The following is a 57,671-nucleotide window of genomic DNA, read 5'->3' on the forward strand; positions in this document are numbered from 1 at the left end:
GCCGGCGGCGGTCAGGGCGGTCTTGCGGATCAGATCGGTACGCATGATGGCGTGCTCCTCTGCGTTGGGGGATCCGCACGGCGCTCAACAGGGGGGTGCGTGGCCGTGCGGGGGAAGTTCACGGCAACGTCGGCGATCCGGGGGGACCTGCTCGGGCGTTGCGGGGGATGTAACCGGGGCGGTCGGCCGGGTGTTCCCGGCGGGGCCTGCCCGCCACCGACCCGAAGGGGGTGCGGTGATCTGCCAGGTATAACGACCCGACCCCGCCGGCGATTCCGCCGCCGGGGTGCCCCCGACCACGGGACACCACCCCCGAAAACGGACAGGCTTGCCCAATCGACGCCATGACGAACCGGACATTCGGTCATCGAGATCCGCAACCCGTCGGGAGCACGGTCCCCGCACGTCCGGAGCGGGCGGCCCGATGGGCGTTCGAGCCGACACCGGGGTGCCGCCGGCGAGCAGGCCGGCCTCCCATGACGGAAGACCGGCCCGCGACCTGGTCGCCCACACCGGGGCGATGAGCGAGGAGGCCGCCATTCGGGGACGGTTGTCAGCCTTCGCGGCCGGGGAGCATGGCCAGGGCCTTCGAACGCTGCGCGACGAGATCGTCGTAGGTGCCGTCACGCTCGGCCCAACGGTGCATGAGAACGCCCTTCACCAGGATCTCGTGCGGAGTGGGGTTCGCCGAGAGCAGGTGCATGACCTCGGTGGCGAAGTCGTCGAGCGGCAGCGCGTGCGGGTTCACCCTTTCCTGGCCCGCGGTGGCGACGGCCGGGGGAACGAGCTCGACCACGCCGACCCCGGTGCCGTCGAGCTGCGCGCGCAGCGCCTCGGAGTAGGCGTGCACCGCGGCCTTCGAGGCGGCGTAGCTGGGCATGGGCGGGAACGGCAGGAAGGCGATGCCGGAGGTGACGGTGATGAAGGTGCCGGCGCCCCGACGAACCAGGTGTGGGGTGAAGGCGTCGATGACCCGGATGGTGCCGACCAGGTTGGTGTCGATCGTCGCCTCTGCCGCCCCGAAGTGCGCGGGGTCGCGCAGGTCCTCCAGGAGCATGACACCCGACATCGTCACCACCGTGTCCAGCTCGGGGTAACGGGCCAGCACGGCGTCCCGAACAGAGGCGACAGAGGCGCCGTCCGTGACGTCGATGCTGAACGTGCCGAAACCTTCCCCGGCGAGCTCCGAGAGGGCCTCGGGGCTGCGACCGCCAACGGCCACGGTGCTGCCCGCCGCGGCGAACCGTCGGGCCAGCTCCCGGCCGATACCCGAGGTTCCGCCGACGATGAGAACGGTGCGGTTGGAGAGATCCATGAGATCTTCCCTTCAATCCAGAGGGCGCCGACGCGTGAACTCGCGGCGCAAACAGTGATGCGAGCTGTCCTTCGCAGAACAGGGCAACCACAGTCTTGACGGAGCCGGCTGGATGTGGCAGTGCCCCCGTTTGACCAGGTCCTACCAGGGCCCCTCTACGGCACGCGCACCGCATTACGGTGGTGAACATGAGGGATGAGGAACCGGGCGAGGGCCACCGGCTGGGCAGCTACCTTCGTGCCCGGCGCGAGCTGGTCTCACCGGCGCAGGTGGGCCTCCCGACCGGCGGTAAGCGCCGCGTGCCCGGCCTGCGGCGTGAGGAGGTCGCCCTGCTCGCCGGAATCAGCCCCGACTACTACCTGCGCCTGGAACGGGGCCGCGACAAGAACCCCTCACCGCAGGTCCTCGAATCACTCGCCCGCGTCCTGCAGCTCGACGACATCGAGCGGACGTATCTGCTCGACCTCGCGGCAGCGCGCCCCAGGGCGCCGCGCCGCAAACGGTCCGAGCACGTACCGGCACGGGTGTACGAGCTGCTCGCCCACCTGCAGATCCCCGCGTTCGTCGAAGGACGCGCGTTCGACGTGCTGGCCTCCAACCCCATGGCCGTGGCGCTCTCGCCGCGCCTGCAGCCCGGTCAGAACCGGCTTCGCTCGCTCCTCCTCGATCCCGAGGAACAAGCCTTCCACCAGGACTGGACGAAGGCCACAGCCGACTTCATCGCCACCCTTCGCACCACAATCGGCGACGACATCGACAACCCTCGGTTCGTCGAGCTGGTCGGAGAACTCGCTCTGTCCAGTCAGCGGTTTCGTACCCTGTGGGCCCGGCACGATGTCCGCAGTCTCGACGGCGGCACGACCACGGTCCACCACCCCGTCGTCGGTGAACTACGACTGCACCGGGACAAACTCCCCATCGGTGACGTCATCCTCGTCGTCTACTACCCCGACAAGGGCAGCGACAGCGACGAGAAACTGCGGCTCCTTGCCGCACTCGCAGAGACCGAACTCGCACAGACCGAGACCTCCGCCGGCCAAACACGGGTGGGGCGGCCCGACGCGTCGTCGGACCGCCCCACCCGTTCAACGGGCTGATCAGAAGCCGAGGACGCCCCGCCCTCCGACCACCGGCAGTCGCAGCTCGCTGTCGTTCGGCGCGACCCGCAACTCGGTGCCGCCCAACGGCAGCAGGGTGTACTCCTGGTCGCTGGAGAAGACGACCACGCCGATCCGGTGACCCGCCGGGAAGATGTAGTCCTTCGGCTCCATGGTCCACCGGTAGTCGTACAGCTTGCCCTGCTTGACCGGCTCGGTGCGCTCGGCGCTCTTGCGGTTCTGCGGGTCCATCCAGCCTCGCGTCACCACGGTCGGGGCGACGGTCGACCCGGCCGGGCCGTAGTCGACCAGGTACGCGGTGAGGTTCGCGTCCGGCTTGTTGTCGATCGCCATCCGCAGCCGCATCTCTGGTCGCCCGGAGACGCGCACGCTCTGGGTCAGCTCGGGGGAGCGGTAGGCGAGTCGGTTGGCGCTGGCGGCGTCCGGGTTGGCCACCAGGGTGTCCGGGTGGATGGTCCGGCCCTCGTCCACGAAGCTCTGCTCCACCTTGCCCTTCGGAGGCTTGCCGGTGGTGAGCGCGCCGGGCGCGGTGGCGTCGCTGGCCGCGAAGCGCAGGCCGACCTGCCGCGCGGCCGGGTCGGGCCAGTTGGCGTACGTGGTGTAGGCGCGGTCCTCGCGCTGGAGCACCGCGGTCGGCTCGTCCATGATGCCGTTGCGCACGTTCCACAGCCAGAAGTCGAACCAGCGGTTCTCGGTCTGCTTGTAGGTCCACGTCCGGCCGTCCGGCAGGGTCACCGACGCGCTGCTGCCCGGGCCGCCGTGCCCGCCCTGGTGCAGCCAGATCTTGCGCGGCACGTCGCGCTTGGCGAGCTGGTCCCACCAGCCGGCGAAGTGCTCGGTCTTCACGTTCCAGTCGTTGAGGCCGTGCACGACGAAGACGCTGGCCTTGACGTCGCGGGCGTCGAGGTAGTCGCGGTCCCGCCAGAACTTCGAGTAGTCGCCGGTGACCCGGTCCTGCTTCGCGGTGATGTCCGCGAGCTCGTCGGCGCAGGGCCCCTCGGCGCGTGCCTGCCCGGCGGTGTACTGGGCCAGGATGTCGAGGTCCTCGCCCTGGAACGTTCCGGGTGCCACGACGAGGCCGTTGGCCCGGTAGTAGTCGTACCAGCTGCTGATCGCGGAGACCGGCACGATGGTCTTGAGCCCCTTGACGCCGGTGGTGGCCACCTGGTTGGGCAGCGTCCCGTTGTAGGAGACACCGGTCATGCCGACCGCGCCGGTGGTCCAGCCGGCGGTGACCGGGGCGCCGTTGGCGTCGTACCCCTTGGCCCGGCCGTTGAGCCAGTCGATGACCGCCTTGGTGCCGAGCGTCTCGGCCTGGTCGCCGCTGGTCGGGCAGCCGTCCGAGTCGCCGGTGCCGACGCTCTGGCCCAGCACCACCGCGTACCCGCGAGGCACGTAGTAGTCGTCCAGCGAGCCGGGCAGGTTGGCCTTCGCCTGGGCCCGCTGTGCGCCAGCGTCGAGCGCGCGATGCCCGGAGCGGTCGGTCAGACCGTTCTGCGGCAGGTCGTCGACCAGCACGCTCGGGTACGGCACGTCACCCCAGGTGCCCTTGCGGTACGGGCTGTGCTCGAAGATGACCGGCACCTTGAAGCCCTGCGTGGCGGTTTCCCGGGGGCGGGAGATGTCGATCGCCACCCGGTCGGGTCGACCGTCGTGGTCGGTGTCCACCGGGGTCTGGACGTACACTCGCTCCTCGATCGCGTCGGCGAGCGAGAAGACTGGTTGGGTCATGCCGTCGCTGACCACGATGCCGGTGGGCGTGGCGGGCGTGGGCGGAGCCGCAGCCGCTGGTGGGGCTGCGCTGAGCACCAGGGCGCCGGACACGCCGACGCTCAGGAGTGCCAGATGACGGGGTCGACGCATGCGCGTCTCCCTTCGGTTGGGCTGGTTGCCGGGGTCGGCAGGGGCCAATCTCGAAGATCCATTCGTCGACATGCTAGGTCCGCGGCGGCGTCCCGTCGATCCCCTCAGCCGTCCACCGTGGTCGGTCAGGGGGTCGGCGGTGTCACCGCGATGATCAGGTGGGCGCGCTGATCGCTGGCGTTGCGGTATAGGTGCGCCAGGCGTGAGTCGAAGGTGACCGACTCACCGGCGCTGAGGGTGTACGAGTCGCCGCCGATCTCGGCGACGACCTCACCGGTGATGACGATCGCGCACTCGGTCGACGGGTGCGCCCACGGCTCCGCGGAGCTGGCGTCGCCGGGCGCGAGGTGGGCCTGGAGCACCTCCAGGTCGCCACGGCCAGGGGTGAGTCGTTCGTAGGTGATCTGGCCGGGTGGCGCGGCCAGCCTGGTCCGGGCACCGACGCGGCTGATGTGCACCGGTGGCGCCTCGGGCTCGGAGAACAGTTCCGCGATTGAGGTGTCGAAGACCTGGGCGAGTTTTCGCAGGGTGGACAGGCTGGGGTCGGTCGCGCCGTTCTCGATCTGGCTGAGCAGGCCGGGGGACACGTCGGCGGCTGTGGCGAGCTGACGCAGCGTGAAGGAGTGCTGCTGACGCAGATCGCGGAGTCGGTCACCGAGCATGTGTCCTCGTTCCAAATTCAGTGTGGCTGAATCTTGATTGACCAAACTATACAGCCCTGTTTAGGATCACTAAACGTCGGACGGAAAAGTTCGACGCCAGTAAACAAGCCACGTTGAAGCGCGAACCGGGCCCTGGCCGTCCGGTCTACATCCAACCCCGAGACGACGCCCCCGAGAAGCCCGCGACGCCGCCACCCCATCGGCCCGGCCGTATGCGTGGTGTCGCCCGGCGGTCGTCGACGCCCCGCGGATCCCGCGCACAGCGGGCCGCGCGATACGAAGGTAGGAACAGCATGTCGGTGTCTCCCCGCCGGCTCCTCGCCGGAGCGTCCGCTCTGGCGACGCTGGCCGTCCTCTCCGTCAGCGCCTGTAGCGCCGGCGGCAGTGGTGGAAACGCAAACGGTGCGGCCAAGACCCTCACCGTGAACACCTCGTTCGTGCTCAAGACCCTCGACCCCGGCCGGGTCTACGAGGCAACCGGTCTGACCGCCGTGCACGCCCTCTACGACACCCTGCTCACCTTCAAGGGCTCGGACGTGAGCAAGCCGGTCCCCGCGCTGGCCGAGTCGTACCAGGCGTCGCCGGACGCCAAGACGTTCACCTTCAAGCTCCGGCAGGGCGTGACGTTCGCCGACGGCAGCCCGCTCACCGCCGACGACGTCGTCTTCTCGCTCAACCGCCTGAAGAACATCAAGGCCAGCCCCGCGGTCACCGTCAGCGGCCTGACCGTGACCAAGACCGACGACAGCACCATCGTGGTCGCCTCGGCCACCCCCGATCCGAACATCCCGGTGGTGCTGTCGATGCCGTCGACCGCGGTGCTCAACTCCAAGGTCGCCAAGGAGCACGGCGCCCGCGACGGCGCCGACGCCGCCCAGGGCGACACCGCGCAGCAGTACCTGGACACCAACTCCGTCGGCAGCGGCCCGTACGTGCTGAAGTCCTACGACCCCTCGTCCCAGGTGGTGCTGGAGGCCAACCCGAAGTACTGGGGCACCAAGCCGCAGTTCTCCCGGGTCGTGCTGCGCAACATGGATGTGCAGACCCAGAAACTGACCATGCAGCGCGCCGAGGCCGCCGAGATCTCCCTGGACATCTCCGGCAAGCTCCTCGACGGACTGCCGGGCAGCCTGCAAACCTCCGGCGTGCAGGACACCGTCTACTTCCTCTTCCTCAACGCCGACCCGGGCGTCTCCGCCGTCACCTCGAACCCGAAGTTCAACCAGGCGCTGCGTGCCGCCATCGACTACCAGGGGATCGCCGCCCTGTACGGCAAGGGTGCCGCCCCCGGCGCCGGCCTGGTCGCGCCCGCCTTCCCGGGCGCGCTACCGGCCGGCGAGGAGTCCAAGCGGGACGTGGCCAAGGCCAAGGCGCTGCTCACCGAGGCCGGCCTGACCAACCCGACGGTCAAGTTCACCTACCCGGCCATCACCTACAAGGGTGTGGACCTCGGCACGGTGGCCACCAAGGTGCAGGGCGACGCCGCCGAGGCCGGCATCAAGCTGGAACTCAACCCGCAGCCGCTGACCACCTTCCTCGACGAGATGCGCGGCGGGAAGTCACCCCTCGGGTTCACCCCGCAGAGCCTGAACTACCCCGTCGCCGACTCACTGATCAACAACATGGCACCGGGGCAGGCGACCGCGCTGCGCTCCGGCTGGACGATCGAGCGGGCCGACCCGGCCGTGGTGGCCGCCGGCAAGAAGGTCACCGAGACCCTCGACCTGGCCGGTCGGGCCACCGCCATGCAGGAGTGGCAGCGGCTGATGAACGCGTCCTCGCCGTACCTCGTGCTGGCCAGCAACTCCTCCATCGTCGTGGCGACCACGGACCTGACCGGGGCGGACTACACCGCCGCCGGTTGGCAGGTGGACGTCGCCGCGGTCGGCCGCAAGTAGTCGGCGACCACATGACGACAGTTCACGACGGTGAGCCGGGCGCGGTCGCGACGACCGCGTCCCGGCCCCGGGGTGCCCACCCGCTGCTGACCTTCCTGGCCAAGCGGGTGGCCGTGACCGCCGGCCTGCTGCTGGGCGTCACGGTGGTGACCTTCGGTCTGGTCAACGTGGTCCCCGGCGACCCGGTGACCGCCAACCTCTCCGACCAGGCGCTCAACGACCCCGCCGCGGTGGCCGCCTTCCGCGAGAAGTGGGGCCTGGACCAGCCGCTCTGGGCCCAGTACCTGCACTACCTGGGCAACCTGCTGCACGGCGACCTGGGTCACTCCCAGCAGACCGGTCGGGCGGTCCTGGACGACCTGCTGCACTATGTGCCGGCAACGCTGGAGCTGGCCCTGCCGAGCATGGTGCTGGCGCTGCTCATCGGCACCGGGATCGGCATGCTCGCTGCGGTCCGCAACGGTCGGCTCACCGACCAGCTCGTCCGGGTCGGCGCCCTGCTCGGGCTCTCCACCCCGCCCTTCTGGCTGTCCCTGGTCGTGCTCTACGTCTTCTTCTACCAGCTCGGCCTGGCACCCAGCGGCGGTCGACTCTCCACGGACTTCAGCCCGCCGCCCACCGTCACCGGCATGTACACGGTCGACGGCGCGCTCGCCGGGCAGTGGGACGTCGCCTGGGACGCCGCGCAGCACCTGTCCCTGCCGGTGCTGGTGCTGACCTCGCTGACAGTGGCGATGCTGGTCCGCTTCGTCCGCTCGGCGATGCTGGAGGTGCTCCAGCAGGACTACATCCGGGCCGCGTACGCCAAGGGTCTGCCGACCCGGGTGGTGCTGCGCCGGCATCTGCTGCGCGCCGGCCTGGTGCCGGTGGTCACCGTCTCCGGCCTGGCGTTCGCCTCGCTGCTCTCCGGGACGGTGCTGGTCGAGAGCATCTTCGGCTGGCCCGGCGTCGGCCAGTACGCGTACCGCAGCGCCACCGCGTTGGACCTGCCCGCGATCCTCGGCGTCAGCCTGTTCGTGGCACTGGTCTACACGCTGGTCAACCTGACCGTCGACCTGCTGTACGGGCTCATCGATCCGAGGATCCGATTGTCATGACGACACTTGCAGACCCGAAGGCGGAGCGGGCCCTGGGCCGACGTCGCTGGCTCGGCCGACTGCGCGGCGCCTCGACCAGCCGACCGGTCTGGCGTCAGCCGATCACCGTGACGGCGTTGACGATCCTCGGTGGATGGTTGCTGCTGGCTCTGCTCGCCGGCGTTCTCGCACCGTACGATGCGCTGGCGCAGAGCGCCGACGGGTACGCGTCGCCCTCCGCGGCGCACTGGTTCGGCACCGACTCGCTCGGCCGGGACATCCTCAGCCGGGTCATCCACGGCGCACGCCTGTCCATCCCGCTGGCCCTGGCCATCGTCTCGCTGGCGCTGCTGGTCGGCGGGCTGCTCGGGCTGGTCGCCGGATACGTCGGCCGGTTCGTCGACGAGGCGCTGATGCGCCTGACCGACCTGGTGTTCGCGTTCCCCCAGATCATCCTGGCCATGGCGGTGACGGCGGCGTTCGGCCCGAGCACGCGCAACGCGGTGCTGGCCCTGGTCATCGTCTCCTGGCCGGTCTACGCCCGGGTGATCCGCAGCGCCGTGCTGAGCATGCGCGGCGACGACTACCTCAACGCCGCCCGCCTGCTCGGCGTCGGGCCGGTCCGCGCGTTGCGCCGCGACGTGCTGCCCAACAGCGTCGGCCCGGCGATCGTGCTGGCCACCCTGGAGCTGGGCAACGCGGTGCTGCTGCTCGCCGCGCTGTCGTTCCTTGGCCTGGGTCCCCGCCCACCGGCCGCCGAGTGGGGCTCGATGGTGGCCCTCGGCGCGCAGGACCTGTCGATGTGGTGGGTCAGCGTCTTTCCCGGCCTCGCCATCCTGACCGTGGTGATGGCCTTCAACGTGCTCGGCGACGCGCTGCGCGACCGGCTCGACCCCCGCTACACGAAGGGACGCTGAGGTGGCACCGCTGCTCGACGTCGACTCCCTGGCCGTCACCCTGCCCTCGCCGCGTGGCCCGCTGCCGATCCTGCACGACGTGTCGTTGACCGTCGACGAGGGTGAGTTGGTCGGCATCGCGGGGGAGAGCGGCTGCGGCAAGAGCCTCACCGCGCAGACCCTGCTCGGGTTGCTGCCCGCGGGGGCGGTGGTCAGCGGCTCGGCCCGGTACGCCGGCACGGAACTGTTGGGCCTGGACTCCCGGGGCTGGCAGCGGGTCCGCGGTGCGGGCATCGCGATGGTCTTCCAGGACCCGAGCGCCGCCCTGCACCCGATGCTCACCGTCGGCCGGCAGCTCACCGAGCACATGCGGGTGCACCTGCGGATGGACCGCCGGGCCGCCGGCCGCCGCGCGGTGGACCTGCTCGACCAGGTCCGCATCCCGGACCCGGAGCGGGCGCTGCGCGCCTACCCACACCAGTTCTCCGGCGGGATGCGGCAGCGGGTTGCCATCGCCATCGCTTTGGCCGCCCGCCCTCGACTGCTGATCGCCGACGAGCCGACGACCGCTCTCGACGTGACCGTGCAGGCCGGCATCCTCGCGCTGCTGGACCGGTTGCGCGCCGAGACCGGGCTGGCCGTCGCGTTCATCACCCACGACCTCGGCGTGCTCAGTGCCCTCACCACCCGTGGCTACATCTTCTACGCCGGGCGGGTCGTCGAGACCGGCCCGACGGGCGCGCTGCTGACCGCACCCACCCACCCGTACACGGCCGCGTTGCTCGGCGCCCGACCGCACGGCACCCAGACCGGCGGAACGTTGCGGCCCATCCCGGGCGCGCCGCCCGCCCCGGGGGAGGCCCCGCCGGGCTGCCCGTTCCAACCCCGATGCGGGTACGCCGAACCGTCCTGCGGCACCGCCCCGCCCCCGCTCACCCCCGCCGGCGCCGACCGGTCGGTGGCCTGCGTGGTCCGCCCACAGTTGGAGGTGGCCGCATGACCACCACCGAGCCTTCGCGACTGTCCTTCACCGACGTCGAGGTCGAGTACCGCTCCCGCGGACGCGGTCGGGTGCGGGCGGTCGCCGGGGTCAGCCTGGAGGTGTCGCCCGGCCAGATCGTCGGACTGGTCGGCGAGTCCGGGTGCGGCAAGTCCTCGTTGGCCCGCGTCGCGGTCGGTCTCAGCGCACCGAGCGCCGGCACCGTCCGGTACGCCGGCCGACCGGTCACCCCGCTGGGCTGGCGACCCCGCTCCGGCGCCGAGGTAGCCCTCCAGATGGTCTTCCAGAACCCGTACGCCTCACTGAACCCCCGGCGCACCATCGGCTCCCAGCTCCTCGACGGCGTGCCCGCCGCTGTCACCGGGGCGGCCCGCCGGGCCCGGGTGAACGAGCTGCTCGAACGGGTGGCGATGCCGGCCAGCGCCGCACAGCGGTATCCGCACCAGTTCTCCGGCGGTCAACGGCAGCGCCTGGCGATCGCCCGTGCGCTCGCCCCGGAACCCCGGATGATCATCGCGGACGAGCCGGTCACCGCGCTGGACGCCTCGTCCCAGGCCCAGGTGGTCAATCTGCTCGTCGGGCTGGTCCGCGACCTCGACATGGGCATGCTCTTCATCTCCCACGACCTGGCGCTGGTGCACGAGATCGCCGACGTGACCGCGGTGATGTACCTGGGCCGGATCGTCGAGGCCGCGCCCACCCGCGAGCTGTGGCGCGAGCCCCGACACCCGTACACCCGGGCTTTGATCGACGCGGTGCCGCAGATCGGGCCCACCCCGCGCCTGCCCGCCATCCTCGCCGGGGAGGTGCCCGACCCGGCCAACGCGCCCACCGGGTGCCGTTTCCGGCCACGCTGCCCGCACGCGTTCGCGCCCTGCGGGGAGCAGCCACCCACCGTCGAGCTGGACGGCCGCAGCGTCGCCTGCTGGCTCACCGACTCCGCCACGGCCCCGACCGTCGCACGCTCACTCTGAGGACGCCCCATGCGCATGCCCACCGAACAGGTCCTGGTCAACCTCGCCCTCTACGACGGTGTCCAGGACGCCTCCCAACCGGATCGCGGCATCTGGATCGACGCCGACGGGATGATCCGGGCCGTCGGTCAGGTCGACGACGTCCTCGCCGAGGCCGGCGCCGCCCGGGTGGTCGACCTGGGCGGCGACCACGTCATGCCGGGTCTGACCAACATGCACGTCCACCTCTCGCTGGGGTTGCCCGGCCACCTCGCCGACACCGTGCACGGCGCCAACCTGGCCGAACTGGTGCTGATGATGGCCGACTCGGCCCGGCGCACCCTGCACTCCGGCGTCACCACCGCCCGCCTCGTCGGGGAGAGCCGGTACGCGGACTTCGCCCTGCGCCGGGGGATCGAGGCCGGCGCGGTCGACGGCCCGCGCATCTTCACCGCGGGGCACGCGCTCTGCTGCACCGGCGGGCACGGCTGGGAGGCCGACGCCCTGGAAGCCGACGGTGCGGACGGGTTCCGTCGCGCCACCCGCGAACAGCTGCGCGCCGGCGCCGACCTGATCAAGGTTTGCATCTCCGGCGGGATCGCCGGTCAGCACGAGGCGATCGACACCCCGCAGTTGCTCGACGACGAGATGGCCGCGGTGATCCGGGTCGCACACGACTGGGGGCGCAAGGTCACCGCGCACGCCGGCCCGGCCGACTCGGTCCGTCGCGCCGTGGAGCTGGGTCTCGACTGCGTCGAGCACGGCTACGAGCTGACCGACGACGTCACGCGACTGATGGCCGAGCGGGGTGTCTGGTACGTGCCGACGATCGTGGTGAGCCGGTGCGAGCAGTTCTTCCGCGACTCCGGGGTGCCCGGCTGGTTGATGGACCGGGCCCTCGCAGCCGGCCCACGGCACTGGGAGAGCCTCCAGCACGCCATCCGCAACGGCGTCCCGATCGCCCTGGGCAGCGACATGCCCCCGCACGCCGGCTACGACGAGACCACCGCGACCATCCGCGAACTGGAGTTCATGGTGGACGCGGGCATGCCCGTCGCGGACGCGCTCAAGGCCGCCACCACCCGCCCCGCCCAGTGGCTGGGTCGGGCCGACACCCTCGGCACCGTCGAGGCCGGCAAGCACGCCGACCTGCTGGTGCTGCGCGACGACCCGACCCGTTCGGTCTCCGCGCTGCGCACCCTGCACGCGGTGCTCAAGGGCGGGGTGGCGTACCGCGACGACAACGGCCGGCTGGGCGTGGCGCGATGACCAGCATCACCCGGGTCACCGACGGGTACCTCGACGCGCTCGCCGAGCTGGACCCGCAGGCGGCCGAGACGGTGGGGCGTAGACCCCTGTCGCACGTTCCGGACCTGGCGCCGGACGCGTTCGACGCCCGCGCGGAGCTGGCCCGACGCACCGCGACGGCCGCCGCCGCGGCTACCACCCACGACCCCGGTGAGCGGCCCCTGGCCGACGCCCTGCTCGACCGGCTGGCCAGCGAGGTCGACCTGTACGACGCGGGGTTCACCACCCGACTGCTCGCCCCGCTGGCCACGCCGGTGCACCTGCTCCGGCAGCTCTTCGACAACCTGCCCCGCGACACCGAGGACGACTGGGCGGTGGTCGCCGAGCACCTGCACCAGGTGCCCGACGCCCTCGACCGGTACGCCGCGACGCTGCGCCGCTCGGCGCAGCGGGGACAGCTGGTCGCCCGCCGCCAGGTGCTGGTGGTCGCCGACCAGTGCACGGCCTGGACCACCGCCGACTTCTACGGGCGGTTGGTGCAGGGCTATTCCGGCGGCCCGTCCGCCGTGCACCTGCAGCGGGGCGCCCGGTTGGCCACCGAGGCCACCGCGGGCTTCGCCGCGTTCCTGCGGACCGAGCTGGCACCCGTCGCGTCCGACGTGGACGGTGTCGGCGGCGACCTCTACCGGGTCACCGCCCGCAGCTTCCTCGGCGCCACCGTCGACCTCGACGAGGTGTACGCGTACGGCTGGGAGGAGTTGGACCGCACCGCCGGTGAGCTGCGTGCCGTCGCGGGCGAGCTGGGCCACTCGCGGGTGGCTGCCGCGCGGGCGGCCCTGGACGCCGACCCGGCCGGCCGGGTGTCGGCCGGGCCCGCCCTGGAGGAGTGGCTGCGCCAGCGCACCGAACTGCTGACCGATGCGCTCGACGGCACCCACTTCGACATCCCGGCCGTCCTGCGGCGGGTGGTGTGCCGGATCAGCCCCGCCACGTCCGGGGTCATGTACTACACGCCTCCCGACCCGGCGTTGACCCGTCCCGGTGCCATCTGGTGGTCGGTGCCCTCCGGCGAGTCGACCGTGCCGGTGTGGCGGCACGTCGGCACGCTGTGCCACGAGGGGTTGCCCGGTCACCACCTCCAGCACGCCGTCACCCTGACCACCGCCAATCTGCACCCGTGGCAACGCCACCTCTGCCAGGTGCACGGGTACGCCGAGGGGTGGGCGCACTACGCCGAGCGGCTGGCCGACGAGATCGGCCTGTACGCCGACCCGGCCGAGCGGCTCGGGATGCTCGACGGTCAGCTGTGGCGGGCCGCCCGCGTGGTCATCGACCTGGGGCTGCACCTCGGGTTGCCGATCCCGGCCGGCAACGGGTTCACCGAGGAACGCCGCTGGACGCCCGCGCTCGCGGTGGACGTCCTCACCCGCGTCGCCGGCCTGGACGCCGAGACCGCGCGCTTCGAGGTCGACCGGTATCTCGGCTGGCCGGCGCAGGCCCTGGCCTTCAAGGTTGGTGCGCGGTTGTGGCAGCAGGCCCGCCGGGACGCCGAGCGGCGCGCGGGTACGACGTTCGACCGGAAACGCTTCCACCACACCGCGTTGGCACTCGGGCCCATGGGACTGGATCCGCTCCGCGCCCGCCTGGCCGACCTGCCCTGACCGTCCGTACCCGTCGTAACCGATCGAAAGTGACAGCCGATGAGCGACGAGCTCGCCACCACCATCACCGACCTGTACCGGTCCCTCGGCGACCGGCCCGCCTTCGACGCGCATCTGCACCCCGACCTGACGTTCTGGGAGTCCGACGCGGACGGCCTGCTGTCCGGCCTGTCCGCGCTGGACGACCTGCGGGACCGGCGGGCGACCCGGGCGACGGGGTCGGCGCCGATCTCGGTGGCGCCGGAACACCTGCGCACCGACGCCTGGGGCGACACCGGCCTGGTCCGTTACGTGCTGCGGGCCCGCTTCGCGGACACCCGGCCGGACGAGTGTTTCCGGGTGACCGACGTCCTGCGCCGCGAGGATGGCTCCTGGCGCATCGTGCACCACCACGCGGAGGCCGTGCGATGAGCGCCGAGGAACCCACCACCGACCTCTACGACCTGCGGGTCGTGGTGGAGCGGATCGAGGGCCGCTCGGTGTGCGGCCTGCAGCCGGGCGATCACATCGACCTGACCGGCTCCAACCGGCTCACCATCCCCGCCGGCAAGCACTTCTGCCTGTACGCCCTGGCGGCGTGCCTGCCGCTGCTGCCGGCGAAGCAGCGGGCGCTGGCCGAGGGCGACTGGATGGCCCGGGACAGTCACGTCGCCTGTCCGGACCCGGACGAGCGGCTCATCATGCGCATCGAACGGACCGGCCTTCAGCGCATCCCCACCGAGGAGTTGACGTGAGCGTTGGGCTGGTCGGCATCGGCCTGCAGTCCGACAAGTCCGCCGACGAGTACGCGGAGTTGGCCGAGCTGACCGAGCGGCACGGCTTCGACGTGCTGTCGGTCTTCGGTGACCTGATGTACCAACCGCCGATATTTCCGCTGCTGGTGGCGGCCCGGCACACCCGGCGGATCCGGCTGGGCGCGGCGTGTCTCAACCCGTTCACCATGCACCCGGTGGAGGTTGCCGGTCAGGTGGCCGCACTGGACCTGGCCTCGCGGGGCCGCGCCTACCTGGGGTTGGCCCGGGGCACCTGGCTCAACGAGATCGGTGTGCCGCAGGTCCGTCCGATCCGGCGCATCGTCGAGACGGTCGCCGTCGTGCGGCTGCTGCTCGCCGGTGACGACAGCGGCTTTCAGGGTGCGGAGTTCACCGTGGCGCCGGGCACGTCGCTGCGTTACACGCCGGCCCGCGCCGACGTGCCCGTCCTGGTTGGCACCTGGGGGCGGCAGACCGCGCGGGCGGCGGCCGGGTTCGCCGGCGAGGTCAAGGTCGGCGGGTCGGCCAACCCGGCGATGGCCCGGATGATGCGTGGCTGGCTGGACGACGCGGCGGTCGCGGGTCGGGACCGCACGGGTGTCGTGCTCGGCGCGGTCACCGTCGTCGACGAGGACGGTGCGCTGGCCCGCCGGGTCGCGCGCCGGGAGGTGGCCATGTATCTGGCGGTGGTCGCCGCCCTCGACCCGACGATCGAGGTGGACCCGGAGCTGCTGGCCCGGATCCAGCAGCACGTCGCCCGCCGGGAGGACGACCTCGCCGGTGCGCTGATCGGCGACGACCTGCTCGACCTGTTCGCCTTCTCCGGCACGCCCGAGCAGGTCGCGGGGCAGGCCGCGGCGGTGTTCGACGCCGGGGCGAGCCGGGTGGAGTTCGGCACCCCGCACGGGTTGACGCCGCACGGTGGCATCGACCTGCTCGGCCGACGGGTGCTCCCGTTGTTACGGGCGTGAAAACCTCTCGTCGAGAACCTCCCGAAGATCGTTTCCGTACATATGATCTTGCAGGAGGTCGCCCGAAGAGGCGGTTTCGTCCAATTGAGACGAGGAGCGACATGCTCAGGAAAACGCGGTGGCTGATGGCCGTCGCCGTCACAGCCACGACGCTGACCGCCCTACCGGGTGGCCCCGCCGCGGCTGGCACCAGCGGCATCGGTCAGACCGGCTCACCCGCAGCCACGGCCAATCCGAAGACGCACACCGTCACCCTGCTGACCGGGGACGTGGTGACCGTACGGGACACCGGATCGGGGTGCCCACAAGCCACGGTGCGGCCGGCCGACGAGAACGCGGTGATCCGCCAGAGCTGTGGCCCCGACGGCCACCTGCACGTCATCCCCGCCCGCGTCGCGTCCCAGATCGGCTCGGTCCTCGACCCCGACCTGTTCGACGTCACCACGCTGATCGCCGACGGCTACGACGACGGCAACTCCACTGAGCTGCCGCTCATCGTGCAACCCGCCACCGCGTCCGCCCGGGTGGCCGCGCTCGGCGAGGTGCTGTCGTTGCCCAGCATCGGCGCGGTCGCCGGCCGCGTACCCAAGAAGAGCCCGGCCACCGCGAAGCTGGCGACCAACTCGTTGCTCGCCGGCGCGAAGAAGGTCTGGCTCGACCGCAAGGTCCGGGCCACCGCCCTGACCGGCGGCGGACAATCCGCCGGCCTGGACCGCAACCTGGGCCAGATCGCCGCGCCGGACGCCTGGAAGGCCGGCTACACCGGCAAGGGCGTCCGGGTCGCGGTCCTCGACACCGGTGCCGACTTTACCCACCCCGACCTGGTCGGCCGGGTCGTCGAGCGGGCCGACTTCACCGTCGAGGGCGGCGACGCGGTCGACCACAACGGCCACGGCACGCACGTCGCCTCGACGATCGCCGGCACCGGTGCGGCCGCGAACGGTCAGCGCCGCGGGGTGGCGCCGGACGCCAACCTGGTGATCGGCAAGGTGCTCGACGACCACGGTTTCGGCGACGACTCCGGCATCATCGCGGCGATGGAGTGGGCCGCCACCCGGGCCGACGTCATCAACATGAGCCTCGGCGGCAGCGACGCCGACGACGGCACCGACCCGCTCTCGCTGGCCGTCGACGGGCTGAGCAGGTCCACCGGCGCGCTGTTCGTCATCGCCGCCGGCAACAGCGGCGCCGCCATCTCCTCGCCCGGCTCCGCCGCCAGCGCGTTGACCGTCGGCGCGGTCGACCGTAACGACAAGCTCGCCGACTTCTCCAGCCGCGGACCACTGGTCAGCAGCCACGTGGCGAAGCCGGAACTGGTCGCCCCCGGTGTCGACATCGTCGCCGCCCGGGCCGCCGGCACCAACCTCCAGGACCCGATCGACGAGCACTACGAGGCGATCAGCGGCACCTCGATGGCGAGCCCACACGTGGCGGGTGCCGCCGCGCTGCTCGCCCAGCGGCACCCGGACTGGACCGGTGAGCAGCTCAAGGCCGCCCTCGTCGGTGCCGCCGACCCGCTCACCGACGTCGACGCGTACGCCGTCGGAGCCGGCCGGCTCAACGCGGCGCGGGCCCTCGGCGGCCCGACCAGCAACCAGCCGGTGGTCAACCTCGGCACCTTCGCCTACCCGCAGTCCGGGACCAGCGAGGCGAAGCTGAGCTGGACCGGCGAGGCGACCCCGGCGACGACGCACCTCGACCTCGACGTGTCGGTCGCCAACCACGACGGCCAGCCGGTGCCGCGCGGCGCGGCGTCGCTCTCGACGAGCCGGCTGACGCTCAAGCGCGGCTCCACCGCCGACGTGACAGTGCGGGTCAACCGTGCGGCGCTGGCCGCCCGGCCAGGCTTCTACCTGGCCACCGTCACCGCCCGCGGCCCCGGCCGCAAGCTGGCCTCGACCACCCCGGTCAGCTTCTACGTCGAACCGCCCAGCTACGACCTGACCATCCAGACGAAGCCGTTGTCCGGCCTGAAGGACGGCGCGGAGAGCTGGATCAACCTGTTGGTCACCAACCTGAGCGACCCGGTGATCTACTACGACGGCGCGGGCGGTACGCCCGGAGACACCTTCACGCTGCGGGTACCGGCCGGCCGGTACGCGATCCTCGGCTCCTCGGTCGCCTACTACGTCGACAGTGACGTGCTGGAGACGACGCTGGCTGCCGAAGCCGACCTGGACGTGCGCGGCGCCCGACGCGTGACGCTCGACCCGGCCCGGGCCAAGCCGGTGACGGCGACGATCGACGGGGTGCCCGCCACACCCACCAAGACCGACCTCACCAACGTGCAGACCGCGCCGAACGGCCTGTCCTGGTGGCATCAGATCAGCGGGTACGGGGCCAGGACGACGGTCCGCACCACCGCGTTGTCCACGCCCACCGTCGGCTCCCGGCGCACGTGGGGGGCCGTCAACCTGGACTCGCCGGCCGGCACCGCCAAGCCGTACCGCTACAACCTGGTGCACGAGTACGCGGACGGCGTACCGGCCGACCCCGCCTTCCGGGTGAGCAAGGCCGAGCAGGCGAAACTCGCCCGGATCGACGAGCGGTTCCACCAGGCCGACTCGGAGGGGATGGTCACGCAACTGATCCGCAGCGGCCTCACGCCGGACGGGGCGCCGGTGACGCAGACCCACGAGGGGAACCTGCCGCCGAACCGCACCGACTACCTCTCGCCCGGGTACCTCTGGGCGGACGAGGGAGTCTACGGTGGCCTGTCGGCCCAGGAGGCGCCCCGCAGCTACCAGCCGGGCAGCCAGCAGACCAAAGTCTGGGCGCGGCAGCCTCTGCACTCCGGCTTCTACGACGACCCGGCCGGCGCCACCTGGAGTTGCGCCACCGCACCGTCGCGGACCCGCGGCAACCTGCACATCGATCTGGTGTCGCTGACGGATCAGCATCAGCGGGCCGACTGCCTGCAGGGCAACTCGATCGGGGTGAACCGCAAGCTGTCGCTGTACCGCAACGGCAAGCTGGTCGAGGAACGGGACCGGCCGCTCGCCGACTTCACGGTGCCGCAGCAGTTGGCCGACTACCGGCTGACCCTCGACGTCGACACCAGCCTGATCCTGCCGATCTCCACCAAGGTCAACACCTCGTGGACGTTCCGGTCGGCCGGGCCGGACGGCACCGGAAGCGTGCCGCTGCCGCTGCTCGCTGTGGACTACGCGCTGCCGATGGACACCAACAACCACGCCACCGGCGGTACGGCCGAGTTGGCCGTCCGGCAGGCGCACGGTGTCAAGGCGCAGAAGGTGACGTCGTTCGAAGTCTGGACCTCGACCAACGACGGTGCCACCTGGACGTCGGCCCGGGTCACCACGAGCGGCGACAGCTACCGGGTGGCGCTGCCGAAGGCCGCCGCCGGGCAGGCCGTCTCGCTGCGGGTGAAGGCCGCCGCGAACGGCGGTAGCGGTATCGACCAGACCATCATCCGGGCGTACCACGCCGGCTGATGGTCACCCCGCTGGTGCGGCCCGGGCCCCCGACCGGGCCGCACCAGCACCCCGTCGGTGCCCTCCATGTCCTGTCCGGCGAGGTGGCCGGACCGTCACTGGCCTTCCCAGACCGCCTTCGCCCCGGAGTCGCCGGTGCGGAACACGTAGTAGACGGCGACGCCGGCGGCCACCACCGACAACACCTGCAACGCCAGGGTCAGTGGTCGACCGGGCCGCCCTTCCGCGCTGGACTCGGCGGCCCTCGGCGGTACGAACCAGACCAGTGCCAGCGCCACGACCGCCAACCCGATCGTCACGTAGAGCGTGATGTCACCGAACTCCTGGTGCGCCTCCAGCGTCGGGAGGAATTCGGGGGTGACCCGGTTGGCCGCCTGCATCCGTTCGAGGAAGGCGTCACCGGAGAGCTTCGTCAGCAGGGCGGCGACCGGCGCGCCCACGGCGAGCAGCCCCAGCACCCAGCGGGTGTGCGGGCGGATCGGCGCGACGAGCGCGTAGCCGACCGTCAGCAGGGCCAGCAGCGGCACGAACACGACCGCGGCGTGCAGCAGCAGAGGGTGGGCGGGGATGCCCATGAACTCCTCGAACATCCGCGTCTCCTCCGGTGAGATCAGCCTGGACGTTGATCGTCCACAGAGGGACGTTATCGGTACCGAGTGAGCATGTCATCCCCGCCGACCGCTCACCTGTCGCAGCGCAACGCGGCCAGGTCGACGGCGTCCGCCATCGCCTGCATGCCCTTGTCGTTCGGGTGGATGTGATCACCGCCGTCGAAGAACGGCAGCAACGCCTGCGGGTCGTACGGGCTGCGGGTGATCCGGTCGAAGTCGACCACGGCGTCGAACACGCCGCTGTGCCGGATCCAGTCGTTGACGCCCTGGCGCACGGCCTCACCGGCGGCGTCGTACTCCGACCAGCCCTTGTACGCCATCACCGTGGCGCCGACGACGCACCTGCCGGCCGCGTGTGGTGCTGTCGTTATCCATGTCGGGTTTTCCAACCTGGGGGCTCGGCGGATGCGCGCGGCGGCGCGGCCCGGCTGTCGCGCCGGGCCGCGTCCGGGCACGTCAGAGGGTCTGCGGTACGGCGATCCGGTCGATGTCGGGGGAGTACCAGGTGCCGCTGTCGAAGGTGATGGTGTTGGTGCCGGCCTTGCGTACGGTGACGTCGTTGAACCGCACCGCGCCGCCGACGTAGAGGTTGCCGACCTTCTGGCCGCCGGAGCACGCGTCACAGCCGCCGACGGAGGCGTTGCCGGTCAGGGTGTTGACCGAGGCCTCGGCCTCGTAGCTGGTCGTGGCGAGTGCGGTGCCCGGTCGTACGGTGAACAGCCGCGAGCCGTGCGCGGGCAGCGCCGCGGTGATGGCGTTCTTCTGCGGCCCGAGGTCGCGGCGGTTCCACACGTCCCGCACCGAGGCGTTGCCGGTGAAGCCGAAGGCCGCCCAGTGGGCGGTGACCGACGCGGGCGCGTCGGCGAGGTTGAACAGCGCGACGGTGTAGCTGCCGTCCGGGTTCTTCGCACCCCAGAGTCGGCGGCGCGACGGCCACGTCGGGCTCAGCTCACCGCCGCCCGTACGCCGAGGCCGAGCAGGATCGCACCGGTCAACCGATCGAACATCCGGCGCACCGAGGCGGTCCGGAGCAGTCTGGCGGCGCCACCGGAGACCTCGGTCCAGCCGGCGAGCCAACAGGTGTGCAGCGCGGCGTGTGCCGTGGCGAGAAGCACCATCGGCACCAGCACCGGTCGACCCGGTTCGAGGAACTGTGGTGCCAGGGTGAGGTAGATGGCGGCGGCCTTGGGGTTCAGCACGTTGCCGAGCAACCCCTGCAGGTACGGGTGGTCCACCCGCCAGGGCAGCCGCCGGGGGCGAACCGTCGGTCGCTGTCCGGCCTCCGTACGACGGCGGGACGCGGACCAGAGCAGCCAGAGGCCGAGCCCGACCAGGTAACCGGCGCCGACCAGCTTGACGACCCAGAACGCCTGCGACGAGCGGAGCACCAGTGCGGCCAGACCGACAGCGGCCAGGGTGGCGTGCACGTAGAGCCCGGTCACCGTACCCAGGATCACCCACCAGCCCTGCCGTCGCCCGCCTGCGGCGACCCGCGAGACGACCAGGGTCAGGCTTGCGCCCGGCGTTGCGGTGATCGGCGCGACGGCGAGCAGGAAGCCGAGCACCGCGACCCCGTGCATGCTCAGACCACCACCCGGTAGTGGGTGGTGAGCAGCCCGGCGTCGTCGTACACGTGGAACGCCACGCCGGGCGGCTGGGCCTGGGTGGCCAACGGGCCGTCGCCCTCCCAGGGCATCCGCAGCGTGGAGACCACACCTGGCGCGATCCGCAGTGGACGGCCCGCGAAGGTGCTCGCGGCGGCGGTGTGGAAATGCCCGGTCAGCACGGCGGCGACCTGGGGGTGGGCGGTGACGAGCTCGGCCAGGGGGTCGGCTGGCAGGAGCCGCATCGGGTCGATGACCGGGTGGTGCAGCACCACCGGCGGGTGATGCATGGCGATGAACGTCGGCGTCTCGGCCGGCACCGAACCCAGCTCGTCGGCGAGCCAGGCCATCGTCTCCTCGTCCAGGTGGCCGTCGTCCGCACCGGGCACGGACGAGTCGGCGAGGAGGAAGACCGCGCCGGCCACGTCGTGCCGGGTGTTGATCGGGCCGGTGCCGCCACGATCGTCGCCGAGCAGACCCTTGCGGTACGCGTCGCGCACATCGTGGTTGCCGGGGCAGACCATGACCGGCAGTGGGGACTCGAAGAGCTTCGCGGCGGTCTCGTACTCGGCCACCTCGCCGTGGTCGGCGATGTCCCCGGTGATCAGGATCGCGTCGACCGGTCGGGGCAGGCCGTGCAGGTAATCCATGACGCGGGCGGTCCGCTCGGCCGATCGGGGATGGCTGTCGAGATGGGTGTCACTGAGATGCGCGATGACCAACACGGGCGCCCCCTAATGGTTGTGAAAGAACGAGGCATTAGGGAAGCTACTCGCTGCCTCCTGGCAGGAGGCGGTCGCCCAGCTCAACCAGGCCGCCGGGGCGTTGCCGGTCCGGCGATAGCCGCCGTGGTCAGCTCCGGGAACGCGGCAGGCAGTCCTTCTTGTACTTGAGGCCCGAGCCGCACCAGCAGGCGTCGTTGCGCTCCGGAGGCCAGGGGATCCGTGCGCTGGGGCGAGCCGACACCTCGGCCGCGTAGCCCGCCCGGACCGCCGTGTCGGCCGGATCGCCGCCCCGTCGACCGGCGAACGCGGTCAACCCGGCCACTGTCGCGCCGAACACGCCCAACCCGGCCTGACCGGCACTGCGCAGCCGAACCAGCTCCGTCTCCAGCCGGCCCCGGTGCGCGTCCCAGTCCGGCCCGTACACCTCGGTGAGGGCGGGATGCTCGGCGAGCAGGCGATCGAACTCGTCCCGCGGCCAGAAGAGCAGATCCGACTCGGCGTCCCTGCGCTCCCCGGCCCGCCGCACGAGCTGGGTCTCCAGCCGGTCCGCCAGGTCGTCCTGCCGGTCGTGCGGCAGGTTCAGGTTTCGGCGTACCCGATGCCGCTGTTGCAACAGGAAGAAGGCCACACCGGGCGCGTCCGGCGGGCCGAGATCGACGACCGGGTCGATGGTGGTGCTGGCCGCCCCGGAGGCCCCGGTCGCGCGTTCGCCGAGCAGGGTGTCGACCGCCTCGCTCAGCCACGTCTCGGCGATCGCCGAACGCCCACCGGCGTCCAGCGCGGCACTGACGTAGGCGGGGGCGTCGGGCTGCACGGACAACAGGGGGCGTAGCGCGGTCAGCTCCGCCATCGCTTCGTCGTCGCGACCGCCGGCCCGGAACAGGGCACGGGCCCGCAGCGCGCGGGCGAACCCGGCCCGCGGGTCGTCTCCGGACGGGTACGCCGCCAGGGCCTGTTCCGCGTAGCGCAGGGCGGCATCTGGTCTCGCCCGGATCTCGGCGATCTCGGCGGCGAGGGTCAGCGCGTCCCCGGCGTCGTCCGGGTCCTCCAGTCGGCCCTGTTCGGCCGCCGCCGCGACGTCGGCGGCGACGCCGAGCGGGTTGGCCGTCCCGAGCGCCGAGCGGCGAAGTTCGGCGAGGTCAGCCTTGGTGAGTACGTCTTTCGTCGGCACGATCTCACGGTACGTCGCAGGCTCCCGGGCGGCCGGCAGATCACCTGTTACGCCGCTCTCATGCCCCAGGAGCCGAGCGGGGTGTGATCTGGGCGTCGTGACTCGACCGGTCGGTGGCCGTGGCGATCGTCGCCACCGCCCCCTTGGCGATTTGCATCGATAGACGTCAAATCGAAATAGTCATTTCGCCTTTTGTTGTTCCGGGCCCAAGGCGGCCTCGGTCGAATTTCCGTTGGCGGTTTCCGGCACTGCCATTCCATCGAGGTCCGTTACGGATGGTGACGGCATGCGGTGCCGGCGAGGGCACCCCGCGCCCAGGGCGACCAGCCCATCGATGCATTGAACTGCACTTAAATTGATCATCTCCGTCATCCCGGGTAGATGATTAACTCTCGATTAACTGTGAGTGACCACCGAAAGTTGCGCTGCACTTCTCGCCAGGAATCGACATCGGTCGCCCGGAACGACTGAATGAACCGACGTTCAGGACACAAGCCTGTTACAAAACTGACTCATGGCGAAATCATTTACCCGGCTAACGTTCCACCACTAGAGCCGCCATCCGGACAACCGTCCGGGTGGCGGTGTCATGTGTCAGCACGAGGAGGAGGTCGTCCCGCGTGGAGCCGATGGTCACGGAGCCCCAGGTGCTCCGCGCCGGAGAGCCGGACGACGGACGGGTGCAGAGCGTCTCGTCGCCCGCCGCCCCGGTCCGGACGGTCAGCAAGTCGCCGACCCGGATCGCCCTGGCCCGGCTACGCCGCGACCGGATCGCGATGATCTGCGCCGCGATCTGCGTGGCCTACATCCTGATCGCGATCTTCGCGCCGCTGCTCGCCGGGTTGGAGGGACAGAACGCCACCGACCTGCACCAGGATCTGATCGACGAGTTCGGCTTCCCGATGATCGGCCCGACCGGCGAGCACTGGTTCGGGGTGGAGCCCCGCCTGGGCCGCGACCTCTTCGCCCGCTGGGTGTACGGCGCCCGCCCGTCGCTGATCGTCGCGGTCGCGGTCACCACCATCACCACGATCATCGGTGTGGTGGCGGGTTTGGTCGCCGGCTTCACCGGCGGGTGGGTCGACCGGGTGCTCTCCTGGCTGATCGACCTGGTGCTCAGCCTGCCGTACCTGCTGTTCGCGATCGCGAGCTCCGCCGTCCTGGTCGCGATCTTCGGTGGCGCCGACGGTGCCGGGGCCGAGGACGTCGCCCAGATCCGGTTCATCTCGCTGATCTGCGTGCTGTCGTTCTTCGGCTGGGCGAGCCTCGCCCGACTGGTGCGGGGGCAGGTGCTCTCGCTGCGCGAGCGTGAGTTCGTCGCCGCCGCCAAGGTGCTCGGCATCCCCACCCGGCAGGTGCTCTTCAAGGAGCTGCTGCCCAACCTGGTCGCGCCGATCGTCGTCTCCGTGTCACTGGCCCTGCCCGGCTACGTGGTGGCCGAGGCCGGTCTGACCGTGCTCGGCGCCGGGCTGATCGAGCCCACCCCGTCCTGGGGATTGACGATCTCCGCCGCCACCACCTACTACCGGGCCGACCCGCTCTACCTGTGGCTGCCCGTACTCGGCATCACGATCCTGGTGCTCGCCCTGAGCCTGCTCGGCGACGCCGTCCGCGACGCCTTCGACCCCCGGACCCGTCGATGAGGACGCCCCGGACCGGAGGAGAACCACGGACCCCGCACCCCGGGGGTCCGCTGACTGGAAGACAAGACAGGAGTACGTCTGTGAGGCAACTCAAGGTTGGTCTCGCCGCCGCGGTGGCCGCCGCCCTGGCGGTGTCCGGCTGCGGCAGCCCGTCGTCGAACAACGGCAGCAACGACGGGGGTGACGCCAAGGGCATCGAGACCCAGCAGAGCGCGTTCGACCCGACCGCCAAGGGCCCGGCGGCCGAGGTGCCCGGGGCCAAGAAGGGCGGGGTCATCACGGTCTACTCCCAGATGACCCCGAACACGTTCGACCCGACCGACACCTACTACGCCGACGCGTTGGCGATCGAGAAGCTGCTCTTCCGCAGCCCGACCCAGTTCGCGATCCGCAACGGCAAGCCGGTGCTCGTGCCGGACCTGACCGACCTCGGCACCGTCTCGTCGGACCAGCTGACCTGGACGTTCAAGATGCAGTCGGGCATCAAGTACGCCGACGGCAGCGAGGTCAAGGTCGAGGACCTGGCGTACGCGATCAAGCGTTCGTTCGCCCACGACGTGTTCGCCAACAGCCCGACGTACCAGCTGACCACCTTCAAGGACGGCGACAAGTACAAGGGCCCCTACGCCAGCGGTGACACCTTCGCCGGCGTGGAGACCCCGGACTCGGCCACGCTGGTCGTCCACCTGGCCCGGCCCTTCGCGGACCTGCCCCTCTACATGACCTTCCCGGTGTTCACGCCGATCCCCAAGGACAAGGACACCAAGGAGAACTACAAGAACAACCCCCTCGCCACCGGGCCGTACCAGTTCGACACCTACACCCCGGGCACCGAGCTGAAGCTGAAGAAGAACCCGAACTGGGACCCCAACACCGACGCGGTGCGGCACCAGTACCCGGACGGCTTCACCTTCAAGTGGGGCGGCGAGGACCCGAAGACCCAGCAGCAGGTGCTCAACAGCGCCGGCGAGGACGCCAACGCGCTCAACTACGGCCCCGTCGACGCCTCGCTGATCCCGCAGCTGACCGGCGACAAGAAGGCCCAGCTGGTCCAGGGCGAGCAGCCCTGCACCTACTCCGTGCAGCTGGACACCCGCAAGATCCCGCTGGAGGTGCGCAAGGCGATCGCCAAGGCGTACCCGTACGACCAGGTCAACAAGGCCGCCGGCCTGAACAGCTTCAACTCCCAGCCGGCCAGCACCATCCTGCCGCCGAGCGTGCCGGGCTACACGAAGTACGACGCGCTGCCGGGCCTGAGCGGTGTCGGCCAGGGCGACCCGGCCGCGGCCAAGGCCGACCTGGAGGCTGCCGGTAAGGCTGGCTTCGAGCTCAGCTGGTACTACGACAACACCAAGCCGGTCACGCAGCAGACCAACCAGATCCGCGTCGACGCGTTCAAGGCGGCCGGCTTCACCGTCAAGCCGATCGGTGTCACCACCGCGGAGCTGCGCTCCAAGATCGCTGACTACGACGCCCCGGTCAACATGGGCCAGGCGCCGCAGGGGTGGTGCTCGGACTGGCCGAGCGGCGGCAGCTGGTTCCCGGTGCTCTTCCAGTCGCACAGCATCACCGACGGCACCAGCTGGGGCGCGCTCACCGACAAGGCGCTGGACGCCAAGATCGACGAGATCGGCAAGCTCCCGGCCGAGCAGGCCGTCGCCAAGTGGGGCGAGCTGGACAAGGAGATCCTGGGCATGTACGTCGCCCTGCCGCGCTACTACGGCAAGCTCGCCTTCGTGGTCGGCACCAACATCGGTGGCGCCGAGGGCGACGCCTCCGCGGGTGAGCCGTTCTACCCGAACATGTTCCTGAAGAACTGACCCTCCGCACCCCCAACGTGGACGCCGGCCGGCCTCCGGCACCGTGCCGGCCGGCGTCCACCCCCTTCCCCGTTCCGGCTTGGGCTCCCAGCCCGGCCCGCTGCCACCAGGAGCCTCGGCGGTGCTCATCTACATCCTGCGACGGATCGCCAGCGCGGTCTCCGTCGTCATCGTGACGCTGGTCGCCAGCTTCGGCCTGTTCTTCATCGCCCCCACCGACCCGGCCGGGACGATCTGCGGCCAGCGCTGCACCCCGGAGCGGTACGCCGACATCAGCGCCAGCCTCAACCTCGACCAGCCGGTCGTGGAGCAGGTCGGTGAATACCTCAAGGGGCTCGCGGTCGGGCGGACGTACCACTCCGGCGGGCTCGCCATCGAGTGCGACGCGCCCTGCCTCGGCTACTCGTACACCCTCGGCCAGCCGGTGACCAAGCTGATCGGGCAGGCGTTGCCGGTCACCGTGTCGATCGTCCTCGGCGGTGCGGTGGTCTACCTGATCGCCGGCATTCTCGGCGGCATCATCGCGGCCCGACGACGAGGCACCTACCTGGACCGGCTCATGGTCGGCACCTCGCTCGGCATCAACGCCGTGCCGTACTTCGTGGTGGCGCTGCTCGTGGCCCTCTACGCGACGTTCCTGCCGCACGCCGGCTACCACCCGCTGCTGGAGAACCCCCTCACCTGGGCGGCCGGGCTGCTGGCCGCCTGGCTCACGCTGGGCCTGGCCAACGCCGCCTCGTACACCCGCTACGCCCGGGCCTCGATGATCGAGACGTTGGGCGAGGACTACATCCGCACCGCCCGCGCGAAGGGCATCAGCGAGCGACGGGTGGTGTACCGCCACGGCCTGCGCGCCGCGATCACCCCGATCGCCACCATCTTCGGCCTCGACCTGGCGTTCCAGCTGACCGGTGCGATCTTCACCGAGGCGATGTTCGGGTTGCCCGGCCTCGGCGTGCTCACCCTGCGCGCGTTCAACCAGTACGACCTGCCGGTGCTCATGGGCGGTGTGCTGGTCGGCTCGGTGGTGCTGGTCGTGATGAACCTGCTCGTCGACATCCTCTACACGATTCTCGACCCGCGAGTGAGGCTGGGATGACCGAACCGCAACTGCTGACGACGCCGGAACGCCGGCCCGATACGGTCTCCCGCGCCCGTCGGGTCGCCGGTGACCGCACCGAAGGGCAGTCCTACCTGGAGGTCAAGGACCTCACGGTCACCTTCCCCACCGCAGACGGGCTCGTGCGGGCGGTCCAGGGGCTCAGCTACTCCCTGCCGCTGGGCCGCACCCTCGCGGTGGTCGGCGAATCCGGCTCCGGCAAGAGCGTGTCCAGCATGGCGATCATGGGCCTGCACGACCCCCGCAGCACCCGGATGACCGGCTCGATCACGGTCGGCGGCGAGGAGATCGTCGGCATGTCGCCCGCCGAACTCCGCAAGCGGCGCGGCGTCAACGCCGCGATGATCTTCCAGGACCCGCAGTCGTCGCTGCACCCGTACTTCACCGTCGGTGACCAGATCATCGAGGCGTACCGGGCGCACCACCGGGTGTCCAAGCGGGTGGCCCGGGACCGGGCTGTCGACATGCTCGGCCGGGTCGGCATCCCCAACCCGCGCCGCCGCCTGGACGACTACCCGCACCAGTTCTCCGGCGGCATGCGGCAACGCGCGATGATCGCGATGGCCCTGGTCAACGACCCCAAGCTGCTGATCGCCGACGAGCCCACCACCGCGCTGGACGTCACCGTGCAGGCGCAGATCCTCGACCTGATCATGGAGTTGCAGCAGGACTTCGGCTCGGCGGTCCTCTTCATCACCCACGACCTCGGTGTGGTCGCCGAGATCGCCGACGACGTGCTGGTCATGTACGGCGGACGCGGCGTCGAGTACGGCCGGGCCGAGTCGATCCTCGGCCAGCCACTGCACCCGTACACCTGGGGTCTGCTGGAGAGCATCCCGGCGGTCTCCGGCGAACCGGCCCGTCTGCACCCCATCCCCGGCTCCCCGCCCAGCCTGCTCGCGCTGCCCAGCGGGTGCTCGTTCCACCCGCGCTGCGAGTTCGCCGGCCGGGTGCCCGGCGACGCCTGCTCGGTCGACCTGCCCGACCTGGTCTCGCGCACCGAGGACACCACCCGGACCTCCCGCTGCCACCTGTCCGACCCGGCCGGGATCTTCGCGACCGACATCCTGCCCCGGCTGCCCTGAAGGAGCACGAGATGAGCACCACCACCGACAGTGCGATCCGCCCCGCCCCGGCCGACCAGCCGGGCGGGGACGGTACGCCACTGCTGGAGCTGCGCGACCTGGAGATGCACTTCACCGCTCGGGGCGACGGATGGTTCGGCCGCAACGACCACCGCATCCGGGCCGTCGACGGGGTGTCCCTGCAACTGCGCGCGGGCGAGACGCTCGGGCTGGTCGGCGAATCCGGCTGCGGCAAGACCACCACCGGGCGCCTGATCACCCGGCTGCTGGAGCCGACCGGTGGGCAGGTCCTCTACCAGGGCACCGACATCACCCACCTGAAGGAGAAGGACCTGCGGCCGTACCGGCGGGAGCTGCAGCTGATCTTCCAGGACCCGTACTCGTCGCTCAACCCCCGGCACACCGTGGGCACCATCATCGGCGCGCCCCTGCGGGTGCACAACATCGTGCCCAAGGGCAAGGAGCTGGACCGGGTACGGGAGTTGCTGGAGGTGGTGGGGCTCAACCCCGAGCACTACAACCGCTACCCGCACGAGTTCTCCGGCGGCCAACGGCAGCGCATCGGCATCGCCCGCGCGCTGGCCGTACAGCCCAAGGTGATCGTCGCCGACGAACCGGTCAGCGCCCTCGACGTGTCGATCCAGGCGCAGGTGATGAACCTCCTCGAAGACCTGCGCAAGGAGTTCACCATCGCGTTCGTCTTCATCGCCCACGACCTGGGCGTGGTGCGGCACTTCTGCGACCGGGTGGCGGTGATGTACCTGGGGCGGGTCGCCGAGATCGGTGACCGCGACTCGCTGTACGGCACGCCCGCGCACCCGTACACCCAGGCGCTGCTCTCCGCCGTGCCCGACCTGGGGGTGGTGCGCGGCGCGACACCCAAACCGCGGATCCGGCTGGCCGGTGACGTTCCCGGCCCGATGGACCCGCCGACCGGCTGCCGGTTCCGCAGCCGCTGCTGGAAGGCCGAGGAGGTCTGCGCCACCACCACCCCGCCGCTGCTGCAGGTCGGCGCCGGGCACGCGGCCGCGTGCCACTTCGCCGGATCACTGCAGGAGCAACCCGCGGCCTGAGCGCCCCCGCTGGCGGCCTGAGCCGCCGGCGGGGCGGGCCGGCGGGGGCCGCAGGCTCAGTCGGCCAGCAGCTCCCGGACGCGGGGGATCACCTTCGTGGCGTACAGCTCGATGCTGCTCAGCAGGTGTTCGTGGGCCAGGGTGCCGGTGGCGTACTTGAGATCGATGCGCTGCAGACCGAGAGTTCGTACCGTCTCCGCGACCTTGCGGGCCACCGTCTCCGGTGAACCGACGTGCCAGGCCCCCTCGGCGATGTCGGCTTCGAACCGGGCCCGGGTGGCCGGCGGCCACCCGCGTTCCCGGCCGATCCGGTTCAACATGTTCCGGGCGTGCGGCCAGAGCCGATCGGCCGCCTCCTTGTCGGTGTCGGCGACGAAGCCGGGCACGTGCGCGATGACCGGGAGTCGCTCCTGGCCGAACTGGTCGAGGGCACGGTGGTACAGCTCGACGTAGGGCGCGAACCGGGCCGGGTCACCACCGATCACCGCCAGGGCCAGCGGGAAACCGAGCCGGGCAGCCCGGACCACCGACTGGGGGCTGCCGCCGACGCCGACCCAGGCGCGGATCCGCCCGGACTCCGTCTTCGGGTAGACCTCCTGCTGCCTCAGCGGCGCCCGTACGCTGCCCTCCCAGGTCACCGGACCCTCCGCCAGCAGCCGCGCCATCAGCTCCAGCTTCTCCTCGAACAGCTTCTCGTAGTCGCCGAGGTCGTAGCCGAACAGCGGGAACGACTCGGTGAACGAGCCTCGACCCAGTGTGATCTCGGCACGTCCCTGGGAGACCGCGTCGAGGGTGGCGAAACGCTCGAAGACACGCACCGGATCGTCCGAGCTGAGTACCGTCACGGCGGTGCCGAGCCGGATCCGCTCGGTCTGGCCGGCGATCGCGGCGAGCACGATCTCCGGGGCGGAGATCGCAAAGTCGTCGCGGTGGTGCTCACCGAGGCCGATCGCGTCGACACCGAGCCGGTCCGCGAGTACCGCCTGCTCGACGACGTTCCGGATCACCTGCGCGTAGGGCAACGGCTTGCCCTTCACGTCGACTGTGACATCCCCGAAACTGTCCAGCCCGAACTCCACCTCGGTGGTCACGTCGGTCCTCCTGATCGCGATGCGTCCGCCGCACCCGTTTTTCCGCTGCTTCCGGTCCGTCGAGCACGGCTCATGGTTTCCCGGCCCCTGACCGTCTGGTGAGGCGGGTCGGTCAGAACTCCTCGTACACCGCCGGGTCCTGGTCGGCGAGCCGCCCGTCCCGGCGGCCCAGCGCGGTGATGGCCTCCACCTGCGCGTCGGTGAGCTTGATGTCGAAGACGTCCAGGTTCTCGGCCTGCCGCTGCGGAGAGGCGGCCTTGGGCAGCGGAATCACCTGCCGGGCCACGTGCCAGGCGAGGATCGTCTGCGCCGGGCTGACGCCGTGCGCGGCCGCGATCTCCGCGATGACCGGGTGCCGCTGCAGGTCGTTGCCGTGGCCGAGTGGGCTCCACCCCTGCACCAGGATCCCGTGCTCCCGGTGGTAGTCGAGCGCCTCCTGCTGCGGGAAGTACGGGTGCACCTCGATCTGGTTGACCACCGGGGCGACCCCGGTCTCGGCCACCAGCCGCTCGATGTGCTCCGGCAGGAAGTTGGACAGACCGATGTGCCGCACCAGCCCGCGCTCACGGGCCTCGATCAGCGCCCGCCACGCCTGCACGTACAGGTCTTCCTTCGGGTTCGGCCAGTGGATCAGGTACAGGTCGAGCCGGTCGAGGCCGGTGCGGAACACACTCTCCTCGATGGTGGTCAGCGCCTCGTCGTAGCGGTGGTGCCGCCCCGGCAGCTTCGAGGTGACGATCAGTTCGTCCCGTACGTCGCCCGCCGAACGGGCGGCCCGGCCGACCGCGCCCTCGTTCTCGTAGTTGACCGCCGAGTCGAGCAACCGGTAACCCGCCCGGATCGCCTGCCCGATCGCGTCGGCACCCGCCGCACCGTTCAGCCGGTACGTGCCGAGCCCGATCGCCGGCAAAGTGGTGCCGTCGGCAGCCGTCAGATGGGGAATCGTCATGATCGGAACCCTACCCGCGCAAGCCGTCCCGCAGGCTGTGTCTTCCGCCCGGACGGTCCATCAGGCGGACCCGTCGCCGGTGGGGGCGTCCCGGATGGCGAGCGCGGCCTGGATGAGCGCGGCGTGGGTCAGCGTCTGCGGGTAGTTGCCGAGGTGGGCGCCCGTCGCGGGGTTCACCTCTTCGGCGTAGAGGCCGAGCGGGCTGGCGTGGTCGACCATGGCCTGGAACAGCTCGACGGCCTCGCGGCGACGTCCGGTGCCGGCAAGGCCCTGAACGAGCCAGAACGAGCAGGGTAGGAACGCGCCCTCGGTGCCGGGGAGCCCGTCGCGCCCGGGCGGGTAGCGGTAGAGCAGTGGACCGCCGGCGGACAACCTGTCCCGGATGGCGTCGATGGTGCCCCGTACCCGCTGTGACCCGGCCCGGTCCATGCCCAGCAGCGGCAGGACGAGCAGGGCAGCGTCGAGTTCCCGGGAGCCGTACCCGCGGACGTAGCTGGACGCCGTCGGGTCGAAGCCGCGCGTCCGGACCTCGGCGGCGATGGCGTCACGGGCGTTCTGCCAGCGTCGACGTTGATCCTCACGCAGGGGATGCGTGTCGGCGATGGCCAGGGCCCGGTCCAGGGCCAGCCAGCCCATGAGCTTGGAATGGACGTGTTGGGCGGGTTCCCGTACCTCCCAGATACCGGCGTCGGGCTGCTGCCAACAATCGGCGACCACGTCGGCGAAACCGCGCACCGCCCGCCACGTCTCGGCGTAGAGGCGGTGGCCGGCCTGAGCGAACGCCCAGGCGGCGTCGATCACCCAGCCGTAGCCGTCGAGCTGGTGCTGCCCGGCGGCGTCGTTGCCCACCCGTACCGGGCGGCTGTCGAGGTAGCCGGGCCAACCGGCCAGCTCCCGCTCCGCCGGTACGTGCCGGCCGTGCACTGTGAGCAGCGCCGGCAGGCGTGGACGTTGCAGTCGGCTGGCATGCAACAGCCACGCGAGGAAACCGCGGGCCTCATCGGTCTTGCCGACGCTGAGGAAGGCGCTGACACCGATGCTGGCGTCCCGGGGCCAGACATAACGGTAGTCCCAGTTCCGTTCCCCACCGGGATCCTCGGGCAGTGACGTGGTGGGTGCGGCCACCGGCGCACCCGAGGGCGAGTAGGTCAGCAGCCGCAAGGTGAGCAGGCTTCGCACGACGTGTTCCCGGAACGGCAGCCGCTCGTCGATCTCCGCGGTCCAGGCCCGCCATCGGGCCTCGTCCTCGACGAGCAGGTCCCAGGCGGCGGTCGGCTCGACGTGGATCAGCGGTTCGCGGTGGGCCACCGCCAGGACGAGGGTGACCGGACAACCCGGCCTGACCGTGATCGAGCTGGGCCGCCCCGGTTCGATTCTGAACCGGGGCGTGCTGTCCAACGCGACCGCGAGCGCCCCCCACTCACACACGAGGGCCTGACGTCGGTGCTGCGCTCGGGGCCGGCGGTGCCGTTCGCCGAGGCGGGGATCGAACTCCACCACCGCGTCGACCTCCGCCTGCTCGGCCGACAGCCGCCGCACGATCAGTGTCGCGGGCAGCAGGCGACCGCTGACCTCGGCCACCATCGCCTCCGTGAGGCGCAGCCGACCGCCGCCCACCGCCCAGGTGGTCTCCAGGGTGGCGGTGTGCTGCCGGTACCGTCGTTCGACGACCGTGGCGGGCCCGGCCGGGCCGACCCGGAACGTTCCGGCTTCCGTGCCCCCGACCAGTCGGCCGAACAGGGGATCGCCGTCGAAGCGCGGTACGCAGAGCCAGTCCATCGCGCCGTCACTCGCGACCAGGGCGGCGGTGCGGGTGTCGCTCAGCAGACCGTAGTCGCTGATTGGTGTCCCATCAGTCACGGAGATCGCTCCGTGCCGTCGGGCCGCCTTGGCGAGCGGCGGACGACCGGCGGGGACGCAGCCCGGCGCGGGTCACCTGGCCTGCAGGAGCAGCCCGAGGCAGGCTCCGTAGACGACGTGGACGACAGCCGTGACCACTGGCGTCTGCATGCCGTAGTTGACCGCGAACAGCCCAGGCGGCTCCAACACCGCCGTGCTGGCCGGCCCCGCCCGTTGCGAGGCCATCCGCGGGTGGACACCAGGCAGCAGCGGCAGAATCACCGTCAGCGCGATCCCGACGTGCACAATCCCGAACAGCGCCCCGATCCACCAGGTGGCGCGGTGCAACAGCGCGAACGTGGCCGCGTAACCGAGGGCGAAACCCTGACCGGTGCAGAGGTGCAGCAAGAACCCGTAGACCCGGGCCCGGTCGGGATCCTCGCTGACGAAGGTCCCGAGCACCAGGGGAAGGTCGAGCCGAGTGAGACCGACCAGTTGAGCGGTGATCATCGCCGCGGTGAGCGCCGCGGTGGCGACCAACCCGAATACCGCCCATCCGGCCCAGTCCATCTCAGCAGTCGTCGACGTCGCGGGCGTACTCGGTCATCGGTCCACCCTCCGGCTCAACAGCGTGAATCCCACGGCCCGGACCGGACACCGGCCGCCCGGTTTCTCACCATATGCCACCGGACGTGTCGCGCTGACCTGGTCGCCCCGACGTCCCTCGACGAGGTGGCAGTTGAACGGGGGAGGGCTCAGCCCTCGCTGATCAGGGCCTGCCACCACATCGTCACCACGTCGGCGGGTGCTGCGGGTCAGTCACGGCCAAGACGGCGGGGGTGGGCCAAAAGCGCGACGACCAGCCCGCACGGCCAGAGCGGCGAGGGCAGCGTTGGCACCGCCACCAATCACCGCGCCGAGACCGAACGGCGCCACTCGACCGAGAACGATGATTCCCTGCTTGGTTCCGTACTTCGTGATGAAGTGCCTTCCCAGGATCTTGTTGATCTGACGCAACGTCTCGACAGGTACCTTGGCGACAATCTGCCGTCCCCAGTGTTGCCCCGTACGTTCGGCGACCTTGGTGATGGTGGCGGAGCCGGATCCGCCGAGCATGATCCCCATGACGATCGTCCGGCGGCGCTCGACCTCGTCGATGCGGACTCCGTGGACTTCGGCGATCGAGAGCGCGAAAAGGGCGCTCAGTTGAAGAGATGACAGCGCCTCGCCGGCCGACAGTGCCAGCGCGACGCCCGTGCCGACGCCGGGCGCCGCTGCCGTTCCTCCAACGGCAGCGCCCGTCCCGGTCAAGGCACTGACGTACATCCGCTCCAGGTTGCGGATCACCTCTGCTGGCGTCGCCTCGGGGTTCCGTTGGCGGGCCCGGGCGATGTTCTTCTGCACCAGTGGGGTCTGCAGGGCGATAGCCTTGTCCAGCAGGTCGAGAACCCGCTGCCCACGTTCGGCTTGTTTCGGAACCGGCCCGTCCAGGGCATCGTCGTCAACGGGTTCGGAGGGTTCGTTCTCGGATCCCTGGGCCTCGGGCACCATCCCACATCCTTCATGATCGACAACGGGAGCATCACAGTAGGTGTCAATGTGCTCACCCCGGCTCAGCCGGAGCGGCACCTCATCGCGCGTAGCGTCCAGACGCGAGTGTCTGAACAGATCACACGCGCGGGGTGAGCGGGTCCAGGCGTCGCCGCGGCCAGCGGCTGGTGCCCTCACGGGCTCGGTGTCGGCGTCGGAGTTGCCGCGCCGATCACACCGCCGAAAAAGACCATGACCGTGAGCGCAATCATCGGACCGACGAAGACGTACCCGAGGATCAGGCCCGTCACGGCCATTCCCCGTCCGGACTTCGTCCCGTGGCGCGTTTCGTAGAGCCCGACGTGCCCGAGGACGACCGCGAGGACGCACGGTATCCCGAACAGGCACCAGCCACCGAGAACACCCAGGATGCCGAGGACCATCGACGCGGTGGCGGTGCTGGACGAGGGCAGGGCCTGCACCACCACCTGGGGCAGTAGATGGTGGTAGTGGACCGGCGGGTAAAGGCTCGCGGGAACGGCCGAGATCGGCGGCTGTGGGCGGGTCGGCTCGTATCCGGGCTGGTAGGACAAGGCGATATCCCTCTTGGTTGAGTCATCTGTCGGGGGTCAGCTCGTGCTGCTGGCGGTCGGTTGGAGTCGCGCGAGCAGGGTGCTCACCTCGGTGTGCAGGCGTCGTAGCTCCGCCGCCGTGGGGGCCAGCTCGTAACAGTGGTGGTGCGTGGCGGTGGAGAGCGTCGCCCAGGCGAACGCCACCCGACGGGCGGTTTCGGTGCCTGGGCCGAGGCGGCCACGCAACATCAACTGCTTCGCGCGGCCCTGCTGGCACGCGGCGACGGTCGGCTTCACCCGCCGCCAGTAGGCGTCGATACCACCTTCGAGGGCGAGCCGGATCAGGCAGGCACAGGCACGCGGCCACCAGCCGGCGCCCACCGCCGCGGCACCGAGCACACCGGCCCCGCGCAACAGCTGATCGGCCGCCGCCAGGCAGTGCTGTGGCGTCGGCGCGGTCACGACAGCGCCGTCGCGAGGAGGCGGGCGTCCGCGACCAGTCCGGGCAGGTCCGCAAGGTACGCACCGTGCACACCTTCCCGACACGCCTGGTACGCGTTCACCGCCCGTCGTCCGTGCCGGCGGCCGAGCCAGCCGAGCACGTCGCCACCCTTCTCGGCGTCGTCGAACACCGCCAGGGCGACGATGGTGGCGACCCGACGGGAGGCGTCCTCGATCGCCTCCTCGATGTCGGCGTGCGGGACACCCCGCGCCACCCGCGTCCGCCAGACCGCGCGGTGGCAGGACGCCTCGATCGCCGAGCGGCACAGCTCGGCGACCACCGGCCCGCGCACTTCGGCGGGGATCTCGTCGTTGCGCGACAACGCGTGGGCGTCGTCTAGGTAGCGGGTCACCGGGTCGGAGCCGGGCCGCAGCGTCACCACCGACTTCTCCGCCCGGGTCACCTCGATGATCCGCGCCTTGCCCAGGTCGAGTCGGCGGACCGCATCCGGCAGGCGGGTGTCGTGGGTGAAGACGACCACCTGCCGCTGCTCGGCCAGCTCGGCGAGCACCCGGGCGAGACCGTCCACCTTCGACGGGTCCATGCTCTGCACCGGGTCGTCGACCACGATGAACCGGAACGGGCTCTCCGGGGCGCAGCTGCGCGGCAGGAACGTCGCCAACCCGAGCGCCTGCATCTCACCCTGACTCATTACGCCCAGCGCGGTGCCGTTGTCGGCGCCGTCCACGCTGACCGGGAAGACCACCCGCCGCCGGGTGTTCGTGCCCTGCAACGTCATCGACCCCAGCTCGACGTTGCTCTCCTGCCGCAGCTGCGCCCAGATCCGCTGCGAGTGCTCAGCGAACGGCGCGACCCGCTCGTTGCGGATCTGCGCAGCGGCGTCCTTCAGCCAGGCACGCGCGGCCTTCAACCGGGCCAGAGCCGCCTCTCGCGCCGCAAGCCCGCCGGCGATGGCCACCCACTCGCGAACGTCGGCCGCCGCCGCCCGCCAACCGGTGTCGCGCTGCCGCAGGAACCCTTCGGCGTACGCGCGGGCCGCGTCCGCCGCCGTCACCACCGCCGGATACCGCGCGGCCAGGTGGTCGGCCAGGTCGGCCGGCTGCCCGGGTACGCGCCGCAGCGCGGCAACGGCGTCGCGCAGCACCCCGGCCGTCGGCTCCAACCCGGGGCCCTCGGGCACGCTGAGGTCGTCGATCAGGTGGTGCGTCTGCCGCAGCAGAGCGGTGAGTCGGTTCGCCGCAGCCTGGGCGGCGACGCTGCGCTGCCGCAGGTCAGTGAGCGACCGTGCGGCGGCGGCACGCCAGCCACCGTCGAGGGTGCCGGTGGCGCACACCGGGCACAACCCGTCGCCCTCGTCCTCGTGGTGTTCCAGGGCGAGCCGGAGCAGCTCGGCGCTGCGCAACGCGGCCCGGGACCGGCCACCGTCGTAGCGCAGCGCCTCGGCCGCCGCCTCCCGCAGATGACCGGCCAGCCGGATCACCTCGTCGACCTGCGGCAGGGCGAGGTCGGCGAGTTCCCGCCAGAGCAACACCTCCCGGTCCGTCGTCGCCTCGTCCGGCTCGTCGAGGATCGCCGTCACCGCGCCGAGGTCGACAGCGCCCCGGCCGCGCAGCAGCGCGGCGGTCCGCCGAGCCCGGTCGTCGGCGATCCCGTCGAGCGTGGCGACCAGGGTGGTGCGCTGTGCGCGTACCTCCTTGATGGTCGTGTCGTGCGGCCGGGCGGCGCGCAGGAGACGCTGGTCGGCGTCGGTGAGCGCGTCCAGCCCGAGGATCGCGAAGAGGGCGTCGAAGAGCTGACTCTGCGTCCCAGCGGCGAGCTTGCCCAGCTCGGCGGCGGTGAGGAACGGCCGGTACAGCTCCAGTGGGCGGGCCAGACCCAGCTCGGCGAGGCTCGCATGCCGACCCTGAGCACTGGTGACCGTCACCTCGGCGTCGGCCAGTTCGGCCCCGACCGGCCAGGCACGGTTCACCCGCGTCGGCGTGGCCACCCCGTCGACGCGCAGCTCCACATCCACCCAGCACGGGTCCGGGTTGTGCAGGTTGCGCCACCCCGTACGCCAGACGCTGGTCTTGTCGGCCCACCGGGCGCTGTCCCCGGTGAGGGCGAGTTCGGCGGCCTCGGCGAAGCTGGACTTGCCGGAGCCGTTACGACCGACGACCAGTGTGAAACCCGGCCCGGGACCGATCTGGATGGTCCGCTCCGGGCCGACGCCGCGGAACCCGGCGACGGTCACCGACTTCAACCAGATCTGTTCCGCCGGACCGTCGTCGCTGGGGGAGCGGGGGTCGAGCCGGGTGGGAGTTCCGGCGAGCGCGGCGGTCAGGTCGTCCTCGCTGGTCAGTGCGGCGAGGACCAACTCGGCAGTCTCGGTCGGGACGTCGTCAGTTGCCAGCCGATCGAAGATCAGCTCGATCAGCGGAGCGGTGGTCTGCGCGGGCTGGGTCATGGTCGTCTCCAGGCGTGTGGTGTCCGCGGGTCGACGGCTCGTCGGCCCGCCCGGGGTGAGCGGTGGAAGTGGGGGAGTCCGCTGTCGGCCCGGCTGGAGCGAGCAGCGGAGTCCGGAGGCGGTGATGGTGGTCGGATGCTGTGGAGCTGATGGCGTAGACGAGTCAGTGGTTCAGCGCCGGCCGCTCCGGGCACCCCGGCAGGGCTCAGAGCGTGGCGTTCGCGTGCCAGTCGTGCAGGAACGCGTCGACCAGGGCGTGCGCGCGAGGACGCAGGTCGAAGGACTCCTCCCGGCGGCGGCGGGCCATGTGCGACAGGCCGTCGGCGGCCTCGTTGAGGGCGTGGCCGCTGTGCCCCTTGACGTGTGCGAACGTCAGGTCGCAACGGCGGGCCACCTGCTCGGCGAGCCGGACCAGGGTCGGTTTGTCGGACCAGCGGCGCTGCCGCAGGCTGTAGCCGGCGGGCATCGCGTCGGTCTCGCCGGCCTGCCACCGGTGCAGATACCGCACGGCCGTCAGGCTGTCCAGCAGCACGGTCAGGCCCGCTGGCACCTCGTCAAACCCGGTAAGCAGATAGTCGACCGCGCGGAGTTCGTCGACGAGCACACGGGACCTGCCGGTCGGGTCGAGCCGGCCGGTGCCCCGCCCGAGCAGACCGTAGTGGCCGTCGCTGACCACGTACCCGATGCCGCCGGCGCGGCCCTTCCAGCTGGCGTCGGTCGCCGCCACCAGCGGAAGCGGCGCCTGCGCCCAGCGGAGCACCCGGCCGCGCCCGCGCTGCTGGTCCGGGCGCGGCGGCGCGTGCCCGGTGTGCTCGGTGTGCTCAGTGTGCTCGGCGGCGAGGCGCTCGGCGGTGTCGAGCAACTCGCCGGCGGAGGTCAGCTCGTCGTAGTGGGCGGCGGTGAGGGCGAGGTGGACCGCATCACCGATGCGCTGGCAGTCGTCGCAACGGGTGGCGCGGGTGTAGGGGCGGAGGATGAGGACGCGGTCGTGCAGGGGCGGGGGGAGCTGGGTCAGGGCGCGGAGGAACTCATCGGGGCGCACGACGTCTCCTGACGTCTCAGGGGAGTTCAGAGGACCTTGATGGAGTCGACCTGGAGCAGCGCGACAGTGGTCTCGCCGCCGATCTGGGTGTCGTAGCTGAAGGAGCCGAGCACCGTGACGTTGGCCCGGAAGATGTCGTCCTCGACGAGGTTGTCGAGGTCAGATTCGGAGCCGTTCAAGATGGTGTTGGTCTCGTAGTCGTACTTCTCGGCCATCCGACGGTGGGCGACGTCGGCACGGAAGCTGTCGGTGCCGGTGGCGGCGTCGAACTGGGTGACCCGCCCGTAGACGACGTAGGTCTTCCCCAGGTAGCCGTCCGGGTTCTTGGCGATGAGTTTCCACTGCCGTTCGGTCAACTTCTTGTACGACGGCGGCTTCGGCTTCGGCGGCGGGGCAGCCTTGGTAGGGCTCGGGATGGCGCTGGTCGGGGCCGCAGTGGCGGAAGCGACAGCCGTTGGCGACGCGCTGGTAGAACTTGGCGCAGGCGAGCTGCTGGCGCCAGCGGTCGGCTTCGACTCGTCACCGTTGAACGCGCCGATGACAGCGCCGCCGCAGCAGAGAATGACGGCGAGCGCGATGCCGCCGACTGCCCAGGCGCGTACGGTGGAACGCTTCCCGCGTGCGGCAGGGTCGGGCTGGCCGACCAGATTGTTCTCGGATGGCGGAGCCGCTACGGGTGCTATCGAGGGCTGCGGCGGCTCAATGCGTTCGTCAGGCGGCGGCGGGTTGGTCGGATCGGTCACGGTGAGGCTCCTTCTGTGAACGGGTGGGCTGTGAACAGCCGGGGCGGGCGTGCGATGCCCGCCCCGGTCGGTGGGGGAGAGGTCAGCCAAGGGCGACGTCAACGCCGCCGGAGAACATCGAGTCGTGCAGCTCGAGCTTGGTGAGCTTGACGTTCTTCGGGATGTCGAAGACCACGACGCCGTTGACCTGGTTGCCGGGGTTGATGTCGTTGAGGAACGTCTCGGCGTTCTTGTTCGCGTAGATCGCCGCACCGGAGTCGGCGGAGTACTCGGTGCCGTCGGCCGCGTACGCCTTCTGGCTGCTGCCGTCGAACATCTGCGCTTCCTTGCCGATGTTCTTCACGTTGAGCGTGACCAGGCAGAACTGGCCCTGCGCCTTCTGGCCGAGCATGTCGTTGCCGATCTTGGCGACGCCGCACTTGGACGACTTGACGGTGAACTCGAACTTCCCGTCCCGAGCCGGCTGACCGATCTTGGCGGTCTTCGCCGGCTTCTCCTCGGCCTTGGCGCCGCCTTCGTCGCCGCTGGAGCTGCCCGCCTTGCTGTCGCTGCTGGAGTCGCTCGTCTTGTCCGCGGCGCCGGAGCCGCAGCCCAGGGCGATGAGGCCGGTGGCGAGCAGAGCGAGAGTGGTGGTCTTGCGCATCGTTGTCCTCCTGAGTTGACCGTTGCGGGGTCAATAAGAGCATCGTCCGACAACAGTGTCAACAGACAATCTCGTGCTTGACAGATGTGCGAGACTTTCGGCGTGCAGGAGAACCCGACCATCACGGCAGCGGAGATCGCCCGGCTCGCCGGTGTCGGTCGCGCTGCGGTCAGCAACTGGCGTAAACGGCATCCCGACTTCCCCGCCCCGGTGGGCGGGACGACGGCGAGCCCCGAGTTCGACCTGATCCAGGTCGAGCAGTGGCTACGCACCCAGGGCAAGCTCCCCGAGCTCGCCACCGCCGACCGGCTCTGGCGACACCTCGCCGCGGCCAGCGACTCCCCGGCCGCCGGCCTCGCCGCCGTCGGCGCCCTGCTACTGGCCCGTCAACGCGGCTCCCGCAGCGGCAGCACCGACGCCCAACTCGCGCCGCTGCTGCCCGACGTCGACGCCCTCGCCGACGAACTGGGCCCGCAGGGCGCGTTCGACGAGCTGTGGCAGCGGTTCTCCGCACCAGGGCCCGGCCGCCCCTTCGCCACGCCCGACGACCTCGCCGACCTGATGATTGGGCTCGCCAACGTCGGCGGCGGTTCAGTGCTCGACCCCGCCGCCGGCTCCGGCGCCATCCTGCGAGCCGCCGCCCGCGCAGGCAGCACCGCGATGTACGGGCAGGAACTCGACGACGAGTTGGCCCGGCTCGCCGGCCTGTGGCTGGCCCTGCACGACGTACCCGGGGAGGTCAGCGGCGGCGACTCGCTACGCGCCGACGCCTTCGCCGGCCGTGCCGTCGACGCCGTGGTCTGCCACCCACCCTTCGGCGCGACAAACTGGGGCGACGAGGAACTCGGGCACGATCCCCGCTGGATCGTCGGCACCACACCCCGCACCGAACCGGAACTGGCCTGGGCGCAGCACGCCCTCGCCCACCTGCGGGTCGGCGGTCACGCCGTCCTGCTGATGCCACCCACCGTCGCCAGCCGCCGCGCCGGCAAACGCATCCGCGGCGAACTGCTGCGCCGAGGTCACCTGCGCGCCGTCATCGCGCTTCCACCGGGCGTCGCGGCGCCACACGGCGTACCCCTGCACCTGTGGGTGCTGCGACGCGCCGCGACCGACGCGCCGCCACCGGCGCGGACACTGCTGATCGACGCCGCGACCGGCGACCTGGCCGACACCGCACCACGCGTGCTGGCCGCGTGGCGGGACTTCGCCGCCGCCCCGGACGGCGACGTCGAGGAAGCCGGGTTCGCCCGCGCGGTCCCGGTCATCGAACTGCTCGACGAGGACGTCGACCTCACCCCCGCGCGCCGGCAACCAGCCGTCGTGGGAGAGGCTTCCGGAGAGCATCTGGTACGCACCAGAGAACGACTGGCCGCCATCGTCGGCGACCTGCCGGCGCTGCTGCCGCAGGTCACGCCTGCGCCCGACGGGCCGGTGCCCGGCACTCTGTCGGTCGTCGAGCTGGCCCGCACCGGTGCCCTACAGGTGATCGGCCCCATCCGTGCCGCATCCGGCCGGGGAGAGGGCCACTCCACAGCTCGCGGGCAAGCCTCGCTTGTCCTCACTGGCAGGGACGTCGTCGCGGGTGCCGACGCATCCGGGCTCGACGACGGCACACTGCTGGAACGCGTGCCGCTGATGGTGGGGGACGTGGTCGTTCCGGTAGCCGCGCGGCAACTGATCTCACGGGTGATCACATCCGACGGGATGCTCCTGGGTGCTCAGCTCTACCTGTTGCGACCCAACCCTGCTGCGCTGGATCCATGGTTCATGGCCGGGCAGCTGCGTAACTCGGCCAACGACAAGCAAACGACGAGCCTGTCTGGTTCACGGGTCGACGTCCGCCGGGCGCAGATTCGGCGGCTGCCACTGGACGAGCAGCGAGCACACGGGGAGGCGTTCCATCGGCTCCTTGCGTTCGAATCGGCTGTCGTGGAGGTGAGTGCGCTCAGCGCCGAGTTGGTGCGACTCACCGCGGACGGACTCGCCTCCGGCACCCTTCGCCCCGGGGGCGGTGCAAAGTGAGCGCAGGCCCGAACGGCCCCGCAGCGCCGCCCTGCGACTACCGGACGTTGCTACCGGACGACGCATCGACCTACGACAAGGGTGTGGTGGAGGGCGGCCTCACAGCCGAAGAGCAGGGTTGGCTCCGACAGCAGCGCCGCGATTGGCAACTCAAATTTGATGGTGCGCGCAGCAGCCCCGAAGAGCTGGTCAGCGGCCACTCGGTTGACGTAGTGCCGGAACGCTGGGCGAAGTTCGATCAATGGCTGGCCCTCGATAGCGGTGCTTCGTCTTCTCTGTCGCTCAGTCGAGGGGCGGTAACGGACGTGGCGCGGCAGTGCCGTGAGCGCGAACTGTGGCTACCGCTCCTGGTCACGTCCTTTGCCTGGGGCTGGGGGAACAGCGGGTTTGGTCCTGCCCGGCTGAGCTGGGTCCTGAACGGCAAGGCAGGCTTGCCGGGATCGTCGACGACTGAGATCCAGAAGCGGCTGGCTGCTGCGGTCGACGTCCTCGACCAGCGAGGCGCCGGCGCTGCCTATCAGTTGCTACTGGATGTCGGCAGGATCTCCGAATATGGGCCGGCCTTCTTCACGAAGTTTCTCTACTTCGCCAGCAGGGCGGTCAGCGGACAGTATCCAGCTCTGATCCTGGATGCGCGGCTGGCGCGGCAGATGCAGGTTTTCTGGCAGCGGCGGGCCAACGAGCCGTACGCGGTCAACGGCCGATCGGCCCGCTGGCTCTGGGAAGGTCCCCGCTGGTCAACCCGCCGCTATCAGATCTACCGCGCCTTCATCTGCCGGTCAGTGGCGCAACTGTCGGAGCCGGGAGAGCGGTGGACGCCGGAGCTCGCGGAGCTGCTGCTTTTCCGAGCAACCCGGGTGACCTGACCTATCGGTGTCGTGCATCTGACGAGCTGGGCAGTCTCGTAGACGGGACGTTCAGAGGATGATCGTTTGGTCGTCCATCGCTGTCCTGTGAAGTGAACAAACAAGCCTTTCGGCGGACTGTGACCCCTTCAGTACTGGGCGTACGGTGCGGGTCGGATCGAGTGGGGGCGGACCAACAATGGGGGGACTATGCCGAGCGTGACGACGGCGAAGCCGGGAATCGGTGACCTGGTCGCCGTACGCGGCCAGCGCTGGGTGGTCAGCGACGTGCAGGAGGGCGAGCACAGCAGCCTGGTCAGCCTGCAGAGTGTCGAGGACGGCCGCTACGGCCACACTCTCGATGTCATCTGGGAGGTCGAGCCGGGGCGCCAGGTGCTGCCCAGCGGCTCACTGCCCGGCGTCACCGAGGGCAAGTTCGATTCGCCGCAGCGGCTGGCCGCCTTCCTCGACGCCGTCCGCTGGTCGGCGGTGACCTCCGCCGACGTGAAGACGTTGCAGTCCCCGTTCCGCTCCGGTGTCGCCATCGAGGACTACCAGCTGGAGCCGGTTGCGCGCGCGGTCGACGCGCCCCGGGTCAACCTGCTCCTCGCCGATGACGTCGGCCTCGGTAAGACCATCGAGGCTGGCCTGGTCGCCCAGGAGTTGCTGCTTCGTCAGCGGGCCCGACGCATCATGATCGTCTGCCCGGCTGGCCTGACCCTCAAGTGGCGCGACGAAATGGCGGAGAAGTTCGGCCTCGACTTCACCATCATCGACGCCGAACGCTGCGCCATGGTTCGTCGAACCCACGGCTCGGCGGCGAACCCGTTCGAGGTCTATCCGCTGAGCATCATCAGCCTGCCGTGGCTGCGCGGCCAGAAGGCGCAGCGCCTGCTCGACGAGGTGCTGCCCGCAGACGGTCCCGCCTACCCGCGCACCTTCGACCTGCTGATCCTCGACGAGGCGCACCACGTCGCCCCGGCGGCCCCCAAGCAGGTCTACGCGATCGACTCGCAGCAGACCAAGCTGATCCGCCGGTTGGCACCACACTTCACTCACCGGCTGTTCCTCTCCGCCACCCCGCACAACGGTTACCAGGCGTCCTTCACCGCGCTGTTGGAGATCCTCGACAACCAGCGATTCGCCCGGGGCGTCGAGCCGGACCAGTCGGCGGTTAAGGACACGGTCGTGCGGCGGCTCAAGCGCGACGTCACGGACGCCGACGGAAAGCCCCGCTTCGTGGAGCGGGTCGCCACCGCCATCCCGGTCACCTACCCGGAGAGCGAGCGGCAGATCCACGCCCTGCTCACGGAGTTCGCTGAGCTGCGGCGTAAGCGGCTGCAATCCCAGCGCGGACGCAAGGCGACCGACCTGGTGACGCTGCTACTCAAGAAGCGGCTCTTCTCCAGCCCCGCCGCGTTCGCGCACACCGTCGGCGTCTACCTGGAGACCCTGCGCAGCCGTAAGGCGCCCGCCGTCCTGCCGGCCGACGACGACGTGCCGGAGTGGATGGAGGACTTCTTCGACGACGTCGCAACCTACGCCGACGACCAGCTCGCCGAGGCCGAGGACGACGCGCTCGGCCGCACCCGGGCCATGCAACCCGACGCCACCGCCGACGAAATGGCCCTGCTGGAGAAGATGTACCAGTGGGCCGAGGCGAAGGAGGCGCTGCCGGACGCCAAGGCCAAGGAGCTGATCAACTACCTCAGTGCGGTCTGCAAGCCGGACGGCCGGCACTGGACCAACGAGCGCGTCGTGGTCTTCACCGAATACCGCGACACCCAGATCTGGCTGGCCGAGTTGCTCCGCCAGGAGGGCCTGGCCGGGCAGGGGCTCGTGCTGCTGCACGGCGGTACGCCCGCCGAGGAGCGGGAGCAGCTCCGGCTGGCGTTCCAGGCCGACCCGACGCAGCAGCCGGTGCGCATCCTGCTCGCCACCGACGCCGCCAGCGAGGGCATCGACCTGCAGAAACACTGCCACCGCCTGGTCAACTACGACATCCCGTTCAACCCCAACAAGTTGGAGCAGCGGATCGGTCGGGTCGACCGGTACGGCCAGACCACCGCCCCCGAGATCAAGCACTTCGTGGGCAGCGGCTTCGGCAAGGCCGTCGACTCCTACGAGGCGGACCTGGAGTTCCTGTCCCGGATTGCCACCAAGGTGGCCCGGATGGAGGCCGACCTCGGCTCGGTCAACGCCGTGCTCGCTGACGCCGTGCAGCGCCGCATGCTCGGCCAGCACGTCGACGTGGACATCGACACGGCAGGCAAGGGCAAGAGCACCCGCAGCCTGCCCACCGAGGCCAACCTGCGCGAGCAGGTCGTCAAGCTCCGGGCGGAGCTGGACAAGACCGTCGAGGAACTGGGCATCACGCCGCCGGCCGTCAAGCGAGTGGTCGACACCGCGCTGGAGCTGGCTCGCCAGCAACCGCTCAAGCGACACACCGACGACCGGCACCTGGTCGACGGCCTCTACACCGTCCCGCCGCTGACCGGCTCCTGGCAGCGGGCCGCCGCCGGGTTGACCGCAAAACTGCAGAGCGACGACGAGCCGCCCCGACAACTGCCGGTCACCTTCGAGGCTGCGGTGGCGAAGGGGCAGGACGAGATCGTGCTTGCCCACCTGAACCACCCCCTCGTGGCCATGTCGACCCGGCTGTTGCGGGCCGCCGTCTCCAACCCGGACATCGGCCTGCACCGGGTCACCGCCGTCGTCAGCGACGATCCGGCGCTGGAGGACGTACTGGTCGGGGCGTACTCCCGGTTCGTGCTGGTCGGCACCGACGGCGTGCGGCTGCACGAGGAGGTCCTCTACGCCGGCGGCTGGGCGCCCGAGCACGGCCGGTTCCGCCGGCTGGACAACCTCGGCACCCTGGGTGGCATCCTCGACCGGGCGATCACCACCGGCAGCGCGGCCTCCGGCCTCGTGGAGAAGCGGCTCGCCGAACGTTGGCCCCGCGTCGCCGACGGTCTGCTCGCCGCCATCGACTGGCGCACCGCCACCCGCCACGAGTCCCTGAAGCGCAAGCTCGACCAACGACAGGCCGCCGAGCAGCAGCGCATCATCGACAACCTCGACCAGTTCGCCGCCACCCTGCGCGGTGCCCTCGCCGACGACGACGCCGAGGACGCGCTGTTCAGCCTTGCCGTAGCCGCGAAGAGCAAAGAGGAACTGGCGCAGTACCGCAAGGATCGCCAATCCTGGGAGGAACGCTTGTCGGCCCTGGAAGTCGAGCGCGACCGCGAACTCGCGGCCGTCGCGGCCCGCTACCAAGACCCGAAGCCGCACCGGTTCCCGGTGGCCGTGGTCTTCGTCGTACCGAAGCGGGAGGCCACCCGATGAGCCGTACCTTCCGACGTCCCGCGCCCGACGGCGCGGAGCAGCACCGCAACTGGCTGAGCCTGGTCGAAGTCAGTGGCCCATTCCTGAGCCTGCCGGTGCTCCGCGGCACCTGGCCGACCTTGGACTCGCTCGACAAGAAGACCCGCGAGCGGCTGCGCCAGGAGCACGCCACCTGGCAGGCCGACACCGCTGCGGGCCAGCAACCCTGGATCGGATACGTGCTTGGTGAGCTGCTCGGCTGGGGCGAGACCCTGCACACCGACGGCCTCGACACGCTCGCGCACACCGTCGCCGAGCACGACACCGAGCTGCGCCCGTCGTTCGCGCTCGTGGAGCCGGGCGAGGAAATCAAGCCCGACAGTGTACGAATGCTGGGGATGATCTGCCAGGCCGGCAGCCAGCCGACCGCCCGGATTCGTGATTCCGCCTGGGCGGCGACCCCGGTCGACCGGCTGGCCCACCTGTGCCGACACCACAACATCGAGCTGGGTCTGGTTACCGACGGCCGCTGGTGGACCCTCGTCTGGGCGCCGCGCGGCGGAGTCACCACCACGGCTGTCTTCGACGCCGTGGCATGGCCCGAGGCGGCCGAGCGCGACGTGGTTCGCGCGTTCGTCTCGCTGCTGTCCCGGCACCGGTTCTTCGGCGTCCCCGATGCCGAGCGCCTGGTGCCGCTGCTGCGTGCCAGCCTCGGCAGCCAGGAGGAGATCACCGAAGCGCTCGGCGTCCAGGTCCGCCAAGCCGTCGAGTTGCTGGTGGCCGCGATGGGCCGCACCGACGTGCGGGACCGGGAACTCGGCGGGCGCGGCCTGCAGGACGTCGACGCGCACGACGTCTACCGGGGCGCTGTCTCCGTCATGATGCGGATCGTCTTCCTGCTGTTTGCCGAGGAGCGCAAGCTGCTCCCCGCCGACAACGAGCTGTATGTGAAGGCGTACTCGGCGGGACGGCTTTGCGCGGAGCTGGAGCAGCGGGTCATTGAGGGCAGCGAGGAGGACCTGGAGCACAGCTCCGCCGCCTGGCACCGGCTGCTCGCCCTGTTCAACGCGGTCTACCGCGGAGTTGACCACCCCAGGCTCACCATGCACGGCCACGACGGCTCGCTCTTCGACCCGGACGGCGCGTCGTGGCTGCCGCTGACCATCGACGACCGCACCGTGCTGCACATGCTCCGCGCCGTGCAGTACGTCGAAATCGGCACCGGCCGGTCACGCGAGCGTCGCACCCTCAGCTTCCGCGCCCTCGACGTCGAACAGATTGGGTACGTCTACGAGGGCCTGCTCTCCTTCGAGGGCTTTCGCGCCGAGGACGTGACCGTCGGGCTCATCGGCAAGGAAGGGCTGGAGGAGGAGGTCGAGCTCGCCGACTTGGAGACCCTCCGTGCGCGAAAGTCGGACGTGCTGGAGCTGGCGAAGCTGCTCTCAGAGAAGTACAAGGATTCCAAAATCGGCTCGGTCGCCGCGCTCACCAAGCGGCTCGCCCCGCCCGACGGGGTGGAGCGCGAGGAGGTCCGCAAGAAGCTGCTCGCCGTCACCGGCGGCGACTACCCGCTCTCCGAGCGGCTGCTGCCCTTCTACGGCATCATCCGCGAGGACCTGCGGGGTCTGCCTGTGGTGATCCAGCCGGGTGCGCTCTTTGTCACCGAGTCAGCGTTGCGAAGAAACACGGGCACGCACTACACGCCTCGGAAGCTTGCCGAGGACGTGGTTAAGGGAGCGCTGCAGCCGCTGGTCTACGAGCCGGGACCGCTCCAGACGGCGGACACGAACCAATGGAAGCCGAAGACGAGCGAGCAGATCCTGTCGCTCAAGGTCGCCGACATCGCCATGGGCTCGGCGGCGTTCCTGGTGGCCGCAGCTCGGTACCTCGGGGAGCACCTGGTCGAGGCGTGGGTACGAGAGGGCAACGAGCGGGCGCTCGCCTACCAGCAACGTGGGATTGATCGGCCCGTGGACGCCGACGAGGACCTGCTAGTAGTCGAGGCGCGGCGACAGGTCATCGAGAAATGCCTATACGGCGTGGACATCAACCCGATGGCCGTTGAGATGGCGAAGCTGTCGCTCTGGCTGGTCTCTATGGACCCGCAGCGTCCCTTCACGTTCCTCGATGACCGCCTCGTCGACGGCGACTCCCTACTCGGCATCACCTCGCTTGACCATCTGCGGTACATGCACATGGACCAGAAGAAGGGTCGGGCACTCCACAAGGACACGCTCTACGACTGGACGTCTGGGATCGACTCATTGGTTAAGGAGGTCGCGGAGGACCGCCGGAAGATCAGCCAGGTTGAACTTGGAGAAATCCCTATGGCAGCACTGGTCGAGAAGCGGAAACTCCTCAACTTGGCAACCGCTAAGACGGGGCAGCTGCGGTTCTTTGCGGATCTAGCTGTTGGCGCCGCCCTGGCTAACGCCGCTAGGGGCGAGCGAGGGCTAAATGCAGGCTCGAACGAGGCAGCCAAGCTTTCGAACGACGTGGCGTCGAACTTGGATGAAGGCCCTGCTCGCAAGAAGCGGGCTAACTGGCTCGCGACGGACCATGTCGCCGGCTCCTTCGACCGCCGTCCGCTCCACTGGCCCCTGGTCTTCCCAGAGGTATTTGATGGCGGTGGCTTTCACGCGGTGATCGGGAATCCGCCCTTTTTGCATGGATCCAAGATCACTGGCGCCAGCGGACAGGCCTACCGTGAATACCTTATAGCGGCCCTGGCGAATGGGGTACGTCGCAACGCAGATCTGGTAGCGTTCTTCGTCTTACGAGCACACGCTTTGGTTCGGGCCGTAGGGGGCCAGGTCGCTTTGATCGCTACGAACACTCTTGCTCAGGGCGAAGCGCGCGAGATAAGCCTGGACCAACTCGTGTCGTCCGGAGTTACTATCCGAAAAGCCATCAAGAGTCGGTCTTGGCCCTCTAAGAGTGCGTCACTTGAATATTGTGTGGTGTGGACGAGTTGCGCTGCGCTCGGAGACGGCGTGAAATCGCTGTTGGATGGCGTGCTGGTTGACGGGATAACGCCATCGCTTGATGCAACGTCGCGTGCTATTGGTAACCCTCAGGCTCTCGCCCTTAACAAGGGAGTGTGCTTTGAGGGGGTGAAGATTACCGGGAAGGGCTTCATCGTTTCTGCGCCGGAAGCCGAGGTGATGATTCATCAGGATCCCCGCCATGCGGATGTGCTATTTAGGTTCCTGAACGGCGAGGATGTTAACCGTCGACCGGATGGTCAGGCAACGCGTTGGGTAATCAATTTTTTCGACTGGGCCGAAGGCAGAGCTCGTGGCTACCCCGTATGCTATGAGCGGGTCGTCCGCGCCGTGAAGCCAGACCGCGATAAAAACAACCGAAAAGTGTATCGGGACTATTGGTGGCAGTACGGCGAGCGGCGCCCTGCCATGCTGAGGGCGCTCGCGGGGTTGGATCGCGCTATTGTGATTACCCGAGTTAGCAGGACGGTAATTCCGGTTTTCGCCGACAACGATCAGGTTTTCTCGGACTCACTCGACGTATTCGCCTCAAATGATCCAGCCATGCTTGGAGCACTTTCTAGTGCTCCCCACTACTGGTGGGTGGCGACCCGAGCATCTTCGATGAAGACGGACCTCCGCTACACGCCCTCGGACGTGTTCGAAACGTTTCCGCTGCCGACGTTGAGCCAGGAGGTGCGGAAGCTGGGGGATCGGCTGGACAGGTACCGCCGCACCGTGATGTTGGGTCGGCAGGCGGGGCTGACGGCGACCTACAACCTGGTGTTCGATCCGGGCTGTCAGGACGGCGAAATCGTGGAGTTGCGACGCATACATCGGGATATCGATGAGGCAATTTGCCTCGCCTACGGCTGGGACGACCTGGTCGCCCAAGGCCTTGACCACGGGTTCCACAAGGCTGGTGCCTACATCCGTTACACCATCGGCCCTGCGGTGCAGCGCGAGATCCTCGACCGGCTGCTGGAGCTGAACCACCAGCGCTACGCCGAGGAAGTGTCCAAGGGCCTGCACGACAAGAAGACCGGCCGCAAGGCGAAGACCGCCGAAGAGGGGTTGTGGTGATGGTCGACGTACAGGGTGGGCTCTTCCCGCATCCCAGAGGCGAGCAGCAGGCCCTCTCCATGTCGGGAGCAGCGGAAGACGACCAGCAGGCGCTCATCCCGCCGCTCGACGTACCTCAGACGTTCCCCGAGGCGACCTCCTACCAGGTGCGTGACGAGCTTGAGGAGCTGATTGGGAGGGACCTACTCGGCCCGTGGGACGGCGAGCGCGAGGAGTTCCGTCCCGGTGCGATGGGCCCGCGCGAGCGGTACCTCGTCGGCATGCTCGGCCCGAAGCAGCGCCCGCGCTCCGACCGTCGCGAGGCGGCCGAGGTGGCTGATGTGGACTCTGCCGTCCAGGGTGACGGCGCGGAGGCCGAGCTGCCCGAAGTCGTCACCCCGCAGAACCTGGGCAAGATGTGGGCCTCGTCCATGGGCCTGTCGTTCGCCGTCCCAGGCGACGTCGACGTGCTCACCGTGACCGCCGACTGGGGCCGCTACGACCTGCGCGAATCCGAGGACGAGAAGGGCAAGAAGCGCCGCGTTTGGTACCGCGAGCCGGTGTCGTACCGCAAGGAGGTCCGCCTCGACAGCGAGTCGTCCTACCGGATGCCGCTGACGGTGTCGGACGAGGATGAGCCGGGCGTGCACCTGGCCGTCGAGGTCCGGCCGCGCGACGGCAGTCGCGTGGTGCAGCTCGCCCTGATCAACACCCAGATGGAGGCGACCAGCAACGGTGACACGGCCTGGCTGTTCCAGGCCGCCCTTACCGTGACGGCTCTGGACGGTGCCGCCGCCGTCTTCCTGCCGATCGACGACCCGCTGGACGGGGTGCAGGGGGTCGGTGACGACCTGGAGGAGACGCACCTGCGGCTGCTCTACCGGTCGCAGCGCCGTTACGCCTCTGGCCGCAATGTCGCCGTCCACCCGTCGGTGCGCGAGGAAGAGCGGTGCGCCCACCAACTCGCCACTACCTGGCTGCCGACCCACAACGTGCCGGCGACCGTCGCCCAGGTCGGCGTGGACAGCAAGCTGGCCGGCGTGGAACTGTCCATGGACGCCCTCGCCACCATCGACATCGACCGGCTCCGCACCCGGCTCGCGCCACTGGCCGACGGGTACGAGGACTGGCTCGATGACGAGGAGGCCAAGATCCCTGGCCTGCCGGAGCCGCTGCGCCCGGCCGCCGTGACCGCCGTCTTCAACGCGCGCCAGGCCGCCAAGCGGATCCGGGCCGGCGTCGCGCTGCTTACCGACCCGGAGGCCGAGAAGCACGCCGACGCCATCGCCGCGTTCCGCTTCGCCAACGAGGCGATGGCGCTGCAACGTCGACACAGCGAGGTGGCCCGGCTCCGCGAGGAGCAAGGCCTGTCGTACGCCGAGGCCAAGGCCGCCATCGACGCACGCGGCGCCGCGGCCGCCTCCTGGCGCCCGTTCCAGCTCGCGTTCGTACTGCTGAATCTGCCCTCGATCACCGACCCGGCGCATCCGGAGCGGGCCGCCGACCGGGACGCGACCGTCGATCTGCTCTTCTTCCCCACCGGTGGTGGCAAGACGGAGGCCTACCTCGGGCTGACCGCCTTCACCTTCGCGATCCGCCGTCTCCAGGGTGTGGTCGGTGCCGGTGCGGACGCCCGCAGCGGCGCGGGCGGCGTGGCCGTGCTGATGCGCTACACGCTGCGGCTGCTCACCGCGCAGCAGTTCCAGCGGGCCGCCGCCCTGGTCTGCGCCGCCGAGGTGCTGCGTCGGAAAGCAGAGCACACCTGGGGCGCGGAGCCGTTCCGGATCGGGCTCTGGGTCGGTGGCGGGGTGTCACCGAACTGGTTCACCGAGGCCTCCGAGCAGATCGCGGAGGCGCGCGAGGCCGGCAGCGGCAAGTTCACGAATGTTCTGCAGACGTTGAGCTGCCCGTGGTGCGGGTCGAAGCTGCGCGCCGAGCGTGACCTGACCGTCCGCGAGGACGAGCGACGGGTCCTGGTCTTCTGCCCCGAGGCAGAAGGCGTGAACGCCTGCCCGTTCTCCCGGACCCGCTCCACCGAGGGGCTGCCGATCCTCACCATCGACGAGGAGATCTACCGGTACGCCCCCAGCCTGGTCATCGCCACCGTCGACAAGCTCGCCCAGCTGCCCTGGCGGGGCTTCGCCGGGATGCTCTTCGGCCGGGTCCGGGAGCGCTGCCCCCGGCACGGCTACCGGCACGACGACCTCGACGCGAAGACCGGTTGCGGTGCCCGGCACAACAAGAAGGGCAAGCTGCCGGCCGTCTCCAGTGAGCCGGTCGTCCGGCTGCGCCCACCGGACCTGATCATCCAGGACGAGCTGCATCTCATCTCTGGTGCGCTCGGCACTATCGTCGGCCTCTTCGAGGCTGCCGTCGACCAGCTCTGCACCTGGTCGCTGCCCGGTGGCGGCGAGGCCGGGCCGAAGATCGTGGCGTCCACGGCGACCACCAAGCGGGCCCGGGAGCAGGTGCTGGGCGTCTTCGGCCGGCAACTTGCCGTCTTTCCGCCGCCGGTCATCGACATCACCGATACGTTCTTCAGCCGGCAGGTGCCGGTTACCGTGCAGAACCCCGGTCGCCGCTATCTGGGCATCTGCGCGCACGGGGTCCGGATGAAGTCGGCGGAGATCCGCGTCTCGGAGATCCTGCTCATCGCCGGGCAGACCCTCTTCGACACGTTCGGGCAGCCGGCCGACCCGTACATGACCACCGTCGGCTACTTCAGCGCCACCCGCGAACTGGCCGGCATGCGCCGTCTCCTCGACGACCAGGTCACCACCCGCGTCCGCAGCCACGGCCGGCGCAAGGGCCTCTCCGACCGGATCGCCGGCACGCAGATGCTCAACGTGCAGGAACTCACCTCTCGGGTCTCCTCCGCCGACATCAGTGAGGTGCTCAAGCGGCTGGAGAACGGCTTCGACCCGGAGCTCGACTCCACTGCCCGACGGCGGGCGGTGCTGGAGGACATGCGGGACGCGTTCAAAGCCAAGACCGCGTCGAACCCGAAGCTGTCCCTGCACCCCGTCACCCAGAGCTTCTACCGGAGGCAGGACGAGAACCGGGTGCCGGTCGACGCCGTGCTCGCCACCTCGATGCTCCAGGTCGGTGTGGACGTGTCCCGCTTCGGTCTGATGGTCGTCACCGGGCAGCCGAAGAACACCGCCGAATACATCCAGGCGTCCTCCCGGGTCGGCCGTGATGCGAAGCGGCCCGGTCTGGTGGTCACCCTCTACAACTGGACCAGGCCGCGGGACTTGGCCCACTACGAGGACTTCGAGTACTACCACGCGACCTTCTACCGTCAGGTGGAGGCGCTGTCCGTCACCCCGTACACCCGACGGGCGCTGGACCGGGGCACCACCGCGACCCTCGTTGCAGCCGTGCGCAACGGCGAGGACAACTTCTCCCGCAACACCGACGCTCAGGACGTGCCGCTCGACGGTCCTGAGGTGCAGCGGGTCATCGGCCGGCTGCTGGCCCGCGCCGAAGCGATCGGTGGGACGCGCGGGCGTGACTACCTCCAGGAGCGGATCAACCGGCTCCGCGACGAGTGGAACAAGATGAAAACCGGCTCGTCTCGTCTCGGCTACTCCGAGGGAATGTTCAAACAGCAGAAGCTCAACGGCCTGCTGACCGTGGCTGGCGGCGGACGGTGGACCGACCTGACAGTCGGGCAGTCCATGCGGGAGACCGAGAACGAGATCAACCTGGTGTTGCCCGCCGGCGGGGAGATCTTCACCCCGCAGTACGGGACGCCGGAGTGGTCCTTCGGCCCGCAGACCGACACCAAGCGGGCCGAGGACCTGCCCGACGGGGATGAGCTGGGCGAATCGACGCTGACCGGGAAGGGCAACTGATGGCCGCCAACTACTTCCGGCGCGTCGGCGCCGTCCGCCCCAGCCACCTGATGTTCACCACCGGGGTCGGCTCGATCGTCGACCTGCCCAACTTCTCCGTCCTGGTCCGAGGGCTCGAAGACTGGAACTACTCGGTCGTGCCCGAGTGGGAGGAGATCGTGGAGCCCCGGCTGCTCGCCGCCGTGCGGGCGCTGGGGTTGCGTTCCGTCAAGGAACTGCGGCCGGCACCGTGGCTGGACGGCACCGACCGGGATCCAACTGGCCCGGCAGGCCGTATCGGAGTGCCCATCACGCCGTTTCCGGGGTGGTTGCGCTGCACCGCCTGCGACGACCTGGCGCCGATCGACTCGAACGTTTTCGGCTTCGAGAACTCCAAGCCCCGTAAGCCACACGAGGCCCGCTTCTTCCACACCGTATGCGGCCGCAAGAAGTCGGGGCGGAGACCGATGGCGGTGGGAGCCCGGTTCGTGCTCGCCTGCACCGAAGGCCACCTCGACGACTTTCCGTACGCACACTTCGTCCACCAGGGCGGTGCCTGCCCGAACGCCACCCATCCTAAGCTGAAGATGGACGACCGCGGCGGCAACCTGGGCGCCAACGTCGAGATCAAGTGCGCTCCCTGTGGTGCCCGCCGCAACATGAAGGAGGTCCTCGGTCCACGAGGCGGGGATAAGCTGCCCCGCTGCCGTGGCCGTCGGCCGCACCTGGGCGACTTCGACCCGAAGGGTTGCAAAGCTGTCGAGCTGAAGCTCCTGGTCGTCGGCGCGTCCAACCAGTGGTTCGCGCAGACCCTCTCCGCCCTGGCCGTGCCGCGCACCGGCGCGAGCGAACTCCAGGCCAAGGTGGAACAGCACTGGGCCGCCCTGGAGGGCGTTCCCAATGTGGACATGCTGCCGTACCTGCGGACGGTTGTGCCGGCGTTCCGTGAGCTGGATAAGTGGAGCGACCAGGAGATCTGGGCGGCGATCGAGCGACACCGCACCGGTGCCAAGGGCGACGAGGAGGAGAAGGGCTACCCCGACCTGCGTACGCCGGAATGGGAGATCTTCTCCGCCGGGCAACTCCCGCCGGCCACGGACGACTTCACCCTCCGCCGCGACCCCGACGGTGTGCCCGGTGAGTTGAAGAACGTCTACGCCGACGTGATCCAGGCCGAACGGCTCCGGGAGGTACGCGCGCTGGTCGGCTTCACCCGCCTCGACTCGCCCGACCCGGAAGACCCCGATCTCGTCACCCGTGCGTCGCTGTCCAAAGGGTCGGCGACCTGGGTGCCGGCCAGCGAGGTACGCGGGGAGGGCATCTTCCTGCGCCTGCCGGAGGATCTGCTCGCCGCGTGGGAGCAGCGGATCGAGTACACCGAGGTCATGCAGGAACACCGGGACGCGTACGCCCGGTTCCGCAAGAACCGCTACTCCGGTCGCATCGCCGGACCGTTCGACCCCATGCACCTCTGGCCGGGCGAGCGCTACATCGCCCTGCACACCCTGTCGCACCTGCTGATCCGCACCATTGCTCTGGAGTGCGGCTACAGCTCGGCGAGTCTCTCTGAACGGATTTACTCCGGTACGGAGGCCGACCCGCAGCGCGCGGGCATCCTGATCTACACCGCCGTACCGGACGCCGAAGGCACCCTTGGTGGGCTGGTGTCACTGGCCGAGCACGACTCGCTGGTCCGGCTCACCCGGCGGGCGCTGTCCGATGCCATGCACTGCTCGTCGGACCCGCTCTGCGCCGAACGGCTACCCCAGGACCCGGCGGACTTCCTGCACGGGGCCGCCTGCCACGTCTGCCTCTTCGTCTCGGAGACGACCTGCGAACGCGGCAACCGGTTCCTGGACCGGCGGTTCGTCGTACCGATCGACATGCCGGAGCTGGCGCTCTTTCCCGAGCTGCCATGAGCTGGCATCCGGCGTTCGAGGCGGCGGCTGAGGCTGCGGTGAACCGGCTCGGTCCGGGACACCTGCGGGTGCTGGCCGACCGCCTCGGCGACGGCTCGCCGGAGCAGGCGGCGCTGCACGCCGTTCCGGTGCCCGGCTTTGCCGAGGCAGCCGGGGCCGTGCTGGCCGCGCTGCGTGCCTCGGGGCTGCCGGGCTTGGAGGCCGCCGCCTACCTACGCGGGCTGGCCGCCGGGCATGCCCAGCGTTCCGCAGCGGTGCGGATCGAGTCGGTGTGGAGTGGACCGAGCACCCATCCGGTGCCGGTGCGTGCCACAGCCCAGGTGTTGGTTGACCTGGTCGCGGAGGCTCACGCCGAACTGCTGCTCATGACGTACTCCGCGAAGCCATATCCGCCGCTCCTGGCCGCGCTGACGACTGCGGTGGCACGCGGTGTGGCCGTCAGCGTCGTCGTCGAGACCCTGGCCGGTGCCCGTAACGCGTTGAACGGTCCGGAGCCTGCTGCTGCCTTCGCCAGTTTGTCTGGCGTGCAGGTGTGGCACTGGCCGGTCGAGCGACGGGCCGAGGATAGCGCCAAGATGCACGCGAAGATCGCCGTCGCCGACCGCAAGGTGCTGCTGGTGTCCAGCGCCAACCTCACC

Annotated in this window: 44 protein-coding genes (1 of these 44 running past the window's edge); 24 read left to right on the forward strand and 20 right to left on the reverse strand. The window is 70.2% G+C overall.

From position 1 onward, the window contains the following. Positions 1-553: 553 nt before the first annotated feature. On the reverse strand, positions 554-1,315 hold the full coding sequence (locus V6U86_RS29110) for an SDR family oxidoreductase (RefSeq protein ID WP_334508833.1): 762 nt from the start codon (positions 1,313-1,315) through the stop codon (positions 554-556). Positions 1,316-1,503: 188 nt separating this feature from the next. Here V6U86_RS29110 and V6U86_RS29115 point away from each other — a divergent pair, with 188 nt between their 5' ends. Further along, on the forward strand, positions 1,504-2,412 hold the full coding sequence (locus tag V6U86_RS29115) for a helix-turn-helix transcriptional regulator (protein WP_334508834.1): 909 nt from the start codon (positions 1,504-1,506) through the stop codon (positions 2,410-2,412). Here V6U86_RS29115 and V6U86_RS29120 read toward each other — a convergent pair whose 3' ends face one another. Together V6U86_RS29120 and V6U86_RS29125 are read right to left on the reverse strand one after the other, a co-directional pair. Further along, entirely contained in the window at positions 2,413-4,296 is a 1,884-nt protein-coding gene (locus V6U86_RS29120; RefSeq protein ID WP_334508835.1) for a Xaa-Pro dipeptidyl-peptidase, read from the reverse strand. Between the two features lie 125 nt (positions 4,297-4,421). Then, complete coding sequence (locus tag V6U86_RS29125; protein WP_334508837.1) at positions 4,422-4,958, reverse strand: helix-turn-helix domain-containing protein; 537 nt, start codon at positions 4,956-4,958, stop codon at positions 4,422-4,424. A 293-nt stretch (positions 4,959-5,251) separates the two neighbouring features. Between V6U86_RS29125 and V6U86_RS29130 the strand changes: the two genes are divergently transcribed. The 11 genes from V6U86_RS29130 to V6U86_RS29180 all read left to right on the forward strand — a co-directional run bounded on the left by V6U86_RS29130 (position 5,252) and on the right by V6U86_RS29180 (position 18,868). Continuing rightward, positions 5,252-6,856 carry an ABC transporter substrate-binding protein gene (locus V6U86_RS29130; protein ID WP_334508839.1) on the forward strand — a complete coding sequence of 535 codons (1,605 nt, stop codon included), beginning with the start codon at positions 5,252-5,254 and terminating at the stop codon, positions 6,854-6,856. Between the two features lie 11 nt (positions 6,857-6,867). Continuing rightward, positions 6,868-7,953 (forward strand): ABC transporter permease, encoded by a 1,086-nt coding sequence (locus V6U86_RS29135; protein ID WP_334508841.1) that lies wholly within the window; start codon positions 6,868-6,870, stop codon positions 7,951-7,953. After that, entirely contained in the window at positions 7,950-8,849 is a 900-nt protein-coding gene (locus V6U86_RS29140; RefSeq protein WP_334508843.1) for an ABC transporter permease, read from the forward strand. The genes V6U86_RS29135 and V6U86_RS29140 overlap by 4 nt, the downstream gene beginning before the upstream one ends. Position 8,850: 1 nt before the next feature. Continuing rightward, positions 8,851-9,828 (forward strand): ABC transporter ATP-binding protein, encoded by a 978-nt coding sequence (locus tag V6U86_RS29145; protein WP_334508845.1) that lies wholly within the window; start codon positions 8,851-8,853, stop codon positions 9,826-9,828. After that, entirely contained in the window at positions 9,825-10,802 is a 978-nt protein-coding gene (locus V6U86_RS29150; protein WP_334508847.1) for an ABC transporter ATP-binding protein, read from the forward strand. The genes V6U86_RS29145 and V6U86_RS29150 overlap by 4 nt, the downstream gene beginning before the upstream one ends. Positions 10,803-10,811: 9 nt before the next feature. Next, positions 10,812-12,050: an amidohydrolase family protein gene (locus tag V6U86_RS29155; protein WP_334508849.1), complete on the forward strand. Its 1,239-nt coding sequence runs from the start codon at positions 10,812-10,814 to the stop codon at positions 12,048-12,050. Beyond that, positions 12,047-13,690, forward strand: coding sequence for a DUF885 domain-containing protein (locus tag V6U86_RS29160; RefSeq protein WP_334508851.1), 1,644 nt, complete (start codon positions 12,047-12,049; stop codon positions 13,688-13,690). Before V6U86_RS29155 ends, V6U86_RS29160 begins: the two co-directional genes overlap by 4 nt. Positions 13,691-13,729: 39 nt before the next feature. After that, complete coding sequence (locus V6U86_RS29165) at positions 13,730-14,101, forward strand: nuclear transport factor 2 family protein (protein WP_334508854.1); 372 nt, start codon at positions 13,730-13,732, stop codon at positions 14,099-14,101. Beyond that, positions 14,098-14,424 (forward strand): TIGR04076 family protein, encoded by a 327-nt coding sequence (locus V6U86_RS29170; RefSeq protein WP_279516523.1) that lies wholly within the window; start codon positions 14,098-14,100, stop codon positions 14,422-14,424. Before V6U86_RS29165 ends, V6U86_RS29170 begins: the two co-directional genes overlap by 4 nt. After that, a complete protein-coding gene (locus tag V6U86_RS29175) occupies positions 14,421-15,413 on the forward strand; it encodes an LLM class flavin-dependent oxidoreductase (protein ID WP_334508857.1) in 993 nt (330 codons plus the stop codon). The genes V6U86_RS29170 and V6U86_RS29175 overlap by 4 nt, the downstream gene beginning before the upstream one ends. Before the next feature lie 101 nt (positions 15,414-15,514). Beyond that, positions 15,515-18,868 (forward strand): S8 family peptidase, encoded by a 3,354-nt coding sequence (locus tag V6U86_RS29180; RefSeq protein WP_334508858.1) that lies wholly within the window; start codon positions 15,515-15,517, stop codon positions 18,866-18,868. 95 nt (positions 18,869-18,963) lie between these two features. On the opposite strand, the gene V6U86_RS29185 is transcribed toward V6U86_RS29180, so the two are convergent. The 6 genes from V6U86_RS29185 to V6U86_RS29210 all read right to left on the reverse strand — a co-directional run bounded on the left by V6U86_RS29185 (position 18,964) and on the right by V6U86_RS29210 (position 22,979). Next, positions 18,964-19,458, reverse strand: coding sequence for a DUF2231 domain-containing protein (locus V6U86_RS29185; protein WP_334508859.1), 495 nt, complete (start codon positions 19,456-19,458; stop codon positions 18,964-18,966). A 92-nt stretch (positions 19,459-19,550) separates the two neighbouring features. Next, positions 19,551-19,934, reverse strand: a complete 384-nt coding sequence (locus V6U86_RS29190) for an SGNH/GDSL hydrolase family protein (protein ID WP_334508862.1) — start codon at positions 19,932-19,934, stop codon at positions 19,551-19,553. 1 nt (position 19,935) lies between these two features. Next, complete coding sequence (locus tag V6U86_RS29195; protein ID WP_334508927.1) at positions 19,936-20,427, reverse strand: hypothetical protein; 492 nt, start codon at positions 20,425-20,427, stop codon at positions 19,936-19,938. Then, complete coding sequence (locus tag V6U86_RS29200; RefSeq protein WP_334508864.1) at positions 20,424-21,059, reverse strand: LysE family translocator; 636 nt, start codon at positions 21,057-21,059, stop codon at positions 20,424-20,426. Before V6U86_RS29200 ends, V6U86_RS29195 begins: the two co-directional genes overlap by 4 nt. A 2-nt stretch (positions 21,060-21,061) precedes the next feature. Beyond that, a complete protein-coding gene (locus V6U86_RS29205) occupies positions 21,062-21,808 on the reverse strand; it encodes a metallophosphoesterase (RefSeq protein ID WP_334508866.1) in 747 nt (248 codons plus the stop codon). A gap of 127 nt (positions 21,809-21,935) precedes the next feature. Beyond that, positions 21,936-22,979, reverse strand: a complete 1,044-nt coding sequence (locus tag V6U86_RS29210; RefSeq protein ID WP_334508868.1) for an SEC-C domain-containing protein — start codon at positions 22,977-22,979, stop codon at positions 21,936-21,938. A gap of 629 nt (positions 22,980-23,608) precedes the next feature. On the opposite strand from V6U86_RS29210, the gene V6U86_RS29215 reads away from it, so the two are divergent. From V6U86_RS29215 to V6U86_RS29235, 5 genes are all read left to right on the forward strand, one after another. Next, complete coding sequence (locus V6U86_RS29215; RefSeq protein WP_334508870.1) at positions 23,609-24,622, forward strand: ABC transporter permease; 1,014 nt, start codon at positions 23,609-23,611, stop codon at positions 24,620-24,622. An 80-nt stretch (positions 24,623-24,702) separates the two neighbouring features. After that, positions 24,703-26,442, forward strand: a complete 1,740-nt coding sequence (locus tag V6U86_RS29220; protein ID WP_334508872.1) for an ABC transporter substrate-binding protein — start codon at positions 24,703-24,705, stop codon at positions 26,440-26,442. A 121-nt stretch (positions 26,443-26,563) separates the two neighbouring features. After that, entirely contained in the window at positions 26,564-27,541 is a 978-nt protein-coding gene (locus tag V6U86_RS29225; RefSeq protein ID WP_334508874.1) for an ABC transporter permease, read from the forward strand. Continuing rightward, entirely contained in the window at positions 27,538-28,647 is a 1,110-nt protein-coding gene (locus V6U86_RS29230) for an ABC transporter ATP-binding protein (RefSeq protein ID WP_334508876.1), read from the forward strand. Before V6U86_RS29225 ends, V6U86_RS29230 begins: the two co-directional genes overlap by 4 nt. Before the next feature lie 11 nt (positions 28,648-28,658). Next, positions 28,659-29,720, forward strand: a complete 1,062-nt coding sequence (locus V6U86_RS29235) for an ABC transporter ATP-binding protein (protein WP_442935027.1) — start codon at positions 28,659-28,661, stop codon at positions 29,718-29,720. 56 nt (positions 29,721-29,776) lie between these two features. Here V6U86_RS29235 and V6U86_RS29240 read toward each other — a convergent pair whose 3' ends face one another. The 11 genes from V6U86_RS29240 to V6U86_RS29290 all read right to left on the reverse strand — a co-directional run bounded on the left by V6U86_RS29240 (position 29,777) and on the right by V6U86_RS29290 (position 41,038). Further along, entirely contained in the window at positions 29,777-30,811 is a 1,035-nt protein-coding gene (locus V6U86_RS29240; RefSeq protein WP_334508878.1) for an LLM class flavin-dependent oxidoreductase, read from the reverse strand. Between the two features lie 112 nt (positions 30,812-30,923). Next, entirely contained in the window at positions 30,924-31,760 is an 837-nt protein-coding gene (locus tag V6U86_RS29245) for an aldo/keto reductase (protein WP_334508881.1), read from the reverse strand. 60 nt (positions 31,761-31,820) lie between these two features. Next, positions 31,821-33,620 (reverse strand): glycoside hydrolase family 15 protein, encoded by a 1,800-nt coding sequence (locus tag V6U86_RS29250; protein WP_334508883.1) that lies wholly within the window; start codon positions 33,618-33,620, stop codon positions 31,821-31,823. Positions 33,621-33,692: 72 nt separating this feature from the next. After that, positions 33,693-34,169 carry a hypothetical protein gene (locus tag V6U86_RS29255; protein ID WP_334508886.1) on the reverse strand — a complete coding sequence of 159 codons (477 nt, stop codon included), beginning with the start codon at positions 34,167-34,169 and terminating at the stop codon, positions 33,693-33,695. 249 nt (positions 34,170-34,418) lie between these two features. Beyond that, entirely contained in the window at positions 34,419-35,150 is a 732-nt protein-coding gene (locus tag V6U86_RS29260) for a hypothetical protein (protein ID WP_334508888.1), read from the reverse strand. A gap of 173 nt (positions 35,151-35,323) precedes the next feature. Next, complete coding sequence (locus tag V6U86_RS29265) at positions 35,324-35,722, reverse strand: DUF4190 domain-containing protein (protein ID WP_334508890.1); 399 nt, start codon at positions 35,720-35,722, stop codon at positions 35,324-35,326. Between the two features lie 36 nt (positions 35,723-35,758). Then, the gene (locus V6U86_RS29270) at positions 35,759-36,163 is read right to left on the reverse strand and encodes a hypothetical protein (protein ID WP_334508892.1); all 405 of its coding nucleotides are present in this window, start codon (positions 36,161-36,163) and stop codon (positions 35,759-35,761) included. Next, positions 36,160-38,610, reverse strand: a complete 2,451-nt coding sequence (locus V6U86_RS29275) for an AAA family ATPase (RefSeq protein ID WP_334508894.1) — start codon at positions 38,608-38,610, stop codon at positions 36,160-36,162. Before V6U86_RS29275 ends, V6U86_RS29270 begins: the two co-directional genes overlap by 4 nt. 205 nt (positions 38,611-38,815) lie before the next feature. Continuing rightward, entirely contained in the window at positions 38,816-39,652 is an 837-nt protein-coding gene (locus V6U86_RS29280) for a ribonuclease HI (RefSeq protein WP_334508897.1), read from the reverse strand. A 26-nt stretch (positions 39,653-39,678) separates the two neighbouring features. Beyond that, entirely contained in the window at positions 39,679-40,395 is a 717-nt protein-coding gene (locus V6U86_RS29285; RefSeq protein ID WP_334508900.1) for a hypothetical protein, read from the reverse strand. Between the two features lie 82 nt (positions 40,396-40,477). Beyond that, complete coding sequence (locus tag V6U86_RS29290; RefSeq protein ID WP_334508902.1) at positions 40,478-41,038, reverse strand: DUF4352 domain-containing protein; 561 nt, start codon at positions 41,036-41,038, stop codon at positions 40,478-40,480. Positions 41,039-41,140: 102 nt separating this feature from the next. Here V6U86_RS29290 and V6U86_RS29295 point away from each other — a divergent pair, with 102 nt between their 5' ends. From V6U86_RS29295 to drmC, 7 genes are all read left to right on the forward strand, one after another. Beyond that, a complete protein-coding gene (locus V6U86_RS29295) occupies positions 41,141-43,063 on the forward strand; it encodes an N-6 DNA methylase (RefSeq protein WP_334508904.1) in 1,923 nt (640 codons plus the stop codon). Continuing rightward, positions 43,060-43,929: an 8-oxoguanine DNA glycosylase OGG fold protein gene (locus V6U86_RS29300; protein ID WP_334508906.1), complete on the forward strand. Its 870-nt coding sequence runs from the start codon at positions 43,060-43,062 to the stop codon at positions 43,927-43,929. Before V6U86_RS29295 ends, V6U86_RS29300 begins: the two co-directional genes overlap by 4 nt. 198 nt (positions 43,930-44,127) lie before the next feature. Next, positions 44,128-47,253 (forward strand): DISARM system SNF2-like helicase DrmD, encoded by a 3,126-nt coding sequence (gene drmD / locus V6U86_RS29305; RefSeq protein ID WP_334508909.1) that lies wholly within the window; start codon positions 44,128-44,130, stop codon positions 47,251-47,253. Then, entirely contained in the window at positions 47,250-51,299 is a 4,050-nt protein-coding gene (locus V6U86_RS29310; RefSeq protein WP_334508911.1) for an Eco57I restriction-modification methylase domain-containing protein, read from the forward strand. The genes drmD and V6U86_RS29310 overlap by 4 nt, the downstream gene beginning before the upstream one ends. Further along, on the forward strand, positions 51,299-55,135 hold the full coding sequence (drmA, locus tag V6U86_RS29315; protein ID WP_334508913.1) for a DISARM system helicase DrmA: 3,837 nt from the start codon (positions 51,299-51,301) through the stop codon (positions 55,133-55,135). Before V6U86_RS29310 ends, drmA begins: the two co-directional genes overlap by 1 nt. Further along, positions 55,135-57,033: a DUF1998 domain-containing protein gene (locus V6U86_RS29320; protein WP_334508915.1), complete on the forward strand. Its 1,899-nt coding sequence runs from the start codon at positions 55,135-55,137 to the stop codon at positions 57,031-57,033. Before drmA ends, V6U86_RS29320 begins: the two co-directional genes overlap by 1 nt. Next, positions 57,030-57,671 carry the 5' portion of a DISARM system phospholipase D-like protein DrmC gene (gene drmC, locus V6U86_RS29325; protein ID WP_334508917.1) on the forward strand. 2,145 nt of this gene lie beyond the right edge of the window, so only the first 642 of its 2,787 coding nucleotides appear in the window; its start codon is at positions 57,030-57,032; the stop codon falls past the right edge of the window. The genes V6U86_RS29320 and drmC overlap by 4 nt, the downstream gene beginning before the upstream one ends.

This window comes from Micromonospora sp. CPCC 205558 (assembly GCF_036902955.1).
GTDB lineage: Bacteria > Actinomycetota > Actinomycetes > Mycobacteriales > Micromonosporaceae > Micromonospora.

Bases quoted from the DNA above. Each gene is read 5' to 3' on its own strand.
- V6U86_RS29235 (WP_442935027.1), top strand. From the start codon at position 28,659: ATGAGCACCACCACCGACAGTGCGATCCGCCCCGCCCCGGCCGACCAG.
- V6U86_RS29140 (WP_334508843.1), top strand. From the start codon at position 7,950: ATGACGACACTTGCAGACCCGAAGGCGGAGCGGGCCCTGGGCCGACGT.
- V6U86_RS29260 (WP_334508888.1), bottom strand. From the start codon at position 35,150: ATGGTGCCCGAGGCCCAGGGATCCGAGAACGAACCCTCCGAACCCGTT.
- V6U86_RS29150 (WP_334508847.1), top strand. From the start codon at position 9,825: ATGACCACCACCGAGCCTTCGCGACTGTCCTTCACCGACGTCGAGGTC.
- V6U86_RS29125 (WP_334508837.1), bottom strand. From the start codon at position 4,958: ATGCTCGGTGACCGACTCCGCGATCTGCGTCAGCAGCACTCCTTCACG.
- V6U86_RS29165 (WP_334508854.1), top strand. From the start codon at position 13,730: ATGAGCGACGAGCTCGCCACCACCATCACCGACCTGTACCGGTCCCTC.
- V6U86_RS29170 (WP_279516523.1), top strand. From the start codon at position 14,098: ATGAGCGCCGAGGAACCCACCACCGACCTCTACGACCTGCGGGTCGTG.
- V6U86_RS29255 (WP_334508886.1), bottom strand. From the start codon at position 34,169: ATGGACTGGGCCGGATGGGCGGTATTCGGGTTGGTCGCCACCGCGGCG.
- V6U86_RS29155 (WP_334508849.1), top strand. From the start codon at position 10,812: ATGCGCATGCCCACCGAACAGGTCCTGGTCAACCTCGCCCTCTACGAC.
- V6U86_RS29120 (WP_334508835.1), bottom strand. From the start codon at position 4,296: ATGCGTCGACCCCGTCATCTGGCACTCCTGAGCGTCGGCGTGTCCGGC.
- V6U86_RS29180 (WP_334508858.1), top strand. From the start codon at position 15,515: ATGCTCAGGAAAACGCGGTGGCTGATGGCCGTCGCCGTCACAGCCACG.
- V6U86_RS29200 (WP_334508864.1), bottom strand. From the start codon at position 21,059: ATGCACGGGGTCGCGGTGCTCGGCTTCCTGCTCGCCGTCGCGCCGATC.
- V6U86_RS29130 (WP_334508839.1), top strand. From the start codon at position 5,252: ATGTCGGTGTCTCCCCGCCGGCTCCTCGCCGGAGCGTCCGCTCTGGCG.
- V6U86_RS29215 (WP_334508870.1), top strand. From the start codon at position 23,609: ATGGTCACGGAGCCCCAGGTGCTCCGCGCCGGAGAGCCGGACGACGGA.
- V6U86_RS29115 (WP_334508834.1), top strand. From the start codon at position 1,504: ATGAGGGATGAGGAACCGGGCGAGGGCCACCGGCTGGGCAGCTACCTT.
- V6U86_RS29135 (WP_334508841.1), top strand. From the start codon at position 6,868: ATGACGACAGTTCACGACGGTGAGCCGGGCGCGGTCGCGACGACCGCG.
- V6U86_RS29320 (WP_334508915.1), top strand. From the start codon at position 55,135: ATGGCCGCCAACTACTTCCGGCGCGTCGGCGCCGTCCGCCCCAGCCAC.
- V6U86_RS29110 (WP_334508833.1), bottom strand. From the start codon at position 1,315: ATGGATCTCTCCAACCGCACCGTTCTCATCGTCGGCGGAACCTCGGGT.
- drmA (WP_334508913.1), top strand. From the start codon at position 51,299: ATGGTCGACGTACAGGGTGGGCTCTTCCCGCATCCCAGAGGCGAGCAG.
- V6U86_RS29185 (WP_334508859.1), bottom strand. From the start codon at position 19,458: ATGTTCGAGGAGTTCATGGGCATCCCCGCCCACCCTCTGCTGCTGCAC.
- V6U86_RS29160 (WP_334508851.1), top strand. From the start codon at position 12,047: ATGACCAGCATCACCCGGGTCACCGACGGGTACCTCGACGCGCTCGCC.
- V6U86_RS29290 (WP_334508902.1), bottom strand. From the start codon at position 41,038: ATGCGCAAGACCACCACTCTCGCTCTGCTCGCCACCGGCCTCATCGCC.
- V6U86_RS29310 (WP_334508911.1), top strand. From the start codon at position 47,250: ATGAGCCGTACCTTCCGACGTCCCGCGCCCGACGGCGCGGAGCAGCAC.
- V6U86_RS29245 (WP_334508881.1), bottom strand. From the start codon at position 31,760: ATGACGATTCCCCATCTGACGGCTGCCGACGGCACCACTTTGCCGGCG.
- V6U86_RS29275 (WP_334508894.1), bottom strand. From the start codon at position 38,610: ATGACCCAGCCCGCGCAGACCACCGCTCCGCTGATCGAGCTGATCTTC.
- V6U86_RS29230 (WP_334508876.1), top strand. From the start codon at position 27,538: ATGACCGAACCGCAACTGCTGACGACGCCGGAACGCCGGCCCGATACG.